This window comes from Nocardia sp. NPDC004260 (assembly GCF_053603155.1).
In genome coordinates, this window is sequence record NZ_JBSGEZ010000060.1 from 1 (window position 1) to 46,919 (window position 46,919).

At 65.4% G+C, this 46,919-nt stretch carries 75 protein-coding genes; 65 read left to right on the top strand and 10 right to left on the bottom strand.

What is annotated here, in order from left to right; all coding sequences use genetic code 11:
* Positions 1-139 precede the first annotated feature (139 nt).
* The 34 genes from ACWEO7_RS28365 (at position 140) to ACWEO7_RS28530 (ending at position 19,301) form a co-directional block, all read left to right on the top strand.
* The gene (locus tag ACWEO7_RS28365) at positions 140-424 is read left to right on the top strand and encodes a hypothetical protein (protein ID WP_452427668.1); all 285 of its coding nucleotides are present in this window, start codon (positions 140-142) and stop codon (positions 422-424) included.
* A 144-nt stretch (positions 425-568) separates the two neighbouring features.
* Positions 569-1,159 carry a DUF6221 family protein gene (locus tag ACWEO7_RS28370; protein WP_452427670.1) on the top strand — a complete coding sequence of 197 codons (591 nt, stop codon included), beginning with the start codon at positions 569-571 and terminating at the stop codon, positions 1,157-1,159.
* Positions 1,156-1,410 (top strand): hypothetical protein, encoded by a 255-nt coding sequence (locus ACWEO7_RS28375; RefSeq protein WP_452427672.1) that lies wholly within the window; start codon positions 1,156-1,158, stop codon positions 1,408-1,410. The genes ACWEO7_RS28370 and ACWEO7_RS28375 overlap by 4 nt, the downstream gene beginning before the upstream one ends.
* Complete coding sequence (locus tag ACWEO7_RS28380; RefSeq protein ID WP_452427673.1) at positions 1,407-1,880, top strand: hypothetical protein; 474 nt, start codon at positions 1,407-1,409, stop codon at positions 1,878-1,880. Before ACWEO7_RS28375 ends, ACWEO7_RS28380 begins: the two co-directional genes overlap by 4 nt.
* Before the next feature lie 395 nt (positions 1,881-2,275).
* A complete protein-coding gene (locus tag ACWEO7_RS28385) occupies positions 2,276-3,013 on the top strand; it encodes a hypothetical protein (protein WP_452427675.1) in 738 nt (245 codons plus the stop codon).
* Positions 3,010-3,378, top strand: coding sequence for a hypothetical protein (locus tag ACWEO7_RS28390; RefSeq protein WP_452427677.1), 369 nt, complete (start codon positions 3,010-3,012; stop codon positions 3,376-3,378). Before ACWEO7_RS28385 ends, ACWEO7_RS28390 begins: the two co-directional genes overlap by 4 nt.
* A 34-nt stretch (positions 3,379-3,412) precedes the next feature.
* Positions 3,413-3,697 carry a hypothetical protein gene (locus ACWEO7_RS28395; RefSeq protein ID WP_452427679.1) on the top strand — a complete coding sequence of 95 codons (285 nt, stop codon included), beginning with the start codon at positions 3,413-3,415 and terminating at the stop codon, positions 3,695-3,697.
* A gap of 400 nt (positions 3,698-4,097) precedes the next feature.
* Complete coding sequence (locus ACWEO7_RS28400) at positions 4,098-4,235, top strand: hypothetical protein (protein WP_452427681.1); 138 nt, start codon at positions 4,098-4,100, stop codon at positions 4,233-4,235.
* Positions 4,232-4,417, top strand: a complete 186-nt coding sequence (locus ACWEO7_RS28405) for a hypothetical protein (protein ID WP_452427683.1) — start codon at positions 4,232-4,234, stop codon at positions 4,415-4,417. The genes ACWEO7_RS28400 and ACWEO7_RS28405 overlap by 4 nt, the downstream gene beginning before the upstream one ends.
* Positions 4,417-4,617 carry a hypothetical protein gene (locus ACWEO7_RS28410; RefSeq protein ID WP_452427685.1) on the top strand — a complete coding sequence of 67 codons (201 nt, stop codon included), beginning with the start codon at positions 4,417-4,419 and terminating at the stop codon, positions 4,615-4,617. Before ACWEO7_RS28405 ends, ACWEO7_RS28410 begins: the two co-directional genes overlap by 1 nt.
* Complete coding sequence (locus ACWEO7_RS28415; protein ID WP_452427687.1) at positions 4,617-4,910, top strand: hypothetical protein; 294 nt, start codon at positions 4,617-4,619, stop codon at positions 4,908-4,910. Before ACWEO7_RS28410 ends, ACWEO7_RS28415 begins: the two co-directional genes overlap by 1 nt.
* A complete protein-coding gene (locus ACWEO7_RS28420) occupies positions 4,903-5,142 on the top strand; it encodes a hypothetical protein (RefSeq protein ID WP_452427689.1) in 240 nt (79 codons plus the stop codon). The genes ACWEO7_RS28415 and ACWEO7_RS28420 overlap by 8 nt, the downstream gene beginning before the upstream one ends.
* Entirely contained in the window at positions 5,142-5,411 is a 270-nt protein-coding gene (locus ACWEO7_RS28425; protein ID WP_452427691.1) for a hypothetical protein, read from the top strand. Before ACWEO7_RS28420 ends, ACWEO7_RS28425 begins: the two co-directional genes overlap by 1 nt.
* Before the next feature lie 73 nt (positions 5,412-5,484).
* Complete coding sequence (locus tag ACWEO7_RS28430; RefSeq protein ID WP_452427693.1) at positions 5,485-6,111, top strand: hypothetical protein; 627 nt, start codon at positions 5,485-5,487, stop codon at positions 6,109-6,111.
* Positions 6,108-6,605 (top strand): DUF6221 family protein, encoded by a 498-nt coding sequence (locus ACWEO7_RS28435; protein ID WP_452427695.1) that lies wholly within the window; start codon positions 6,108-6,110, stop codon positions 6,603-6,605. The genes ACWEO7_RS28430 and ACWEO7_RS28435 overlap by 4 nt, the downstream gene beginning before the upstream one ends.
* Positions 6,602-6,907 (top strand): hypothetical protein, encoded by a 306-nt coding sequence (locus ACWEO7_RS28440; RefSeq protein WP_452427697.1) that lies wholly within the window; start codon positions 6,602-6,604, stop codon positions 6,905-6,907. Before ACWEO7_RS28435 ends, ACWEO7_RS28440 begins: the two co-directional genes overlap by 4 nt.
* Before the next feature lie 181 nt (positions 6,908-7,088).
* On the top strand, positions 7,089-7,703 hold the full coding sequence (locus ACWEO7_RS28445) for a glycosyltransferase family 2 protein (RefSeq protein ID WP_452427698.1): 615 nt from the start codon (positions 7,089-7,091) through the stop codon (positions 7,701-7,703).
* Entirely contained in the window at positions 7,687-8,313 is a 627-nt protein-coding gene (locus tag ACWEO7_RS28450; protein WP_452427700.1) for a galactosyltransferase-related protein, read from the top strand. Before ACWEO7_RS28445 ends, ACWEO7_RS28450 begins: the two co-directional genes overlap by 17 nt.
* Positions 8,310-8,939, top strand: a complete 630-nt coding sequence (locus tag ACWEO7_RS28455) for a hypothetical protein (RefSeq protein WP_452427702.1) — start codon at positions 8,310-8,312, stop codon at positions 8,937-8,939. Before ACWEO7_RS28450 ends, ACWEO7_RS28455 begins: the two co-directional genes overlap by 4 nt.
* Positions 8,939-9,283, top strand: coding sequence for an HNH endonuclease (locus ACWEO7_RS28460; protein ID WP_452427704.1), 345 nt, complete (start codon positions 8,939-8,941; stop codon positions 9,281-9,283). The genes ACWEO7_RS28455 and ACWEO7_RS28460 overlap by 1 nt, the downstream gene beginning before the upstream one ends.
* Positions 9,284-10,269: 986 nt before the next feature.
* Positions 10,270-10,710, top strand: a complete 441-nt coding sequence (locus ACWEO7_RS28465) for a phage terminase small subunit (protein ID WP_452427706.1) — start codon at positions 10,270-10,272, stop codon at positions 10,708-10,710.
* 7 nt (positions 10,711-10,717) lie between these two features.
* Complete coding sequence (locus ACWEO7_RS28470) at positions 10,718-12,355, top strand: large terminase (RefSeq protein ID WP_452427708.1); 1,638 nt, start codon at positions 10,718-10,720, stop codon at positions 12,353-12,355.
* Between the two features lie 11 nt (positions 12,356-12,366).
* Positions 12,367-13,758 (top strand): phage portal protein, encoded by a 1,392-nt coding sequence (locus tag ACWEO7_RS28475; RefSeq protein ID WP_452427710.1) that lies wholly within the window; start codon positions 12,367-12,369, stop codon positions 13,756-13,758.
* Positions 13,759-14,541 (top strand): hypothetical protein, encoded by a 783-nt coding sequence (locus tag ACWEO7_RS28480; RefSeq protein ID WP_452427712.1) that lies wholly within the window; start codon positions 13,759-13,761, stop codon positions 14,539-14,541. It begins immediately after the preceding gene.
* 68 nt (positions 14,542-14,609) lie between these two features.
* Entirely contained in the window at positions 14,610-15,182 is a 573-nt protein-coding gene (locus ACWEO7_RS28485) for a hypothetical protein (protein ID WP_452427714.1), read from the top strand.
* A gap of 11 nt (positions 15,183-15,193) precedes the next feature.
* Positions 15,194-16,015, top strand: a complete 822-nt coding sequence (locus ACWEO7_RS28490) for a P22 phage major capsid protein family protein (protein ID WP_452427716.1) — start codon at positions 15,194-15,196, stop codon at positions 16,013-16,015.
* Between the two features lies 1 nt (position 16,016).
* Positions 16,017-16,595 carry a hypothetical protein gene (locus ACWEO7_RS28495; RefSeq protein WP_452427718.1) on the top strand — a complete coding sequence of 193 codons (579 nt, stop codon included), beginning with the start codon at positions 16,017-16,019 and terminating at the stop codon, positions 16,593-16,595.
* Between the two features lie 112 nt (positions 16,596-16,707).
* Complete coding sequence (locus ACWEO7_RS28500; protein WP_452427720.1) at positions 16,708-16,950, top strand: hypothetical protein; 243 nt, start codon at positions 16,708-16,710, stop codon at positions 16,948-16,950.
* A 9-nt stretch (positions 16,951-16,959) separates the two neighbouring features.
* Positions 16,960-17,130 (top strand): hypothetical protein, encoded by a 171-nt coding sequence (locus ACWEO7_RS28505; protein WP_452427721.1) that lies wholly within the window; start codon positions 16,960-16,962, stop codon positions 17,128-17,130.
* The gene (locus ACWEO7_RS28510) at positions 17,130-17,399 is read left to right on the top strand and encodes a hypothetical protein (protein ID WP_452427724.1); all 270 of its coding nucleotides are present in this window, start codon (positions 17,130-17,132) and stop codon (positions 17,397-17,399) included. Before ACWEO7_RS28505 ends, ACWEO7_RS28510 begins: the two co-directional genes overlap by 1 nt.
* A complete protein-coding gene (locus ACWEO7_RS28515) occupies positions 17,396-17,809 on the top strand; it encodes a hypothetical protein (protein ID WP_452427726.1) in 414 nt (137 codons plus the stop codon). Before ACWEO7_RS28510 ends, ACWEO7_RS28515 begins: the two co-directional genes overlap by 4 nt.
* Before the next feature lie 56 nt (positions 17,810-17,865).
* Positions 17,866-18,438, top strand: a complete 573-nt coding sequence (locus tag ACWEO7_RS28520; protein ID WP_452427728.1) for a phage tail tube protein — start codon at positions 17,866-17,868, stop codon at positions 18,436-18,438.
* 108 nt (positions 18,439-18,546) lie between these two features.
* Positions 18,547-18,915 (top strand): hypothetical protein, encoded by a 369-nt coding sequence (locus ACWEO7_RS28525; protein ID WP_452427730.1) that lies wholly within the window; start codon positions 18,547-18,549, stop codon positions 18,913-18,915.
* Positions 18,858-19,301 carry a hypothetical protein gene (locus ACWEO7_RS28530; RefSeq protein WP_452427732.1) on the top strand — a complete coding sequence of 148 codons (444 nt, stop codon included), beginning with the start codon at positions 18,858-18,860 and terminating at the stop codon, positions 19,299-19,301. The genes ACWEO7_RS28525 and ACWEO7_RS28530 overlap by 58 nt, the downstream gene beginning before the upstream one ends.
* Here the strand turns inward: ACWEO7_RS28530 and ACWEO7_RS28535 are convergent.
* Positions 19,294-19,590, bottom strand: a complete 297-nt coding sequence (locus ACWEO7_RS28535) for a hypothetical protein (protein WP_452427733.1) — start codon at positions 19,588-19,590, stop codon at positions 19,294-19,296. The two genes, ACWEO7_RS28530 and ACWEO7_RS28535, sit on opposite strands and share 8 nt — an antisense overlap.
* An 89-nt stretch (positions 19,591-19,679) precedes the next feature.
* Here ACWEO7_RS28535 and ACWEO7_RS28540 point away from each other — a divergent pair, with 89 nt between their 5' ends.
* The 14 genes from ACWEO7_RS28540 to ACWEO7_RS28605 all read left to right on the top strand — a co-directional run bounded on the left by ACWEO7_RS28540 (position 19,680) and on the right by ACWEO7_RS28605 (position 34,807).
* On the top strand, positions 19,680-24,266 hold the full coding sequence (locus ACWEO7_RS28540; protein ID WP_452427735.1) for a tape measure protein: 4,587 nt from the start codon (positions 19,680-19,682) through the stop codon (positions 24,264-24,266).
* Entirely contained in the window at positions 24,263-24,472 is a 210-nt protein-coding gene (locus ACWEO7_RS28545) for a hypothetical protein (RefSeq protein ID WP_452427737.1), read from the top strand. Before ACWEO7_RS28540 ends, ACWEO7_RS28545 begins: the two co-directional genes overlap by 4 nt.
* Positions 24,469-25,368 (top strand): phage tail protein, encoded by a 900-nt coding sequence (locus tag ACWEO7_RS28550; RefSeq protein ID WP_452427739.1) that lies wholly within the window; start codon positions 24,469-24,471, stop codon positions 25,366-25,368. The genes ACWEO7_RS28545 and ACWEO7_RS28550 overlap by 4 nt, the downstream gene beginning before the upstream one ends.
* Positions 25,365-27,005, top strand: coding sequence for a Gp37-like protein (locus tag ACWEO7_RS28555; RefSeq protein WP_452427741.1), 1,641 nt, complete (start codon positions 25,365-25,367; stop codon positions 27,003-27,005). Before ACWEO7_RS28550 ends, ACWEO7_RS28555 begins: the two co-directional genes overlap by 4 nt.
* Before the next feature lie 8 nt (positions 27,006-27,013).
* A complete protein-coding gene (locus ACWEO7_RS28560; RefSeq protein ID WP_452427743.1) occupies positions 27,014-28,063 on the top strand; it encodes a hypothetical protein in 1,050 nt (349 codons plus the stop codon).
* On the top strand, positions 28,063-29,133 hold the full coding sequence (locus tag ACWEO7_RS28565; protein ID WP_452427745.1) for a hypothetical protein: 1,071 nt from the start codon (positions 28,063-28,065) through the stop codon (positions 29,131-29,133). Before ACWEO7_RS28560 ends, ACWEO7_RS28565 begins: the two co-directional genes overlap by 1 nt.
* Before the next feature lie 8 nt (positions 29,134-29,141).
* Positions 29,142-30,182: a hypothetical protein gene (locus tag ACWEO7_RS28570; RefSeq protein ID WP_452427747.1), complete on the top strand. Its 1,041-nt coding sequence runs from the start codon at positions 29,142-29,144 to the stop codon at positions 30,180-30,182.
* An 85-nt stretch (positions 30,183-30,267) separates the two neighbouring features.
* Complete coding sequence (locus ACWEO7_RS28575; RefSeq protein WP_452427749.1) at positions 30,268-31,713, top strand: glycoside hydrolase domain-containing protein; 1,446 nt, start codon at positions 30,268-30,270, stop codon at positions 31,711-31,713.
* 2 nt (positions 31,714-31,715) lie between these two features.
* Positions 31,716-31,955: a hypothetical protein gene (locus tag ACWEO7_RS28580; protein WP_452427751.1), complete on the top strand. Its 240-nt coding sequence runs from the start codon at positions 31,716-31,718 to the stop codon at positions 31,953-31,955.
* Positions 31,956-32,294 carry a hypothetical protein gene (locus ACWEO7_RS28585; RefSeq protein WP_452427753.1) on the top strand — a complete coding sequence of 113 codons (339 nt, stop codon included), beginning with the start codon at positions 31,956-31,958 and terminating at the stop codon, positions 32,292-32,294. It begins immediately after the preceding gene.
* Positions 32,269-32,490: a DUF7620 family protein gene (locus tag ACWEO7_RS28590; protein WP_452427754.1), complete on the top strand. Its 222-nt coding sequence runs from the start codon at positions 32,269-32,271 to the stop codon at positions 32,488-32,490. The genes ACWEO7_RS28585 and ACWEO7_RS28590 overlap by 26 nt, the downstream gene beginning before the upstream one ends.
* Complete coding sequence (locus ACWEO7_RS28595) at positions 32,487-32,864, top strand: putative phage holin (RefSeq protein WP_452427756.1); 378 nt, start codon at positions 32,487-32,489, stop codon at positions 32,862-32,864. Before ACWEO7_RS28590 ends, ACWEO7_RS28595 begins: the two co-directional genes overlap by 4 nt.
* Positions 32,861-34,351 (top strand): hypothetical protein, encoded by a 1,491-nt coding sequence (locus ACWEO7_RS28600; protein WP_452427758.1) that lies wholly within the window; start codon positions 32,861-32,863, stop codon positions 34,349-34,351. The genes ACWEO7_RS28595 and ACWEO7_RS28600 overlap by 4 nt, the downstream gene beginning before the upstream one ends.
* A 36-nt stretch (positions 34,352-34,387) precedes the next feature.
* Entirely contained in the window at positions 34,388-34,807 is a 420-nt protein-coding gene (locus ACWEO7_RS28605; RefSeq protein WP_452427759.1) for a hypothetical protein, read from the top strand.
* On the opposite strand, the gene ACWEO7_RS28610 is transcribed toward ACWEO7_RS28605, so the two are convergent.
* The gene (locus tag ACWEO7_RS28610) at positions 34,804-35,046 is read right to left on the bottom strand and encodes a hypothetical protein (RefSeq protein WP_452427761.1); all 243 of its coding nucleotides are present in this window, start codon (positions 35,044-35,046) and stop codon (positions 34,804-34,806) included. The genes ACWEO7_RS28605 and ACWEO7_RS28610 overlap by 4 nt on opposite strands.
* Positions 35,047-35,211: 165 nt before the next feature.
* On the opposite strand from ACWEO7_RS28610, the gene ACWEO7_RS28615 reads away from it, so the two are divergent.
* The 3 genes from ACWEO7_RS28615 to ACWEO7_RS28625 are packed head-to-tail and all read left to right on the top strand — an operon-like array spanning position 35,212 to position 37,129.
* Positions 35,212-36,345 carry an alpha/beta hydrolase family protein gene (locus ACWEO7_RS28615; RefSeq protein WP_452427763.1) on the top strand — a complete coding sequence of 378 codons (1,134 nt, stop codon included), beginning with the start codon at positions 35,212-35,214 and terminating at the stop codon, positions 36,343-36,345.
* A gap of 36 nt (positions 36,346-36,381) precedes the next feature.
* A complete protein-coding gene (locus ACWEO7_RS28620; RefSeq protein WP_452427765.1) occupies positions 36,382-36,762 on the top strand; it encodes a hypothetical protein in 381 nt (126 codons plus the stop codon).
* The gene (locus tag ACWEO7_RS28625; RefSeq protein WP_452427767.1) at positions 36,755-37,129 is read left to right on the top strand and encodes a hypothetical protein; all 375 of its coding nucleotides are present in this window, start codon (positions 36,755-36,757) and stop codon (positions 37,127-37,129) included. Before ACWEO7_RS28620 ends, ACWEO7_RS28625 begins: the two co-directional genes overlap by 8 nt.
* A gap of 150 nt (positions 37,130-37,279) precedes the next feature.
* On the opposite strand, the gene ACWEO7_RS28630 is transcribed toward ACWEO7_RS28625, so the two are convergent.
* From ACWEO7_RS28630 to ACWEO7_RS28650, 5 genes are all read right to left on the bottom strand, one after another.
* A complete protein-coding gene (locus ACWEO7_RS28630) occupies positions 37,280-37,408 on the bottom strand; it encodes a hypothetical protein (protein WP_452427769.1) in 129 nt (42 codons plus the stop codon).
* Between the two features lie 156 nt (positions 37,409-37,564).
* Positions 37,565-37,873, bottom strand: a complete 309-nt coding sequence (locus tag ACWEO7_RS28635) for a hypothetical protein (RefSeq protein WP_452427771.1) — start codon at positions 37,871-37,873, stop codon at positions 37,565-37,567.
* Positions 37,870-38,037 carry a hypothetical protein gene (locus tag ACWEO7_RS28640; protein WP_452427772.1) on the bottom strand — a complete coding sequence of 56 codons (168 nt, stop codon included), beginning with the start codon at positions 38,035-38,037 and terminating at the stop codon, positions 37,870-37,872. Before ACWEO7_RS28640 ends, ACWEO7_RS28635 begins: the two co-directional genes overlap by 4 nt.
* Positions 38,027-38,224, bottom strand: a complete 198-nt coding sequence (locus ACWEO7_RS28645) for a hypothetical protein (protein ID WP_452427774.1) — start codon at positions 38,222-38,224, stop codon at positions 38,027-38,029. The genes ACWEO7_RS28640 and ACWEO7_RS28645 overlap by 11 nt, the downstream gene beginning before the upstream one ends.
* Positions 38,225-38,489: 265 nt before the next feature.
* The gene (locus ACWEO7_RS28650) at positions 38,490-39,107 is read right to left on the bottom strand and encodes a helix-turn-helix domain-containing protein (protein ID WP_452427776.1); all 618 of its coding nucleotides are present in this window, start codon (positions 39,105-39,107) and stop codon (positions 38,490-38,492) included.
* Between the two features lie 109 nt (positions 39,108-39,216).
* Between ACWEO7_RS28650 and ACWEO7_RS28655 the strand changes: the two genes are divergently transcribed.
* Positions 39,217-39,363, top strand: coding sequence for a hypothetical protein (locus tag ACWEO7_RS28655; protein ID WP_452427778.1), 147 nt, complete (start codon positions 39,217-39,219; stop codon positions 39,361-39,363).
* A gap of 207 nt (positions 39,364-39,570) precedes the next feature.
* Here the strand turns inward: ACWEO7_RS28655 and ACWEO7_RS28660 are convergent, their stop codons facing one another.
* Both ACWEO7_RS28660 and ACWEO7_RS28665 read right to left on the bottom strand, forming a co-directional pair.
* Positions 39,571-39,864 (bottom strand): hypothetical protein, encoded by a 294-nt coding sequence (locus tag ACWEO7_RS28660; RefSeq protein ID WP_452427780.1) that lies wholly within the window; start codon positions 39,862-39,864, stop codon positions 39,571-39,573.
* The gene (locus tag ACWEO7_RS28665; protein WP_452427781.1) at positions 39,861-40,193 is read right to left on the bottom strand and encodes a hypothetical protein; all 333 of its coding nucleotides are present in this window, start codon (positions 40,191-40,193) and stop codon (positions 39,861-39,863) included. The genes ACWEO7_RS28660 and ACWEO7_RS28665 overlap by 4 nt, the downstream gene beginning before the upstream one ends.
* 291 nt (positions 40,194-40,484) lie before the next feature.
* Between ACWEO7_RS28665 and ACWEO7_RS28670 the strand changes: the two genes are divergently transcribed.
* A complete protein-coding gene (locus tag ACWEO7_RS28670; protein ID WP_452427783.1) occupies positions 40,485-41,660 on the top strand; it encodes a tyrosine-type recombinase/integrase in 1,176 nt (391 codons plus the stop codon).
* 402 nt (positions 41,661-42,062) lie between these two features.
* On the opposite strand, the gene ACWEO7_RS28675 is transcribed toward ACWEO7_RS28670, so the two are convergent.
* Positions 42,063-42,317 carry a helix-turn-helix domain-containing protein gene (locus tag ACWEO7_RS28675; RefSeq protein ID WP_452427785.1) on the bottom strand — a complete coding sequence of 85 codons (255 nt, stop codon included), beginning with the start codon at positions 42,315-42,317 and terminating at the stop codon, positions 42,063-42,065.
* Positions 42,318-42,445: 128 nt separating this feature from the next.
* Here ACWEO7_RS28675 and ACWEO7_RS28680 point away from each other — a divergent pair, with 128 nt between their 5' ends.
* From ACWEO7_RS28680 to ACWEO7_RS28735, 12 genes are all read left to right on the top strand, one after another.
* Positions 42,446-42,661, top strand: coding sequence for a helix-turn-helix domain-containing protein (locus tag ACWEO7_RS28680; RefSeq protein WP_452427787.1), 216 nt, complete (start codon positions 42,446-42,448; stop codon positions 42,659-42,661).
* Positions 42,658-42,912, top strand: coding sequence for a helix-turn-helix domain-containing protein (locus ACWEO7_RS28685; RefSeq protein ID WP_452427789.1), 255 nt, complete (start codon positions 42,658-42,660; stop codon positions 42,910-42,912). Before ACWEO7_RS28680 ends, ACWEO7_RS28685 begins: the two co-directional genes overlap by 4 nt.
* Positions 42,909-43,808 carry a hypothetical protein gene (locus ACWEO7_RS28690; RefSeq protein WP_452427791.1) on the top strand — a complete coding sequence of 300 codons (900 nt, stop codon included), beginning with the start codon at positions 42,909-42,911 and terminating at the stop codon, positions 43,806-43,808. The genes ACWEO7_RS28685 and ACWEO7_RS28690 overlap by 4 nt, the downstream gene beginning before the upstream one ends.
* Complete coding sequence (locus ACWEO7_RS28695; RefSeq protein ID WP_452427793.1) at positions 43,805-44,128, top strand: hypothetical protein; 324 nt, start codon at positions 43,805-43,807, stop codon at positions 44,126-44,128. The genes ACWEO7_RS28690 and ACWEO7_RS28695 overlap by 4 nt, the downstream gene beginning before the upstream one ends.
* Entirely contained in the window at positions 44,125-44,346 is a 222-nt protein-coding gene (locus ACWEO7_RS28700) for a hypothetical protein (protein ID WP_452427795.1), read from the top strand. The genes ACWEO7_RS28695 and ACWEO7_RS28700 overlap by 4 nt, the downstream gene beginning before the upstream one ends.
* An 88-nt stretch (positions 44,347-44,434) precedes the next feature.
* Positions 44,435-45,115, top strand: coding sequence for a hypothetical protein (locus ACWEO7_RS28705; RefSeq protein WP_452427797.1), 681 nt, complete (start codon positions 44,435-44,437; stop codon positions 45,113-45,115).
* A gap of 72 nt (positions 45,116-45,187) precedes the next feature.
* A complete protein-coding gene (locus ACWEO7_RS28710) occupies positions 45,188-45,382 on the top strand; it encodes a hypothetical protein (RefSeq protein WP_452427799.1) in 195 nt (64 codons plus the stop codon).
* Positions 45,379-45,627, top strand: a complete 249-nt coding sequence (locus ACWEO7_RS28715; RefSeq protein WP_452427801.1) for a hypothetical protein — start codon at positions 45,379-45,381, stop codon at positions 45,625-45,627. The genes ACWEO7_RS28710 and ACWEO7_RS28715 overlap by 4 nt, the downstream gene beginning before the upstream one ends.
* Before the next feature lie 178 nt (positions 45,628-45,805).
* Positions 45,806-46,192: a hypothetical protein gene (locus tag ACWEO7_RS28720; RefSeq protein WP_452427803.1), complete on the top strand. Its 387-nt coding sequence runs from the start codon at positions 45,806-45,808 to the stop codon at positions 46,190-46,192.
* On the top strand, positions 46,179-46,400 hold the full coding sequence (locus tag ACWEO7_RS28725) for a hypothetical protein (RefSeq protein WP_452427804.1): 222 nt from the start codon (positions 46,179-46,181) through the stop codon (positions 46,398-46,400). The genes ACWEO7_RS28720 and ACWEO7_RS28725 overlap by 14 nt, the downstream gene beginning before the upstream one ends.
* Positions 46,400-46,552, top strand: a complete 153-nt coding sequence (locus ACWEO7_RS28730; RefSeq protein WP_452427806.1) for a hypothetical protein — start codon at positions 46,400-46,402, stop codon at positions 46,550-46,552. The genes ACWEO7_RS28725 and ACWEO7_RS28730 overlap by 1 nt, the downstream gene beginning before the upstream one ends.
* Positions 46,549-46,919, top strand: a 371-nt coding sequence (locus ACWEO7_RS28735; RefSeq protein WP_452427808.1) for a hypothetical protein, incomplete at its 3' end; no start/stop codon positions are given. The genes ACWEO7_RS28730 and ACWEO7_RS28735, both read left to right, overlap by 4 nt.

The following is a 46,919-nucleotide window of genomic DNA, read 5'->3' on the forward strand; positions in this document are numbered from 1 at the left end:
TGTGGTCCAGGAGTGTGGATTACGGTGGCCGACCTGACCGAGGAGGCGGCGTGAAATGCGCTCTCACCTGGTAAAATTGAGCGTGGCCGGGGGCTTCCAGACACCCCGGCCACAGACCGAATCGCGAGAGGATTCGACCATGACCAATGCTACCGAGACCCGTCCGGCTGCTTGCGCCGGTGACTCCGTGTACTCGAACTTTGACCACGAACTGAATGCCGACGTGGTGCGCCAACTGGCCGCCGCGCCCGGTGAATTGCACGCCCAACACGCTGCGTGGGACTTCTGCGGGTACGTGTGGGCGCTGCCGGATGGCCGCTGGGTAGACCAGGTGTGGCGCTACAACGCCCCCGTGGAGGACATCGTCGGCGACAGCGTCGAAGAGGTCATCGAACGGGTCAACGATATCTATGGTTCCGAGTAGGACGGGAAGGATCGAAGGCATGACCACCTCGACTTCGGGAGGGCGTGGTCGTAAGAACCACGCCTTGCCCTGCCTCGCCCGGCCCTTCCAGGCCGCGCCGGGACCTGCCGCGCCTACTCGCAGCACTATACCGGGAGCCGACTCGTGACCAGTGATGCCCTGGACCGGTTGCGGGCTGGACTCGCCGAGGACGAGCGGATAGCGCGAGCGGCGACACCCGGTCCGTGGCGATACAACCCGAGCAAGCATCATCGCCTCGATGGGATGCCCATCGGCAGCGGCCACGCCTTCGAGGAGGCGGTGTTCGCCGGACCGACTGGAGCTGACGCGGTCTGCGTTGCAGGCACGGGCGATTCGGATGACCCACAGTCGATGCAGGACGCCGAGCACATCGCCCGCCAATGCCCGAAGGCCACACTGGACCGGGTGGAGGCGATACGGGAGGTGATCGAAGCCGTGGAGCGGTTGCGCGCCATCGACAACTGGCGGACCAGCGACATCGCCGACGACATCACCGCGTCTCTGGCCTCCATCTACACCGAGGGCTGCACCCACACCCAGGTCGTCCTGGAGAGCCGCTCGCCAGTGACCGACGAAGCCGACGCGCTGGAGTACCGCTGTGAAGCCTGTGGTTACACCGTGCTGCTCAACAGACTCGCAGGCGATGAGCCAACACGGGCCGAGGTTCGGGAGGCGTTCCGTTTCGAGCCCACCGAGACAGGAGAACCGACGTGAGCGATCGAGATTTCATCAGCCAGATAGCCGAATCCCTGGCGACCGCTGTCGACGCTCGTCACGCCGCTTGGTGCGATACGGAGGGCTGCGGTTGGGCCGTGCACACCGGGAGCCCTCGCGCCTCTCAGGCGGCGTACGAGGAGCATCTGCGCACCGACCCTCGTCATACGGGCGCGGAGTGGATCGACCGGGATGGACGGACGCGACGGGGGCTGGACATCCTCGACCAGGAGCGAGGAGAGAAGCCGTGAGCAGCATCCTGCCTCGCCGCCTGTGGGACGCCGCCAGCATCCTTGCCCGATTCTTCTGGCAGTGCATGAGAACCGGAGCATGGTATTTCGGGCGCACCGGCGTGGTCCTGCTCGTGTCCGTGATCGTCGCAACCACTGCGGCTGGGATATCGGAGGGGCGTCCCGCGCTCGGTCTGGTTCCCGTCGCGGTCGTGTTCGTCGCGTACCCCGTGGTGGGATTGTTCTGCCTGGGATACCCGGAGCGCTACGAGGAGTCGGTGGGCCGCGCTCGGCAGCTCGCCGCCGCCATGTCGACCGATTTCGCTCGGCCAGCTTCAACGCTGGCCCGCGAGTCCGGTGTGAACGTCGGCGCGGCGGTAGCTTTGCTGTGGCGCATGGAGGCGCGCGGCTGGGCGGAGGACTCGGCTGGCGGGTACAGGCTCACCCGTAAGGGAGTGCGCGCCTTCGCGAAACCAAGGGCGAGTCTGTGAAGTGGCCGTAGTCGTGTCCGTGATCGGACGTTTCGCCGACTCGAGTTCGTCACCCTGATCCGCTATCGTCATCCCCGTCAAACAGCAATCAGCACCGCGTCCGCTGGTTTGTCTACCTGAGGCCACTCCTTCTAGCCGGGGTGGCCTTGGTGCTTTCCGGGGGGCTCGAGTTTGTCGGCGGCAACGGCTATCGTGGGAGACGTCCCTGACAAAGACACCCGAGTGCCCTGTTGGAGCACGCTCCGGCACGGCCTCTCGCCGCATATACTGCGGCAGACCCTGAGCCCACCCCTTCACTGGGGTGGGCTTAGTTGCGTTCTGGGCGAGCTACATCACCCCTGACCTGCCGATTCCGTGACTCGAGATCAGCGGACGGAATCGATAGAATGTTCGGTATGAGCAGGGACGATGCGGGTCCTCCCGAGCACCAATGCAGGCAAGGCCGCCGCTGCAAAGCCCGAATCCGCGACGCGGAAGGCGAATTCCACGGCGCCGGCGTCGAACGACCGAACACCCTGTGCCGTCCATGCGAAGACTCGGCGTTCGCCGACATCCGCCAGTTGTCCGACGACTACCTGATGCTGATGGTGGCCCGGACTCAACCGCGCGCCACCGTGTCCGGGCCGAAGGTGTCCGGCTCCAGCGAGCGCCCCATCCCGATCCCGCTCGCCGTGGACACCCTCATGTCGGACATCGACCTCGAGACCACCCGGTGGGCGCTCAGGATCACCCGGGGCGAACCCCTCACGTACCACCCGTACAACCAGCCCATCGAATGCTTGAAGGTGCTGTGCGCCAACCTGGGCACCCTCGTGGACATGCCCACGCAAGTCGTGGGCGCGTACTTCCCGTACCCGGATGGAGGGGATTGGGACGGCCGGGCGGAGTTCGATGGCGTGGACGCGATACTGCGGCTCGCTCGCCTACATCAGCGCTCCATGAACGTCCTGGGCTTGGACGAGCCGAAGGAGAAGTGGATGCGCGAGTTCTGCCACGTCTGCGGCCTCAAGATGCTGTCGATGAAGGCGAACAAGGACGACCCGACTCTGGCAACTATCCATTGCCGGAACTGCCGAAACGTCTGGGACCAAGACGAATTCGATCGACTGAACAACCCCCTGGTGGCGGCATGAGCGCCGAGAGCTGGCGAACGAGCCTGGATTGGGCACGCGACATCGCCCACCTCTACCGCCGCGCTCTCTACCTGGTCGACCCGGAGCGGTGCGAGAGACTGGATGAGCAGGCTCGCGCCAAGGGGCATCATTGGATCGCACCGCAACACCTGACTGCCGAGGCCGCGGAGGAGCTGATCACGTCGGTGGTGGTCCCGGCGCGGATGGCGGAGATCATCGGCACCCCGGTGGGCACCATCTACAGCTGGATTTCCAGGGGTTTGCTGAAACCAGTTACCGGTGAGCCCGGTCCGGCGAAATACGCTGTGAAGGACGCGTTGACGCTGCAAACGCGTCGTCAGGTGCGTCGGCTTGACATTGCCTGACCCTTGCAGCAAGCTTCGAAGTCGTGGCACACATGTGCCCATCACCGGATGGATGTTCCGGGAACTCCCCTTCAATCCTGGAGTGATTCCCGTGCAGAACATCACCATCGGCCGCTACAAGCCCGCTCCCACTCACCCGCCCTTCGACGGCGCGAACGTCGTGGACATCGCCGACCACTTCGCTGGTTGGATCGAAGGCATCCGCGACGACGGCTCCTCCTGGATCATGTACCTCGACGCCGCTGGGTCGCCGTTGTGTTTCTGGGCGCATCGTGAGCCTGATGGAGCGGCCATCGGCGACGCGATAGACCTCGTGTAGCCCCACATTCCCCGCAGCGCGCACGCCCGATCCGACCCGCAGGGCGAGCAGCACCACATTCCCACAGCCTGTGAGCTGCCGCGCGCTGCGGCCCCAACGTTCAAGAAACCTTGAATTCGAGGCCGCCTCATTAAAGGTTGGCGGCCGAAACTTGAATCGCCCCCGGATAGCACTGAAGCCCCCACATGGAGGGCTTCAGGCGGACAACGTCCCGGTATGCGGTCCGTCGTGACGTCTGACGTACCCCGGGACATCGGTCCGGATCGGCCAGCACGGTCAGTGTAGAACCAGTCACCGACAAGGAGCCTGCGATGGTGTATCTGCTGACGGCCGCCGACGCTGAGCCGCCGAGCGAGTACTTCGCGCCCGCACAGCATCCGACCGTTCCCGGCGCCGACTGGTGTGCGAGCGCCTCGAATTCGCCCGCATCGTCGGACACGCTGACATCGCAGTGGACGCGGCACTGGACATCGTCAGCCTCTTGGCGGGCATCCCGGGCACATCCCAGCGGATGCGCGAGATCCTGGATCGGCCGTGAAGTACTGGCTGGCCCGCTATCTCCACCGCTGGGCCGACCACCTCGTCCCGCCTGCCCCTCCTATCGCCCACATGGAGGCGGTGAAGGTGCCCAACAGCTACGCCATCGTGTTCCACGACAAGGTGACGGGGGAGATGTTCGGGTGCTGCGGGAACACCAAGCCACGAGAAGAGGCCAACTGATGCCGGAAATCGTCGGAAGCGTCAAAGCGGCGGTCTTGATCCGCGTGCAGAACAACGAGCCCATCGAGGTGGGCACCTTGGAACTGCCGTTGCGTGCGGAGAAGGTCGCTGAGGGTCAGGTCCAGTGCACTATCGACACGAGCGTGTTCGAGCGCTTCGGCAAGGCGCTGGCCGACGCCGTTGACGAAGAGGCGAACTGATGCCGGACGCGGTAGACATAAAATTCGACCTGCATCGCGTGTGGTGTGAGCGGTTCCGCGCGGCAGTCGGTGACGCTCCCGAAGCCACGAAGGTCGAGTCTGGGGCCCACATCGTGCCCTGGGTCCGGGATGGTCGGCAGTTCGCGGCATCGTTCGGACTGAAGGGCGTGCAGGTCTTTCAGTTCGGGGAGAGCGGCGACATTGAGGCGAGTTCGCGGCTTGGGGGCAACTGGCTGATTCCGTTGGTGAGCTTCTACCGAACAGGCTCTTTCGAAGGGGGTAGCGATGCCTGAACTGCCCAAGCTCGTCACCCTCGACCTGGCGCAGAAGAAGCTATTCATCGACGGCGTCGAGTTCCCCTGGCACATCAGCGCGGAGGGCCCGAGACTCAACGCGCTGATGACCCCGGACGACCTCCGGAGCGTGACCCTGACCTTCTACACGGAGGACGTCGAGGTGATACCGGCGAAGGCGCAGGAAAGTGCCGAGAAACAGCAGGTGGCATTCGCGAAGGACGGCATTTGATGGTCTTCTCGATCGTGCTCAGTCTGTCCGCGTTGGCGGTGGCGACGGTCGCGCTGTGGCATGTCCGGCGCTTCGCGCGCGAGTCCGCCGATCTCGCGAAGCAGGCCAGCGGCTACGCAGATCGCGCCGAGGCGGCCGCAGATCGGATCACAAAGTCGTGGGACCTGCCGCTGTCGAACACGATCCACATCAATACCCTGGACCAAGCCTCCGCAGCGACGGCCGTCGAGCGCGTTTGGCGTCGCCGGGGAATGACGAGCGGACGTTGATCACCGAGATCTGGGGCGCTCTGGTGCTTCGTGTCGGCCAGTTTCTGATCCGCGTGACGGGATTCCGCATCGGATGAGCGAAGAGAAGGTCGTCCGCGAGGCCAAGTTCCGCGGCCATGAAGGACGCGACCAACGCACACCCCCACCCGGCTACGAGAAGATGGGCGGCGACTTCGTCTCGCCCGAGTTCAAGGCGTTCATTCAGGCCGCGATGGAGGGCAAGCTCCCCACCCCGGAGAACGTCCCCGAGCAGGACCCGAAAGTCGTTGCCCTCGCCCAGGAGTTGATGGTCATCCACCTCCCGGAGTGGCACGCCCCCAACGGAAGAAAGCTCGCCGGGCCGACGTCGATGCAGATCGGCGGCGCCATCCGCGTAGCGGAGTACCTGATCAAACGCGGCGTCGATTTTTACCCCGACAACGCCGTGGTCCGCTGGATACCGACACCGGGCGTCCCCGGTGGTGCTGGAGATCTCGGTAAGCACATCTGGCGCAACGACGACGGCACGTGGCCGGAGATCCCGGACGCCGAGGAGTTCTGGGACATCGACGATATCGAGGTCAAGCAGCTCAACGACGGCCGCTGGTGTGCCTTCCATCCCCGCGGTATCGAATGCACCGACCCGTCGAAGACGGAGGCTTTCGCCATGTGTGTGGAGCGTGTCCGCGCGAAGGTCGCAGAACTGAAGGGCGAGAAGTGACGTTCAGGGTATCCATCGGGGGGCTGCCGCCGAATCAGGTGGTCACGGTGGATCATCAGGAAATGACGATCGAAGACTTCATCGCTGCTCGTCTTGCCGATACCGAGAAGGTTGCGCAGGCCGCCTGCGATTCAGCGCGCGCCGACACCGAGGGTGACGCGAGCCGCTGGTTCGTCGACGAGGAGGACGGCAGGGAAAGCGCGGGTGTCACATCAGGCTTCCCTCAGCGCGTCGTCGGCAGACCCGGTGGAGCCAATGGCGTTGTGGTCTATGACGAGGGCTATCCGCATGTGGAGCAGGCGCGCCACATAGCACTCCATGACCCCGCGCACGTCCTTCGCCAATGCGCCGCCATCCGGCGGATGGTCGCAGCACTCGTCGGACATCGGGAGGGTGACCAGCAGTGGGACCGGGGGATCAACGCGGCCGTGGCTTCGGCCGCCGCGATCTGGCGCGACCACCCCGACTACAACCCCGAATGGGAGCGGCCGTGATCCGCATCAACGACCGCCACGACCCCCAGCAGGGCTCTCAGGTCCTCTCCGGCGCTGAACTGGTCGACACCAGCGACCCCCGCTCCCGGGTGTTCAGCGTCGGCCAGAGCGAGTTCATGGCTCGACTGAACGGCACGGTGGCCGACAACCGGTTCCTGGTGGCTATCGGCGACCCCGAGACGGAGGAAGGCGTCGAGCCTGACGTCTGGTACGGGGTGGTGGAGCGGTGGCAGCCCGCGGGCAGCAAGGTGCTGGTGACAGCACGGGCCGCGCGGGCGGTCGAAGAGATGGTGCATACGTAATTTTTCCGTCGCAGGCTCGCAAGGGCGCGCGAAATATTTCGGTTCAATCCCCCCTATGTCAGGAGAAATGTCGTGGCCGGTTTCTTGTTCGGACTGCTCTGGGAAGCTGTCACCTGGAACAACTTCGCCATCCCGCGCGCCATCATCGGCGTTGTCACCGGCTCGGCCGGTAACTGACACTGTGCGCCTGATCGTCGGCACCTACCGCCGCCGCGACTACATCGAGGAGGCACTCGCCTCCATCGACCGTCACGTCCACGGCATCACCGACATCGTGTTCGTCGACGACTCAGGCGACACCGACCACCACACCTGGCTCGCCCAGCACGGGAAAGTCGTAGACGTCGGCCGCCGCGGCTACAACGCCGCCATGAAAGCCGTCTGCGCCGCCGCCGAAGGCGAGCAAATCCTGTTCTGGGAAGAGGACTTCACCGCCATCCGTGACATCCACGTCGACCAGATGGCCGAGATCCTCTACCTCAGGCCATACCTCGCTCAGGTCGCTCTGCTGCGTCAGCCGTGGTTCCCGATCGAGCACACATACGGCGGGCTCATCGAAGCGCTTCAAGCCAAGGGCCACACCTTCACCGAAGTCGATGGGGTGCTAGAGCAAACCGCGACCTTCACCTGCAACCCATCGGTGTGGCGAGCCTCCGTCACCACCGATGGATGGCCGGCGGGGAAGTGGTCGGAGGACCGCAAGCGCGACATCCTCCTCGGCCAGGGATACCGCTTCGGCTATCTGCCGGGGATCGCGGTCCATCACGACGGAGAGCGCCGTGGATTCGACTATTGACGTCTGCATCCCTTGGCGGCCGCAACCCGATCGCCTCGCCGCCTTCCAGCGCGTGGAGGCGTGGTGGCGCGCTACAGGGTTCAACATCGTCACCGGCGACTCCGGGCACGAACCGTTCAACCTCGCCGCGACCCGCAACCTCGTCGTCGGCAAAGCCACCTCGGATGTGGTGGTGGTCGCCGACGCCGACACCATCCCCGACCTCGCGGCGCTACGCGACGCCCTCGCCAACCCCGACGGTGTGGTGTATCCCTTCACCCGCTACCGGTATCTCCCGGCCGGACATGAAGCCGATGCGGACCTGATGGCGATCAAACCCGACAAGGAGTTCACCTCCAGCGTCGGGGGGCTGCTGGTGTGCCGCCGCGAAACCTGGGACCTACTGGGTGGCCAGGACGAGGGCTTCCGCCAATGGGGGTACGAGGACAACGCGTTCCTGCTCGCCGCCCAAACCCTCTCGACGGTGCGGCGCGTTCAGGGCACAGTGTTCGCGTTCGGGCACACCGCAGACCGTGATATGACCGCCCAGAATCCGGGGCGGTCGCGGATCGAGCTGTACAAGTTCGCCAACGGTCGCAGAGATGTCATGCGGGAGTTGGTGCGTCGGTGATCTCCTGGGCTGTCGTCGCTCACACCAAACGCCTTGTCCAGGCAACCGAACTCGCTCGCACCCTCGGCGCCGTCATCGCCTTGGATGACGGCAGCAAGGGCGCCGAAGACAACCACCTCGAGGCGTGGCGGCTGACCGCCACTACGGAGGGAGAGTGGAGCGCGGTCGTCGAAGACGACGCCATCCCCGTCTACGGGATCACCGAGCAAGCCGAACACGCACTCGCCAACGCCCCAGCTCCGGTCGTGTCGTTCTATCTCGGACGGTCCCGGCCGATCCGCTGGCAGCACCGCATCCACTCCGCACTGCACCACTCCGACGTCGAGGGCGCGCATTGGATCACCACGAGCCACGTCCTGCACGCCGTCGCAGTGGCGATGCGCAGCGAACTGCGTGACGACTGGATCGAATGGGCGCACACCTCACAACTCCCGGCCGACGAACGCCTGTCAGCCTGGTGCAAGACCCGTGGCCACAGGGTCGCCTACACGGTTCCGTCTCTGGTGGATCACGGCGACGGGCCGACGCTCATCGCACACCGAGACGGGCAGCCACGCACCGCACCCCGCATCGCCTGGCGCACCGGAACGCGGGACGTGTGGAGCAACCGAGCCGTGAGCATGTGATGCCCCGAGCCCCACGCAAATGCCCCAAGCCCGGCTGCGAGAACCGCATCACCAACAGCACCTACTGTGAGGACCACACCCAACACGGGTGGGTCAACGGTGGCAGAACCCGCACCACCACCCCCGAACACCGCGAGTTCCGGCGCGATGTGCTCCAGCGAGACGACTACACCTGCCAGCTATGCGGACACCGTGACCCCACGGGGAAGACAGTGCAAGCCGACGAGATCATTCCCGTATCCCGAGGCGGGACACCGACACTCGCCAACGGCCAATGCCTGTGCATCCCCTGCCACAAAGGCAAGACCCAGACCGAATCGGCAGCGGGTAGGCGTGGAGGGTAGCCCCCTCCCCACCCACCCCCCTCGTCCTACCACCCACCCCCCTCTCCCAAACGACCACCCCCGCCCGCGGGAAGCGTGGCCGAGGGGAGTGTCCGCACCCATGAGACCAGCACAGGATTCCCACGGCAACCCAACCTGAATCCGATGCACATCAACGGCTGAAGCGTGGCCGCCGCCACGCCGACCGCAACCACCACACCAGGGCGGGGCCACCTCGAGCCAGTCCGTTCCGCACTCGAACAGCAGCTCTGCCCGATCTCGACAGAAGAGCCGAGGCCGAAGGGCATCCGGGCACCGGCCCACCGCCATCCCCGACACCACGACCGACCGGACAAGTGGGGGTCGACAGTGGACGGGCCGATACTTCGACCCGAGCAGTCAGCACCGGCCGTTGATGACTCGAACATCAGCTACCTCGTCAGGTCGCAGGCCAAGTGGCCACGGTCGAAGCGGGCGAAGTGGGAGCGGTGAGCATCAACCCTTGCTGATCAGCCGAGCATCACGTCCACCACGAACCCACCGGCCAAGCCACCCCGTCCACATCGCCACCAATCCAGCACCGTGGCCGAACTGCGGCACGAGCCCGGCCCCCGACTGGTCTATGCCCACCATCGACCCCCACCCACCGCGGACGTTGACCGAACCACACCGACATGACCAGGCCCCAGGTGCGACGGCACCGAGGCAGCGGCCTCGCAGTGCCGATGGGCCACAGGATGGCAATCCATCTCACGGCCACAGATCGTGTCTCGAGTGAACGAACTCGTGCTCAAGCTCGCCTCACAGTCAGGTGCCCAGGCAGCCTATATGTACATGTACACGTGCACACACATATACATGGGTGGGGGGGACCCCTCCCTCCGACCCCGGCCGAGCCACGTATAGGCACTGCTGATTCCGCCGCCTACGCTTCCCCGAACCACTGGGGCGCCGAATGTCAACACCCGAAACGGGTGTGTTCCCTCATCCCGAAACGGGGTCCTGAAATGCCGCAACCGAAGAAGCATCCCAGTGTCCGAGCCCGAGCGAACAGGGCCTCCACCGCTGCCGTCCTCACCGATGGACGCACGGTGATCCGCCCGGATCTGCCCGAGCGTGAGGAGGGGTGGCATCCGCAGACGGTCCAGTGGTGGAACGATCTGTGGGCGGCGCCGATGGCCGCGGAGTATCACCCGTCCGACAAGCACGCCCTGTTCCTGCTCGCGGTGTTGATGGACCAGTTCTGGGTGAAGCCGAGCCAGTCGCTTGCCGCGGAGATCCGCCAGCAGCGGCAGGCGTTCGGGTTGACGCCCTACGATCGGCGTCGCCTGGAGTGGACGATCGAGTCGGCGGAGCAGGCGAAGGACCGCGGGGAGGCGCGGCGGCACAGCCAGTCGTCGGTGCAGCCGGCGAAGGGCGACGACCCGCGCCTGGCTCTAGTGCAGTAGCGCCGCGGTGGCGGTCCTGATCGTTCCGCCGCTGGACCTGTCGTTCCCGACTCTGGGTCCGGCGCTGGCGGATTTCATCGAGGAGCGTTGCTGCTTCGGCCCGGGGTCGCTGGCAGGTCAGGCGGCGAAGCTCGACCCGGAGAAGCGGGCGGCGCTGTACCGGCTGTATGAGGTGTATCCGCAAGGCCACCCACTGGCTGGGAGGCGCAGGTTTCAGCGCGGCGGTATCGAGTGGCGCAAGGGCACAGCGAAGACGGAATTCGCGGGCTGGATCTCCTTCTGCGAGCTCCATCCCGAGGCGCCGGTCCGCTGTGACGGGTTCGACGCGAACGGCAACCCTGTGGGGCGGCCGGTGGCATTCCCGTACATCCCGATGATGGCGGTCACCGAGGAGCAGGTGTCCGAACTCGCCTACGGTGTCCTGAAGTACGTGGTCGAGCACTCCCCGGACGCTGACCTGTTCGATTCTGGGCTCGAGCGGATCCTCCGCAAGGGCCCTGATGGGTCCGCGGACGGACAGGCGGTCCCGGTGTCGAACGCCCCCGGTTCCCGGGATGGCGCGCTGACGACGTTCCAGCATTTCGACGAGCCGCACCGGCTGTTTCTGCCCGCCCAGAAGGCGGCGCACGAGACGATGCTGCAGAACCTGTCGAAGCGGACACTGGAAGACCCGTGGTGCCTGTACACCTCGACCGCGGGGCAGCCGGGGCAGGACAGCATCCAGGAGGATGTCCGCAAGGGTGCGGAGAAGATCGCCCGCGGCGAAGACGACGACCCGGAGCTGTTCTTCTTCGCCCGCTGGGCCGGACCTGAACACGCGGACCTGTCAACGGTGGAGAAGCGGGTCGAGGCGATCTCCGAAGCCACTGGCCCGGCCGGCGAGTACGGGCCTGGACAGTTCCTGCGGATCGCGAAGGACTACGACCGGGAAGGCTGCGACCGCGCCTACTGGGAGCGGGTGTATCTCAACCGGTGGCGCAAGTCGGGTTCGCAGTGCTTCGACCCCAAGCGGGTAGCGGACCTGAAGCGGGACGCGCGAATCCCCGATGGCGCGTTCGTGGCCGGAGGGTTCGACGGCGCCCGGTTCCGGGACTGCACAGCCCTGGTGTTGACCGACATTCAGACGGGGTTGCAGCAGTGCGTTGCGTCGTGGACCCGTCCGGAGAATGTCGAGGACTGGGAAGTCGACGAAGCGGAGGTCACTGCGGCCTGGGAAGACGTCATGTCCCGGTATGAGGTGTACAAGATCTACGCCGACCCTCCGCATTGGACCGAAAGCGTCGGTGGGTACGCGGCCCGGTGGCCGAATCAGGTCGAGGAGTGGTGGACCGCTCGGCCGAAAGTGATGGCGTACACCATCCGCGAGTACATCGAGGCCATGGATTCGGGCCTGGTGACGTTCGGCGGTACGCCGGAGCAGCTGGAAGAACTGGCCGATCACCTCACCAACGCCGGCCGCAAGGACCTGAAGATCTTCGACGACGAAGGCAAACCGCTGTTCGTCATGTGCAAACCCGACGGCCGCCAAGACATGAAGATCGACCGCGCCATGGCCGGATGCCTGTCCTGGAAAGCGTGCCTGGACGCTCGCAAGAGCGGCGCCAAACCTCGACCGAAGCTCCGCGCTCCGCGGCGACTGTACTGACGGGAGGTCATGTGGCGACTACGCCGGAGGAATGGCTCCCGATCCTGACGCGGCGCCTCGACCAAGACTTGCCGCGCGTGCGGCATCTGCGCCGCTACGTCGACGGTGACGCGCCGATGCCTGAGATGGGCGCGAACACGCGTGCTTCATGGCAGAAATTCCAGAAGGAATCCCGAACCAACTGGGCGTACCTGATCAGGGAGTCGGTGGCCGACCGGATCGTGCCCAACGGCATCCAAGTCAACGGGAAGATCGACAGCCCCGAAGCCAAGCACGCGCAGAGGATCTGGCGGGACAACCGCATGGATCTGGTGTTCAAGGACGCGGTCCGCAAGATGCTGGACTTCACGCGCAGCTACCTCACCGCATGGGAGGACGAGGACACCGGTCGCGCGGTGCTCACCGCGGATTCGCCGGAGAACATGTACGCCGCGACGGACCCGTTGCAGCCGTGGCGGGCCCGGGCGGCGGTGAAGTGGTGGCGCGATGAGGATGTGGAGAAGGACTTCGCGATCGTCTGGGTCAAGGGCGGCTGGCAGTTGTTCTCCCGGCCCACCTTCGTCGCGCATCAGGGGAAGAACAAGACGCTGTACCGGGCCAGCTCCGACACGTGGGCGCCGGAGCGGGAGTACGTCCAGACGGGAGCCCCGCCGCCGGTGGTGGTGCTGGAAAACCCCGACGGTGTCGGGGAGTTCGAGACGCATCTGGATCTGATCAACCGCATCAACCGCGGCATCCTGCAGCGGTTGACGACGACAGCGATGCAGGCGTGGCGGCAGCGTGCCTTGAAGGCCAAGGAGGGCACCGAAGGCCTGCCGGAGAAGGACGAGAAGGGCAATGACATCGACTGGGCGAAGGTTTTCGAACCGGCGCCCGGCGCGTTGTGGGACCTCCCGCCCGGTATCGACATCTGGGAGTCGCAGCAGACCGACATCCGGCCGATGCTCGATGGCAGCATGGCCGATATCCGGCAGTTGGCGGCGGTGAGCCGCACACCGGTGTCGGTGCTGATCCCCGACAGCGCGAACCAGGCCGCGGCGGGCTCGGAGTTCGCGAAAGAGGGCCTGATCTTCAAGACGCGGGACCGGCTTGTGGTGGCGAAGGTGGCCGCCGCCGCGATCCTCTTGAAGGGCCTGGAGATCGAGAAGGTTTCCGTCGATGACACCTTGGAGGTGTTGTTCGAGCCCCCACACATGGTGTCGATGGCCGAGAAGTACGACGCGGCGACGAAAGCGAAGTCCGCGGGAGAGTCGTGGAAGTCGATCGCCCGCAACATCCTCGGCTACAGCCCGCAACAGATCGCACAGGACGCCCTCGACCGCGCTGAGGAACAACTTGCCACCGCGGCCCTGCTGCAGCCACCCCCTCCGCAAGCCGGGCAGCCCGTCCGAGGGAGCGTGTAGTTGACCAGCCCCGAGCAGGTGCTGGCCGGGTATCAGACGGCTGTGGCTGCGGTGCGGGCCCGAGTGCTGCAGCTGTGCATACAGGCATGGGACACGCTCGGTTCCTACCGAGACGCCGAGATCAGCCGACTCGTGTCGTTCATCGTCCCCCAAGTGCAGGCGGGACAACTGCAAGTAGCGAACCTGACCGCCGCCTACCTGACGTCGATCATGACCGCGCAAGGCGAACAGGCGGAACCGGTCACGGTGGACCGCGACGAAATCCTCTCAGCCCGTGGTGTCCCTGCCGGCGAGGTGTATCGGCGCCCCGCGGTGCAGCTGTATTCGACACTGTCGGAAGGACAGAACATCGCCGCGGCCGTGGCGGTTGGGCGGCAGCGGTTGCAGTCACTGATCGCTACGGACATGCAGATGGCGAAGGTCCGTCAATCGCGAGCGTCGCTGGCGAACTCGGATGCGCAGTACTACCAACGGGTCCTCAAGGGCGCGGGCAACTGCGCGAAGTGCGTGATCACCTCGACCCGCCGCTACCGCAAAGAGGTGCTGCTCCCGATTCATCCGGGCTGTGACTGTGGCGTGAAACCTCTCCCGAAGGGCGAGCATCCACCGGTGCTGGATCCACAACTCCTCGAGGCCACCCACGAGCAGGTCGGGCAGTTCGCGGGGATCGAGAACCGGTCGGCCATCGACTACCAGAACCTCATCGCCACCCACGAGCACGGCGAGATCGGCCCCGTCCTCACGTGGAGGCACCAGTCCTTCACCGGGCCCGACGACATTTAAAGCTTCCCCCACCCCAGTGGGGGCCGCGCGCAACGCGCACCACTCACACGAAACGTAGGAGTACCCCATTGTCCGAGACAACGATCGACGCCGACCAGCCTGTCGCCGACGCCCCGGTCACCCCGGCCGCCGACGCTCCGAAGGATGAGGTCGAGACGGCCACCGAAACGGGACCGGATCTCGCGGCAGAGATTGCGAAATGGAAGGCGCTGTCGAAGAAGAACGAGCAGCGCGCGAAGGAGAACGCGGAGAAGGCCAAACAGTTCGACGAACTCCAAGAGGCCAACAAGACCGAGCTGCAGAAGCTCCTCGACCGTGCCGAGAAGGCCGAAAAGGCCGCTCAGCAAGCGATGACCGAGAAGATGCGCAGCGACGTATCCAGGGAAACCGGCGTCCCCGCCGAACTCATCCACGGCAACACCGAGGAGGAGATGCGGGCCACCGCCGAGGTCGCATTGGCATTCAAGGGCAACAGCAAGCCGTCGCCCGCCGCTCCCGCGCAAATCGTCACCTCCAACGGCAACGCGCCGAGCGTCAAGCAGATCACGTCTCGCGACGAACTCAAATCCATGACCCCGCAGCAGATCATCGCGGCCAAGAACGAAGGCCGCCTCGACAGCTTGCTGGGCAAATCCACCTAGGAGTCTGAAAGATGGCTATCACCAATTTCATTCCGGAGCTGTGGTCTGCCCAGCTCCTGGACCGCTGGATCCAGATGGCGGTGTTCCCGCAGCTGGTCAACCGCGAGTACGAAGGCATCGCGTCGCGAGGCAACACCGTGCACATCACCGGTGTCGTCGCGCCCGCGGTGAAGGACTACAAGGCCAACAACCGAACCACCTCGGCGGACGCGATCTCCGACACCCAGGTCGACCTGCTCATCGACCAGGAGAAGAACTTCGACTTCTACGTCGACGACATCGACCGCGTCCAGGCCGCCGGATCGCTGGAGGCATACACCACCGCCGCCGGCGACTCGCTGGTGGAGGACTCGGACAAGTTCATCGCCCAGATGCTGGTCGACCACGGCACCGACCTGGCCGGTTCGGCGCCGACCACCGGCAACGCGGCGTTCGACCTCATCCGCGACGCCCGCAAGGTGCTGAACAAGAACAACGCCCCCTCCGCGGGCCGCGTGATGGCTGTCAACGCGGAGATGGAAGCGCTGCTGCTCGGCGCGGACTCGAAGCTCACCAGCTACGACACCTCCGGCGACAACCAGGGTCTGCGGCAGGCCACAGTCGGTTCGCTGCTGGGCTTCCGCATCGTCACCACCAACAACCTCCCGGCCTCCGACGACCCGCAGTTCGTGGCGTGGGTGCCGCGCGCGGCGGCCTACGTCTCGCAGATCGACGAGATCGAAGGCATGCGGGCGGAGAACAAGTTCGCCGACCGCGTCCGCGGCCTGCACGTCTATGGCGGCAAGGTCATCAAGCCCGAGGGCGTGGTGGTGTTCGGAGCGAACGCGTCCTGACATGGACCCCCTGGCCACTGAAGTGGATGTCGCCGCCCAACTGGGCCGTGATCTGACGACCGCGGAGCAGACGCGGGTGGCCGGCATCCTCATCAAGGCGTCGGAACTGTTCCGCAGAGAAGCCGGGCGCACGTTCACTCCTGGTGAGACCACGGTGCGGTTGAAGGTCGAGGGTGGCCGGGTCCGGCTAGCGGAGGAGCCCGCAACGGGCGTCACCGCAGTGTTGGACGATGCCGGGAACAGCCTCGACTACGAACTGGCCGGGCAGTGGCTGATCGTGTCCCGCAACGGGTACCTTCTGTCCTCGCACGAGTTCGTGACCGTCACCTACACCCATTCCGGTCCGGTGCCGGATCTGGTGCGGCTGACGATCGCCGAGATCGCGGTGAAGGTGCTGAACATCAGCCGGCAGGCATCCGCGGGGATCGTTACTCAGCAGCGGTCCGCAGGCGGGTACCAGGAAACCAACACCTACGCCCAGTGGGCGCTGGGTGGTGGCACGACGCTCTCTCCCGAGGATCTGAAGGTGGCGCGCTCCTATCGGCACAGGGGGGCGAAGGTCATTGTCTGCCAGCCTTGATTGGCCGACCCCGTTCACGGTCGGGCATCACGTCTACAGCGACGGCGCCCGGGATGCCAACAACAGGGTCGTTCCCGTGTACACCCCGCCCCTGGACCAACCAGGAGCACCTGTGGATGTGTACGGGTGGGAGACCCCGAAGTCCCTGGAACCGCACGAACGCGGCCACGACGCGCGCATGACCGAAACGGTCAAGTTGTTCGCGCCGCCCTCGTTCACGCCAGGACCTGGGGATGTGATCGACATCCCCGACCTCGCTCAGTTCGAGGTTGTCGGCGTCCCGGAAACGGCGGCGGGAAACCCGTTCGGCTGGAATCCGGGGTCGACGATCAACCTGCGCAAGATCACCGGTTAGGAGCCTGTGGTGTATCTGCTGGAAGTTCGCAGCGGGGACCGTGTCGATGAGTTCCGCGACCCGTCGAGGTTCTGCAACGACGAACACAACAACCTGTGCGTGTTCGACGGCGAAGAACGCCTGGCTGGGCTCTATGCGGCGGAGTCGTGGCAGGCCGCGGTGATGCGGGAGGTGGAGTAATGCCTCTGGCGAGAGTGCGGCACAAGATCGAGGGCTATTACGCGCTGCGTTCCGAGCCCGGGGTACGCGCAGACCTGGAGGCACGCGGCCGGCGCGCCCTCGCTCAGGCGGGCGGTACGGCGGCGGGCTATGCGATGGACGCCCGGCAGGGACGCAAACGCCCCCAGGGGCGTTGGCGCGTGTCCATCCGCACAGACACCCATCAGGCGATGCTCGACAACGCACGCAACAATACGTTGCTGCGCGCCCTCGGGGCGGCGAGCGGATGATCGTCCCGGTCAACGCTGTCGGGGTCACCATCGCGCTACTGGATGCGAAACTGCCCACCATTCACCCGGGAACTCCGTTCGTGTCCTCAACCTTCCCGGGGGAGGACTACGACGAGGTCGTTCGGGTGGATCGCATCCACGGGGCGATCAACAAGATGGTCACCGACGACGCGTTCATGATGATCGAATGCTGGGCGCGGCAACGCCCCGGCGTAAATGGTGACGTCGAAGCCGAAACCCTCGCCAACCATGTTCGAGCGGTCCTCCTCGACTCCCGGTCGGAAACCCATGGCGGAGCGTTCGTCCGGTACTGGAAAGACGCCGGCGCTTCCACTCACCCGGATCCAGACCGTCCGTCGATGGTGCGCTGGCAAGTCATCGGCACTCTCGGACTCGCCGTCAAGCGGTAGCAACCCTTCTCACCCTTTCAGGCCCGGATCACTACGCCTTCGAAAGGGGCACAATCATGGCCGATTCGGCTAACGTCTACGTCGCCGCGCCTCGCCCTGGAGGCGTAGGCGTCTTCTCCCGCGCTGCACTGGGCACCACCCTGCCCACCGACGCCTCGACCGCGCTGGAGACCGTCGCCGCGGGTCTCTACAAGGATCACGGGTTCCTCGGCGAAGAGGGCTTGGTCATCACCGAGACCCGAGACACCACCGACCACAAGGCGTTCGGCGGCGACACTGTCGCCACCACGCAGGACAACTACGACTGGTCGGTCAAGGTGGTGCTGCTCGAGGACGGCAACCTCGAAGTACTCAAGACCACCTTCGGCGACGACAACGTCTCCAACGTCGGTGGTGTCATCACCGTCAAGCACAACAAGGCCCGCCTGCCGCGGTCGGTGTTCGTCCTCGACACCATCGGCGACAACGGGCGGCTCAAGCGTCAGGTCATCCCCGTCGGTCAGGTCACCACCGTCGGCGACATCACCCTGGTGCACACCGACCTGGTGAAGTACGAGCTGACGGTGAAGGCGTACCCGAACGGCGACGGCGACAACGTTCTCGAGTACATCGAGGAGTCGGGCTCCTAAGCCCCACATTCCGCCCCGGCGGGGTCATTTCGTACCCCTTGATCCGGGCCTGCCCCGCCGGGGCGGGCCTACCGGCCCGGATCCCCACATCATCGAAAGGTCCGGATCATGGCACCCATTCGCATCGCGGGAGCGCACAACCCCGTCAACCAGGTCGAGTTCGAAGTCGAACTGCCTGAGGAGGAGATCCTGTCGTTCACCGTGCCGAAGGCGCAGTACATCGCCAAGCCGCTCATGGAGAAGTACGAGAAGTGGTACTCCGAGTGGGAGAAGCAGGCGACGTCCCCGGATCCGGCGGAGCGGGAGAAGCTTCGGGACTACGACCCCACGTTGAAGATGTTCGAACTGGTTCTGCCGCGCGACATCTACAAGAAGGTCGCCTCCTTGTCCCGCGGTGAGCTGATGGACCTCGACCGTGAATGGACGACCAGGTCGGGGATCAAGGTGGGGGAATCGTCAGCCTCCAACGCTTCCTAGACGGGGAGTTCGCGGGGGCTATCCGCAGCGACCTACTCGACCGGCTGGGACTGCACGCCGAGGACATCGGCGAGGTGATCGGCTGGCACGAGTTCAAGATTTGGGCGGAGCATCTCCCGCCCGTCGCAGACAGCGCTCTGTTCAGGGCCCGCCATCCGCATGACTGGTGGTATGACATGCCGCTGAGGGTGGCGTCCTGGCAACTGCTGGCACTCCAAGGCGCCAACTGGCAGCGCGCTGGAGGCAAGGGCACCAAACCGAAGGTGTTCGAGCCCACCTATCCGAAGACGCAGCGCGCCGCACCGAAGAACGTCATCCCGATCGACCAGATCAAACGCAGGCTCGAGGACGCCCGAGCGGCGGCGCAACGCCGGAAGTCTAGTTAGGCGACTTCTCGTATTCCCGCAGGTAGCGCTCCCAGGTCGGGCCCGAACAGGTGTAGGGCTTGTAAGTGATGCGCCCGGCCTTCGCGTCCAATTGCTCGCGCATGGCCTGCAACCGGTCGCTCTGTGAGGAATTCGGATCGGACAGTGTCCGCACATTCCAGGTCGTCTCCAGGAATCCCGGCGTCAGGTCCTTGATCGTTTCGCACGCCCGGTCTTCGACGCTGGGCCCGCTGGAATGGCCACAACCGACCGTGAACAGCACTGCCAGCACAAGGGCGTGTTTCCACATGGGCTCTCCCGTATGAGTAGACGCCCCCCTTATCGGCGTCCGATGGGCATCGAGATTACCGCCGCAAGGTCACGAATGGAGGTGGTTCTGTGGCCGTAGAACTGGCCGTCGGCTATGTCAGCCTCGTCGCTGACGCCTCCCAGATCCCGGGGCAGATCAACCGGGCCCTGCGCGGGGCAGGTCAGGACGCCGACCGTGTCGGCCAGGGCATCGGCCGGCGGATGGCGTCGGGCATCGGCAACACACTCAGGCTCGGGGTCGCCACTGCGGGCGCCGCAGCGGGAGCGACCATCGCCGCGGCGTTGTCCAAGGGGTTCGGGCGCCTCACCGCCATTGATGACGCGCAGGGCAAGCTGCGTGGCCTCGGCCATGATGCGGCCACGATCCAGAAGATCATGGACAGCGCCCTTGCTTCGGTGAAGGGCACCGCCTTCGGACTGGGCGATGCGGCGACGATCGCGGCGTCTGCCGTCGCGGCTGGTATCAAGCCGGGCGCGCAGTTGACGAACTACCTGAAGCTTATCGCCGACAGCGCCACCATCGCCGGTTCGTCGCTGGGCGAGATGGGTTCGATCATCAACCAGACCACGACCGGCGGCACTGTTTTCACCGACACCCTCAATCAGCTCGCCGACCGCGGTATCCCGATCTTCACCTGGCTTCAGGATGAGACCAAGAAGACCGGCAAAGATTTCCGGAAGATGGTCGAGAACGGCGACCTCGACGCTCAAACCTTCCAGAAGGTGCTCGCCAAGCATGTGGCCGGCGCCGCGCTGGAGTCCGGAAAAACTGTGCACGGCTCCCTGGCCAACATCGGGGCCGCGTTGTCACGCCTCGGCGCGGCGGCACTGGCTCCTGGATTCTCGCGTCTGCCAGGATTTTTCGCGCAGTTCACCACAGGTATCGACCAGGCGGCGAAGAGGGTTCAGCCGTTCGCGGAGAAGCTCGACGCGATCCTGTTCAAGCAGGTGGGCCCGAAGCTCTCGCAGATGTGGAAGGACCTGGGCAGGTCCGATGCCGCCCAGTTCGCGACCGGCGCGCTCGGTGATGCCGCGAACGTGGTCAGCGACCTCGGCCACAGCGCCATGGAGGCCGGTCCTGCCCTTCTTGGCATCGGAAAGGCACTCGCTGCGGCGGGCGGCGCGATCGGTGCGGGTGCATGGTCGGCCGCTATCGAGACCCTGCAGGCCGGCGCGCAGATCGCCGGTGGCGTCCTTGTTCCCGCATTGCAGACCTTGAGCGGCGTTGTTTCCGGCAACCAGACTGCGGTGACGGCGCTGATCGCTGGCTGGTTGGCGTGGAAGCTCATTCCGCCGCGCCTGCAGGCCGTCGGCACGCAGATGACGGCGTTGCAGGCGCGGACCGTGGGCGCGGCTGCGGGAGTCCGGCAGGTTGTCACCGCGACGGGAGCCACCGCGCAGGTCGCAGGCGTCGGCACCATGGCCATGGGACGCTTCGGCTCCGTGATCCAGCAGTTGGGGACGCACGCGCCGCTCATCGCGAGAATGCAGCAGAGTTTCCTCGACGCCGCGTCCGGGGCGACACGATTCGGTCGGTCCGCTGGTGTCGCGGCGGCCGCGGCCGTAGGTGTGCGATCCGCGGCGAGCGGCTTGTCCGCAGCCCTCGGGGGACCGTGGGGGATTGCTATCGCCGCCGCCACTGTGGCGGTGATCGGGATCGCCAACGAGGTTCGCAAAGCCGGCCAGCAGCAAGACATCATGCGCGAGTCCACGACCAACCTCGGAATCGCTCAGCGGCAGATGGCCCGCCAGTTCCAGGAGGCCAACGGCGCAGTCAGCAAGGACGTTCTGGCGTCGATGTCCGGCCAGATCGAAAAGGTGATCTCCGACGCCGAAAGGATGGCCGACACCATGCCGGGCGCGTTCTCGGTGTTCACCGGCGGCTGGCAGGACATCAAAGGATGGTTCTCCCTGCAGGCGCAGGCCGGTACGGACGCGGTCCGCGCCCAGGAGCGCGCCGCCAAACAGGGTGAGGCCGTCCGGGATTCCTTCCGGGAAGTCGGGATGTCGGCGGAGGAGATGGCCGCCCGCATCAGCGGTTCGGATGGCGACTTCAACGTGTTCGTCGGGCGCCTGCTGAGCACGAAGAACGGTGGCGAAGCGGCGGTGGCCGCGGTGCGGCAGATCCGGGACGCGTTCCTGCAGGCGAAGCAAGCCGCTCTCGATACCACTCCGGGGTTCTTCACTCTGTCGGATGCGGTGAAAACACTGGCCGATCGGTCGTCGACCGCGTCGGACCGGCTGTCGGCGATGAAGCAGGCCCTCGACGTGCTGGCTGGGCGTCAGGTGTCCGCGCAGGACGCGCTTGCGAAGTACAACGAGCAGGTCCGCGAGACGCTGAAGGTTTCCCAGGAGTGGGACAAGTCGCTCGGCTCCGGTAAGCAGCTGGTCGGCCAGAACGGGCAGGTCGACACCCTCACCGAGAACGGCAAGAAGCTCTACGACACCCTCCTCGGTATCCGGGACGCCACCCTCGGTGTGGCCCAGTCCGGTGGGAACCTGGATCAGGCGTTCGCGCAGAACGAGCAGCAGTTCCAGCAGCTCGCCGACGCGGTGGGGTTGTCGAAGGACCAGGTCGTCGAGATGGCAGCCCAGTTGGGATACCTGCCGACCGATATCAGGATCTTCGCTCAACTCGAAGGCGCTGGTGATGTCACCCAGCAGTTGACGGCGATCGCCGCCCTGCTGACGCGCAACCGCGAGGGCGTGACCATCCCAGCCAAGGCTCTCACCGATGAGGCCAAGGCTCAGCTCGAGAAGCTGGGCGTCACGATCGAGCAGGTCGCGGGCAAGCCGGACGAGATCCGCATCATCGCCAAAACTGATGAGGCGCTGGCGAAACTGCAGGAACTCGCCGCGCTGAGGTTGCCCGACAAGACCCAGAACGTCAACGTCAAGTACAACGACTCCGGCTACTCCCTGCCGCAGGGCACCCGGGAGCGGTTGCACGAGAACATCAACGACATCCCGATCGCGCCACGCGCTGACGGCGGCATCGACAACCTCCCCTCCTCGGCGCGGATCCAGTCCGGTCGCGGTCGTGGCCTGTTTCAGTGGGCCGAAGGCGAGACTGGCGGTGAAGCGTTCATCCCGCTGGCGCCATCCAAGCGCGGGCGGTCCGCGGCGATCCTGCAGCAGGTCGCCGAGATGTTCGGGTTCAACCTGATCAAGATGGCCGAAGGCGGCATCACCGGCACGATCCCCCGCGGTGTGGCCCGCGCGATCACGGCAGCGAAGACCGTCAGCGGCAACAAATACCAGTGGGGCGGCACGGGCCCAACGAACTTCGACTGCTCGGGCTTCGTCGGATGGATCCAGCAGATCCTGCAGGGCTTCGCCGGCTCCACCAAACGCCTCTACACCACCATGTCCCTGCTGGACGGAGCCACGGCCGGACTGAAGCCTGGCCTCGGGCCCTCCGGCACCTACTTCCAGGTGGGCGTCAACTCGCAGCATATGGCGGCGAGCCTCAACGGGCAGCCGTTGGAGTCCGGTGGCTCGCACGGAGACTCCCGCATCGGCTCGCCCGCGGTGGGCGCCACCGACCCACAGTTCACGGCGCACTTCTACCTCCCGAACGAGCTGATCGACGGAATCAACGCCCCCGGAGTGAAAACACCTCGAGGGAAGGCGAAGAAGGTCAAGGAGTGGACCGACGCCGATGAACTGAAGCTTGAAAGCGCGAAGCTGGATATCCAGGAGGCGAAGGACGCGCGCGACAAGGTCTACCAGGACAAGAAGTCCACCGAGACAGACAAGAAGCGCGCGGATCTTCGGGTCCGTGAAGCCGAGCAGGCTGTGGTCGACCTGCAGAAGGAGAAGGACGACCGCGGCAAGGATGCTCTCGGTGACGGCAATTATGTGCCGGAGGCGCCCCCACTGGAGAAGCGGCTCAACGATGATCAGGTCGAGTGGGAGCAGGCCATCCTCGACCGGGACGAGGCGAAGGACAAGCGCGACGAGATCTACGCCGACCCCGAATCGACCGATCGAGATCTGCGCCGCGCGGACCTCACCTTGCAGGCGGCGGAGAACCGGATAGACGAGATCCGCAAGAAGCAGTACAAGAAGTCCCCAGAGGGCAAGGCGGTTGACCTGCTGCGCAAATCCGGGTTCGGGTTGCTGTCGATCTTCTTCGACGCGGTCTCGGAGAATCTGCCTTTCGGGTTCGGTGAGCTGTTCAAGGTTCGGGTCAACACCCCCAGCGATGAGGACCTGGATGCCCTGACCGCCCCGTTCACCGGGGTGGGGCCGTTCAACCAGCAGGAGATCGATCGGCAGCTGCCGATCACGCTCGACCCCAACGCAAGGGATGCGATCAAGCCCTACATCAACCAGGCCCCGATCAACATGCGGGACTGGCTCAAGGAGCTTCCGCTGCGGGTTTATGACCAGGGCGGCTGGTTGAAGCCCGGCGAGATGGCGGTGAACCTGTCACGTCGGCCGGAGCCGATCCTCAACTCCCCGGCGCAGATGCAGCAGTTCCTCGACGGTGCCAACCTCACCGCGGTGCCGCAGCCGCAGCCTGTTCCGGCTGGACGCGGGGATACCTACAACTTCAACGGCATGGACCCGCAGTCTTCAGCGCGGGCGATGGAGCGCGTGTGGCGACGCCGGACGCTGGCCAGCCAACGCGGAGGGGGGTTCGGTCGGTGACCGTCGAAGAGTTCGCTTCCGCAACCGGATTGACCGACAGGGTGCTGGTCGAGGGATTCGAGGCGTTCGGCGAGGAACTCTCCGCCCCACGGAAGACACTAGCCGCGCGCTCGGCCGACCTGGCGCAGGCCTTACGTCAGGTCGGCGCGGATGAGGACGCCGTCTATGCCGCGGTGTGCCTGCTCGCGAAGGTACGGCGTCGGTGAACGCGCTGCTGGACGCCCGCACGAAGATCGTGTGGGTCGACGTCAACGGCCGCGCATGGCATCTCGCCGGCCGCGGCATGGGCGCGGAGGGCGTGATCCTGGGCGCCGACCCCAAGGGCTGGACGTTCCCACCGCACGAGCTGCTGTTCGACGAGGGAGCCCGCCAAGATGGCGCCACCTTCCGGCGGGCGGTCGTCAGCAAGCGGGAGATGGACTTCAACGTCTCGATCGGAAACCAGGTCGGCCTGCAGATCCGGGACATGCGGCACCTACAGACGGTGCTGGACATGTGGTGGCAGGGGTGGTCGAGGAAGAAGCCCGGCCACTGGTGCGTGTGGACCAAAGGCAAAGGCTGGCACAAAACCCCGCTCATCCTCGGCGACGCCCCAGAACCCCTGAGCGGCCTAGATATGGCCACGAACCTGCACGAGTCCTACACCGTCAGCGCAGTCGGGTTCGACCCCTTCTGGGCCAAGCTCGAGCGGGAAGTGTCCTGGATCAACACCACTGGTTCGAACCAGGGCGTGTTGAAGATGCGTAACGACGCGAGCGAAGACGGGTGGGCCCGCTACACCTGCAAAGGCCCCGGACGCTACAGCATCCAGGACTTCGACCCGTCAGCCGACCCTGACGGTGAGGTGCGGATGCTGCGCCTTCCCCTGCTGGCGTCGGGGGAGACCTTGCAGATCGACCTGCATCCCCGCCACCGCACAGCCCGGGTCTACAACGCCTCCGGCATCTACCTGCGGAACGTGTGGGGGCAGATGGCCGGTCGCCGCATCCTCAACCCAATCCCACCTCGAGGCACCACAGAGATCGCCGTGACCGTCGAGAGCGGTGACCTCACCTCCCAGGTTGTCGGGACATTGACCCCGAAGAATGCGAGGCCGATGTGACAGCTCCTCCGTGGGACGGGCATACCGAAGTCAGGCGGATGGATGCCCTGCGCAAGCAGGAGCAAGACACCTGGCGCGACCCGCAAGCCCGGGTTTGTTACTACGACAAGTGGATGACGGAGGTCGGCGAGGAAGGCCGCTACATCTCCCTCCAGTTCACCCACGTCAAGAACGCAGCGGGCGGGTTGAAGATGACCGTCGCCCCCGACACCGTCCACTACGACCACCTGTTCCGCAATCCGGACGGGGAAGACGCCACGATCCCCATCACCGCGGAAACGGCAGGCCAGCGTTGGGATGGCTTCGTGACCAGGGTCGCCGAGGTGGTCGACGACCGCGGCATGAAAACCATCGAAGTCGAAGCCATTCATTGCTGGAATCACATCGCCACCACGGTCTGTTACGCCTCACCGTTCGCCCCACTGCTGGCTCAGTGGCCGCGGCACTGGTACATGATCATGGGCGTCCGCTCCATGTTCCACCTGACGATGCTCGCGAACATCTTGCGTCGCCAGGCATTCATGAGCGCGGACCAGTGGAACGGCGCCCCGGATTGGGCGGAAGTCGGCAGCATCGCCTGGCCTATCGTCATCGGCGGGATCAACGTCCTCACCGACACATCACCTTTCGGTGGGATCAGCCTGCGGTTCGAGCACGCCGACCAAGCTTTCATGCCGTTGTTCCAAGACAACGGCGTCGCCGCGACCGCCCAGTTCTACCTACCCGAGGTGGACGAGCAGCCCGACCCGGAATGGTTCTACCTCGACCGTCCGACAGTGTTCATCACCACCCAGGACAGATCCAACGTCGTCGGCGCCACCGGCACCCTGCTCGACGGCATCTCGAGGTTCTTCGAGGACTTCTTCGACGACGGCACGACCTCGATCCGGTACCCGGACTACTCCGACTCCGGCGACTACGAACAGGCCTACGCCACAACCCCACTCGGCAACCGGCAGTACTTCCCATGGATCTGGTACATGGAAGGCGAGTACTCCGGGCTCGGCGCTTCCGACATCAGCGTCCACAAACCCCTCGCCATGCACGTGATCGTCGGCGGCCGCAGCCCAGGGTGGGTCAACGCGTCGATCTCCTTCGCGATCAAGAACGCGTTGGCGTGGCTGGGGCTGCTGATCGGCCTTCCCGGCCTGGACGCCCTGTACATGGGTCAGTTGGACGACGTGTTCCTCGCTTTCGCCGAGTACACCGACCTGAATCGGGTGCAGCGCGCCGGACCCTACGCGTTCCAAGAGCATTTCGTCACCGGTAGTGACAAAGCCTTCACCCTCGACGGGCTGATGGCCGGCCGCCACGGGCTGTTCGCTACCCGCGGATACACGTCGCACAAGGTGACGGTGCACGACAACGCCCCGTACATCCTGGGCCCGAACGCGGACTTCTGGGTCAATGACCAGATCGGCTTCAAGGTCGGCGACCAGATCTTCGTCGACTACGTCACGCAGGTCACCTACACCGATGACCGCAGCACCCCCGGACGTTGGGAGATCACAGTGGGAGATGGCGCAGACGAGGAGGACTCGGTCGTCAAGGCATGGAACCGCATGGGCCAGGTCGCCGGGGCGATCAAGCAGATCTTCATGGACGTCGGGGCTGACCTCGACCTCGTCCTGTTCTGAGGAGGGCCATGGCTGATATATCTTTCCCCGCCCGGGTCACCATCACCGAAGAAGACGACCTCGACGGCCTGCCAGTGCTCACCGCCGCCGTGGAGTTGACACCGACTGCCGCAGCGCAGGAACTGCCCGCTGGACCGGAAGGCGATCAAGGCCCCCAAGGCGAGCCGCAACCCCCGTTCATCAAGATGGGCACCCTCGCGAACGCCGCCGCCCGCCCCGGCGGGCTGACAGCGGCCGACCGCGGCAAGTGGTGGCATCGCCTCGACGACGGCAGCATGGACTTCTGGCCGGGATCGCTTCCCTGGATCAACGTCCTGAACGCTGTTGGCGCACAGGGCTCTGTCGCCCCGGCGAACACGCTTACCCCGCTGGACGTGATCTCCGACGAGACGGTCACCATCCCGGCCGTCGATATCAAGCCGGTGAACTCCAGCGAGCAGACGATCCAACTTACCGTCCCCGCGGGCGTGCGCGGCGCCACGGGTGCACCTGGAAGTTCCGGGACCATCACCACCTCACCGGACTACGACTCCACGCAGGGCCCGGTGAAGCGGTCGATGTTCGCGTTCGGGCGGACTACTCGCCGATTCGCTCCGACCCCGCCGCCGTGCGGTTACGGGCCGTGGTTCTGGGACGCGACCGCCTTCGCCGCGGACGCATCGGGTGCGGTGTCCGCATACAAGGTGCTGACCGCGACCATGCCGGTGCTGCCGTTCGCGTGGCGGCCGCAGGTGTTCGGCGCGATCCAGCTGTACAACGACAACTCCGGCCAATGCCACGCGTTCGTTTTCCCGCGCCTGTACTCCGAAACCGGAGTGGCGTTGGGGATCGGCGCCAACCCGTGGCAGACCTTCTGGGACATGGTGGAAATTTGTGAGCATTACGGCAATCCGAACTCAGTGGGCATGAGCCCCAGCTCGGATTACGCGGTGGTCCCCGCGAACTCGCCCTCGCAGATCGTGGTGATGGTCGAACGCCAAGGGTCCACGTCGGGGACGATCGGATATCGGCAGGCAGGAGCATCTTTGACCGTCTACGCCATGCCGGTGAGCCTCTGATGACGACGGTAGGGGACTACTTCGAGGCCACCCAATTCCAGGGCATCAACGAAGGGTTCGGTCCGGGCATTGTTACCTCACTGGAGGGCACGCCCGCGGACGGCTCTTTCGAGAACCTGTCTGGCGCGCAAGGCCCCGACGGACCTCAGGGAGAGCCGGGTACGCCGTTCCGGTGGGAAGGCGACGTCGCCGACCACGCCGCGCTCAACGCCCTGATGCCGCTGCTGAACGAGCACATGTTCGGCATGACCTACCGGGTGGAGTCCGACAACTCCATCATGTTCTGGACGGGCACGAAGTTCGTGCAGTTCGTGGACGCGTTCGGCGGGATCGGACCCACCGGTCAGGTGAACACCTTGACCATCGGCACCGTCACCACCGGCGCCGCGGGCACACCGTTGGCCGTGAGCATCACCGGCACGCCGCCGAACCAGGTACTCAACCTGACTGTCCCCAGGGGCGGTACGGGGCAGAAGGGGTTGCAGGGACCGCCCGGACCCATCCGGTCCTCGACGGACTACGACAACACCGTCACCCACACCAACGGCATGATCCCGCTGTGGAACACCTCCACCTCGAAGTGGACGCCGACGGAATGGCCGGGCTACCGCGGACCGTGGAGCGTGCTCGAGGCGCAGTCCTGGGACAACCCATCCTCCGGGTTCGTCGCTGACCTGACCAACGTCTCCACGAACCCGAACACCATCGCGACCATCAACATCCCCGCCCTGCCGATCCGGTGGCGGCCGTACATCACCGGCGGCGCCACGATCTACTCCGTGCCCACGGACTGGTCCACCCGCGTGGATCTCGAGGTGCGTATCGGCTCCGCGGCCGGTGACATCGTCGCCCGCGGCGTCTCCAGCGCCGTCTACATCGAGTGGTTCGCGCGGCTGCGGCCCTACTTTGCGTCCACGCTCACGCCCGGCTCGACGACGGGAACGATCGCGCCCAGCACCGCCACGACGCTGTATGTGGTCATCCGCCGCAACCTCGGCACCGGCAACTACTCCTACCGGCGGGCCGGCGCGAACATCACCGTCTGGGCCCACCCAGTAGAGGCACCTTAAGGAGCCGCATGGGCATCGTCTACGACCGAGACGTCCAGGTCACCATGGCGGGCATCGTGGAGAGCGAAGAGCTCCCGTGCACCGTCAACAGCTTCGAGATCTACGACGACACCGGCCGCCTCGAGATCCGCTCCGGCCCGAAGGGCGACCCCGGCCCCCAGGGTGATCCGTCGTATGCGTTCGAGTTCCAGGGCCGTGTCGCTCTACAGGCGGATCTCGACGCGATGACGCTCACCTACGCCGACAAGGGCAAGGCGTGGTGGGTGGCCGAGACCAACGAGTTCCGGCTGTGGACCGGCCGGATGTGGGTCGCCAACGAGAATGCGATGCAAGCGACCGGACATCAGGGCCCACCGAACGTCCTCACCGGCGTCGCGGTGGCTGGTGCGACAGGATCCTCGGCGTCGGCCAGCCTGACCGGCACCTCCCCGAATCAGGTCCTCACCATCACTGTTCCCCGCGGCGCTACCGGCCCCACTGGTGATGCGGGTGTGGCGGGGCGGATTCAGGACGCGAGCGATGTCGACACCACCACGGTTTCGCTGTCGGACCACATGGTGTTGCAGTGGAACTCGACGCTGTCGAAGTTCGTGCCCGCAGCCTCTCCCACCTGGCGGGGGCCATGGACGATCGGCGGCAACCGGTTCGCCGCGGCGAGCAACTCTGCGGAAGCTCCTCGCACGATCGCCTCCATGACTGTTCCCGCGCAGCCGTTCGCGTGGCGGCCGTACGTCATCGGGCGTGTGCCCATGCAGATCCACACCCAGACGGTGGGGGATTCCCGGCTCGACATCGAGGTCCGCTCCGGTGCCGAGGACGGCCCTCTCGTCGCCACCGGTAAGGGCTTCTCGTCCGCGAACTACATCTGGACCAGGTTGGTGCCGAAGTTCGAGTCCACGCTGTCCCCTGGCAGCAACGTGGCAGTGGTGGCAGCGGGCCAGACCCAGACCTTCTACGTGCGGGTGATCAGGGTGTTCGGCACCGCGAACTACTCGACGGTCTCAGACATCGCGTTCCTCACCGTGTACGCCATGCCGCTATTCCAGTAACCGAAGGAGCAGCCGTGAACCACGACACCATGACTCTGATCATCCTCGTCGTCGCTGTCGCCTCTCTCGCGCTGCAATTGGCGCGGTGGCCGCGGTGAAGCTGCTCGACTTCTCCGCAGCACTCATCGACCCCTGGGCCATCAAGGACGCGGGCTACGGCGGCGTGATCCTGTACATGTCCGACCGGCGCCCGGGTGCGGAGTGGATGCTCGCCAAGCCCGCCACGCGGGAGTACTGCGACCGAGTGCGCGCCGCGGGGCTGGAGATCGTGTCCTGCTACCAGTTCGGGAAGGGTGAGACCTCCGACTGGTACGGAGGCTACGACGGCGGAGCACGGCACGCCGAGATCGCGCTGCGCTACCACCGTGCGGCTGGTGGACCCGAGGGCCGCCCGATCTACGCCCCGGTGGACGCCAATCCCACATTGAAGCAGTGGAACACGCTGATCGCCCCGTTCCTGCGTGGCTGGGCATCGGTGGTCGGCCTGGAGCGGACCGGCATGTACGGCAACTCCCGCTGCATCGAGTGGGCGCTGGAAGACGACGTCGCTACATGGCTGTGGCAACACAACTGGTCAGGCGATTCCTCGCTGAACTTCGATCATGCCGCGGCGCACATCCATCAGATCGAGATCGACAAGCGCCAGGTAGGCGGCGTCGGTGTCGACGTCAACACAACGCTCAAGCCGGACTTCGGCCAGTGGTCGAAGGCGGCGACACCAACTCTGGAGGCCCCGATAGTGACTGCCCCGCAGTACACCGAACTCGACCGCATGGGCGAGTCCGCGTCGTCCCGCCACGGTGCGCAGATCGAGAACTTCCTGCTCCACACACAGGAAGGCAACGGAACGGCCGAGAGCCTGGCCAACTATCTCAACAACCCGGCGAACGGTGTGAGCTATCACTACACGGTTCGCGACGGGATTGTGGTGGACGTCGTCGACACCGACCTCGCGAGTTGGTCGGTGCTGGACGCGAATCCGAAGACGATCAACCTCTGCTTCGCCGGGTCGCGGGCGGCATGGTCACGTGAAGATTGGATGGCCATCCGGGAGGACATCCGCATCGCGGCATGGCTCGCGGTGCAGGACGCCAAGAAGTACGGATTCGATCCGTACGTGATCGCCCCGCCGTACGAGCGCCGCTCCGGAATCTCCGACCACCGCTACGTCACCGAGTGTCTCGGTATCGGCACGCACACCGACGTCGGCCCCAACTTTCCGTGGGATGTGTTCTCGGCCGACGTCGCAGAGTTCACCAACACCAGCCTGAAGGAGGCAGTCATGGCCCTGGCCGATGAAGAACTCGGTAAGCGGTTCTCCTCGCGGTCGAAGTACCGCGCCAACGACGACTCAGTCGACACCCTGGCCGGGTTCGTCCTCAACATCGACGCCCGCATCCACGAGGACCACGTCGAGCGCGAGGCCCTCCGTGGCGCCGGCTGGGCGGTCGATCTCGTGAAGCGCGAAGCCGCGAAGGGCGACGAAAGCGCGAAGGCAGTTCTCAACCAGATCCCGGATTGTGAGGAATGACCATGACCAAGCTGATCTCCGCCCTGCGTACCGAACCGATCCGCGCTCTCCTGTGGCCTGTTCTGGTGGGCATCGCAGGCTATCTCGTTGTCCGCGGCGTCGTGGACCAGTTCTCGGCGGACATGATCCTCGTCATCGTCGCGGCCATCCTCGGCATCCCCGCCGCGGAGGTCGCACGCGCGAAGGTGACCCCGGACGCGAAGCGGCTGGACGCCGGAATGCCGAGTGGGCCGCGCGGCTAAATGAACATACTCAGCGCTGGCTGGGAACCGGTCACCATCCTGATCAGCACCGCAGCCAGCGCAATAACCATGCTGGTTGGATTCCTGGTCTGGATGATGCGGCGCATTGTCCGCGGCGAACTCATTCCCGCCAGCACCGTCGAGCGAATCGTGCACGACCTGCGTGCGCTACTCGACGCCACAGAGCGCAATGCTGCCGCAAGAGAACAAGGCGAAGCGGAATTGCGGCAGCAGAACACGCAACTACTGCATCAGGCGCGCCTCTGGGACGCCTTCCTGCGCACCGCAGAAGCCAACCATTCGGGGAGCGGCCATGTGGCTCAGACGCCGCAGGACTGACACCGTCAGGATCGACCGCGAGCAGGTGCGCCGAGCTGAGGAGGCAGCATCAAAAGCCGAAGAAGACCTTCGCAAGGTGCAACGCCAGCGTCCAGAGGTGGACCGCCTAGCGGCATCCATTCAGCGCCACCTCAACAGAAATCACTTCGGGGAAAGGTTTCAACTCGAGATACGAAGGAGAGCTTCTTCCCCATGAGCAGGCGCACCAACCGCGTGATTCTCGCCGTCGCGTTCCTCATCAATGTTGCGTTGATGGTTTTCCTGCCGATTCAAGACGCCGTGAACGTGCTGATCGTGACCGTGGCCGCAAAAAGCACTGTCCTGACATTGGTTTATGGATTCACTTCCGGATGGCGGTTTCAGCCTCTCGGAAAGGCGGTTATCCTGCTGGTTTCTGGAATCGCCGCAGTGACGCTACAGGCGTCGGTATCGATATTCACCAACGCCTCCTACCCATTCCGCGATCAGATCCGCGAAGCCCTCTGGACCTATGTGGCGCTCTCCATGTTGTGGCTGCTGCTCACCATCTACCGCGTCCAGCGGGACGGCCGAAAGGACGGTGACGCGTGACCAATCCGCTGCCCCCGCTGGTCTACGGCAAGGTGGTCGGCCGGCTGCTGGCGACCACGATCGACTCCGCTGATATCGGCGCGATCCCGGACTTCCCGCCGCTCACCGGTCGCATCACCTTCCAGGCTGCGGTGCCGAAGTTCCTGGTTGACGGGGACCCACCCGCCACTGTGGTGCCGCTGATCCACCCGTACTACACGGCCGTGCTCGACGAGCAGGGCTACCTGTCGTGGCGGGGTGAGCGCGGCGTCATGCTCCCCGCTCCCGTTGCGGGCACCATGAATCCCTCGGATTGGACGTGGCGCGTCAGCTTCGATCTGGAGTACGACGGCGTGCCGGTGAAGATCGCGCCGTACAACATCGAGGTCCCCGAATACATCCCCGGCCCGGACGAAGAAGACCCGGACACGGGTTCGGTGGGGCTGGTGGATCTGGCGCTGGCCTCGCCGGTGCCGTCGTCCACTGGCGACGCCGTGACGCGTGGCCTGTCGGTGGTGTCGGTCGGGCTCGACGGCAACGCGCTCGTATTCGGTTTGGACGATGGATCGTTCCTCCCCGGTGTCGAGGTCCCCGCGATCCAGGACGCCCTGGACGCGGCGGACGCAGCGGCCGACAGTGAGACTGCGGCGGCGGCGTCGGCCACTGCGGCGCAGAACGCGGTCAACTCTTTCGATCTCGACATCGGCACTGTCACGACTGGCGCGGCGGGGTCGTCGGCGTCGGCCAGCGTCGGCGGTGGGCCACCGGCGTGGACGCTGAACCTCACCATCCCCCGCGGAGATACAGGCGCCACAGGTACGGCACCCGATGCCACGAGCAGCGTGAAGGGCATCGTCAGGCTTCCCGGCAGCACTCCTGGCGAACTCGGCGGCACCGCGAATAACCCGACGGTCACCGGCTGGTCGGGCAAATCCGATGTCGGGCACACCCACGTCGCCACCGACATCTCTAACTCGACCGCCACGGGCCGGTCGGTGTTGACCGCCGTCGATGCGGCAGCCGCCCGTACAGCGATCGGCGCGGGCACATCGTCGTTGACGCTCGGCACGACGGGATCGACTGCCGCCGCAGGTAATGACGCTCGCCTGTCGGATACTCGCACCCCATCAGCGAATACGGTGCCGTGCGACTTCATGTTCGTCGCGGTCAGCCCCAGCGCCACCCGCGCCACAGGCGCAGGTGACTGGACCGTCGGCATGTACGTGGGTCGGGCATTCACCTTGACGAAGTGCGTGTACCAGTTCGAGACAGCCGACGCGTCGGGTAGCACCTCGGCGGAGATCCGGCGCAACGGTTCCACCGTCACCAGCTCGGGCGTCACCGTGACGGCCGCCAACCAGGCGGACGGCACCAGCACCGACGCGGCGCGCACGTCGACTCCGAATCAGTCGTTCGCCGTGGGCGACCGGCTCGGAGTGCAGATCACCGCAGTCGGTACCACGCCGGGCAAAGGACTCAAGGTCTACCTGTTCGGCACATGGAACTAGGCCTCTGCCTCTGGGCATGGTCAGAGGGGACGTGACATGTTCGTCCTTCGAGCACTCGCATCGTTCCTGCCGTCGGGGATGACCAAGAACGGCACCTTCGCGATCCAGGGCAGCTACACCAAGATCACCAGCTGGACCGCCGACACCACCAACTATCCCGGCAGCACTGTCGTCACTGACGGCTTGGTGGTGCAGGCCGCGTCTTCGTCGGCGACGATCACCGCGAACATCCCATGGACGGGCAGCCTGTCCATGACAGTGACCGTCCGCATCAAGAACGGCGCCACGGTGATCGCGACCGGAACCGGCGTCACCGGTACCTCAGGGACCTCGACCGCCGTAGCGACCGGACAGACAGTCGCCGCCGGCGACAACATCACCGTCGAGGCCATCTCGACCCAAGCCAACTTCGGGTCGGTCACCTCGGGCACCGGCACCTACGTGCGCGTGACCTAACTGCCGAAGCTGCCCGTCGATGGCCGGTTCGACTTCTCGTAATACACGTAGTACCGCTCGCCGTGGATGTGGTTGCAGCGCGCCGAATACCCCATGTCCCTGTACTGGCGGGCGACTTGTTCGCATTGGTCGCGGCCGATGATCACGCCCGTCTCGTAGGCGCTGGCGGTTCCTGACGCGAGCAGGACCCCGACCGCGGCGATCCCAACGGCAAATGCTGTGCGCGCAAGCCTCTTCATGGATTCGTCATCCCTCGATGTCGTGCGCGGCCCGGCGCCAAACCCCTGTGGCTGCGTCCCCCGACGTGGTCCGCGCGCGGATCATCTTGCACCCCACCACGGCCGCGCGTCAGAGAAACACGGAAAACCGTCCTCACAATGTGCAAATTGAAGAGAGGTGCCCTCGTGGCCGCAACCCTCCTGCCCGCGATGACCGGCCCCCACGGCGTCGGCAACCGCCGGCTGTTCCTCACCGATACGTCGCGGACGGACCCGATCACGGGCTCGGGCCAACGGAAGGTCAGCGTCACCGCCTGGTATCCCACACCCTCCACTGGTGCGGTGGCGCGGTACCTGTCGAACGTGGACAGCTACGACGAGACGATGGCGCTGAACCTCGTCAATGGACTGGAGAACGCGGGGTGCAGCAAGTCGTTTTGGACTGGTGCCGTCACCTGCGGCGGATTCTTCGGCAACGTGAACCCGAACACCACCATGTACGGCAACATCCGGGCGCGCGATACCCGCGCGGTGAAGGATGCCGTGGTGTCCACGGATCTCGGCGCCCTGCCGGTGGTGGTGTTCTCGCCCGGGTTCGGCATCCCCGGCAACCACGCCTCAATCCTTGCGCAGGAGCTAGCGTCTCACGGCTACCTCGTGCTGACCCTGTCGCACACATACGAGTCGATCGTGACGGAGCTGTCCACGGGTGTGGTCACCCAGAACGGCGGTGCCGTCAGCAATCAGTGGCAGAAGGTGCTCACGGCCCGCATGGGTGACGTGAACTTCGTCATCAACCAGCTCGGCTCCCTCCCCAACGGGATCGGCAACCAGGCCGACCTGTCGAAGGTCGCGTGCGTCGGCCACTCCTACGGCGGCTGCACGGCGTTGGAGCAGGCGTACCACGATTCGCGGGTGAAGGCGGTCGCGGTCCTGGACGGCACCGCAGGCTACGACGGCACCGAGAACCACGCCCAGAACAACGGCGTGCAGGTGCCGGTGATGCTGCTGTCCGGGGATATCGACCTCGGCGACAACTACCTCGTCGGCGGTGAGCATCCGTCGTGGGCGACCTACCGCACCACCAACCACGGCCCGCTGCACATGCTCGAGGTGGCCGGGACGAAGCACTACGCGTTCACCGACGTGGGCTTGCTGACCGTGCAGACCGCCAGCTTGAACGGATCCATCAACCCGTCTCGGGCGATGGCGATCCACACCACGTTCACGCGCGTGTTCCTCGACCAGTACATCAAGGGAATCCCTACAACCCTGCTGGACGGGACCGACCCGAACTGGCCGGAGGTCACCACATTCTGAGTACACCATCGGCGCAGTGTGGGAAGATTCTCGGCCGTGGGGAACTACGTGCCGCAGCCGAAATCGGCACTCGATGAGCAGGCCTTCGCCTTCAAGCTCGGTGATTACGAGAAATGGCGTGTCGAGCTTGTCGTCCGATATGCCACCTACCGAGGACAGATCCGCGACTTCTCCATGTCGGTGTGGGCAACTGCCGGGGATGACAGGTTCGAGGTCGAGTCGATCGACTGCTGCCACGGCCAACTCCACAGACACCGCCTGCGACGTTCTGACCACCTGAACAGGCAAGCTGACAGAGCGGTCATCTGTGAGCTCAATGCAGGCGATGAGGAGCTCGTGGACCGGGAATATGACCTACAGTATGACTGGATACAGGCCAACTGGGAGTCGCTCGCGAGGAGGTGGGCCAATGAGTGAGAATCGCGAAGCGCGCACGACCGCGGCGAAGGTGTTCCAACGCCTGACCAGGCGCGGCGTACTCAAGGCCGACAAGACCGTGGTCTGTCTGGAGACCGACGCGTTGGGGGAGGTGTTGGAGATCATGGCCGACAACTTCCCCGATGGTGGCCACATGGCGATCTACTACCCCGACGAGCACACGTTCCGGTTCATGACGTGGCGAGCGAATGCCCCGGATGCACCCGAGGGGTTGAAGGCGCACACCAACACAACGGTGGGTATGGCGGTGGCGTCCGCTATCGCCGCCAACGATCGCAGCTGGATGGACCAGGCTCGGCAGACGATCTCCACGATGGACATCGAACGCGAGCTGGCGCGGACGTAGCTCCCTCTGAATGTGAAGCGCCCCGGCCTGGTGGTCGGGGCGCTTTCGTCATGTCCGGACACGAAACCGCCCCCGAACCAGAACGTTGGGTTCGGGGGCGGTCCTCCACCGTGCCTGCGGTGTTTACACGGCGAAGATCAGGGGTGACGCTCAGTCCACGGCGCGGACGATCCGTGGGTCCTCGGTGATGATCCGCTTCCGGGGGGCTTCCTTCCCGCGGGGGTCGACATTCCAGTTGTCGCTGGCGGGGCCATCCGGGCCGGGGATCTTCTCCTCCACGCGCTCTCCTTCGAATTCGGGTGTATCTCCTTGCATCCCCCGACGTTTGCCGGGGAAGTCCTCATCACTTGCGCGCCATGAACCAACCCACAGCCGCGCCCAGCGCCAGCGAGAAGCCACCGCCGCCGAAGATGACCGCCAATGCCTCGATGCGGCTCACGTTGTCTTCCACCTATGTCCGCGCGGCCACGTCTTCTCTGGGGTGACGGAGACCAGCGCGCACACCTCGGTGATGTGGCAGCGGGTGGATGCCAGGTGCGACAGCTGCGGCACCAGGACAGCGACGGCGTCGTGGCTTCGCACGGCGTTGATCAGCCGCAGCGCCGGGTCGGCCGCGCCGCGCCGCAGCCGCAGTGTCTTCACCAGCGTGTAGCCGTGGAGTCGGGCGTAGCGGTCGATCGCCTTCTCGTCGTCATCGAGGCGGGAGCCGGACAGGTCGCTGCGCAGGTAGGCGATCGCTTTCACCGCTGGCTCCCCTGCCGCTGGTAGTCCAAGGCGATCTGTTTGCGCTTGCACGGCGGGTCGCACGCTTCGTGGATCTTCAGAATCCCCTGAATCCACTCGTCGTCGATCAGCCAGTCGACGGAGGTGTCGTTGCATTCGGAGGGGACAGGTCGCTTACTCGGCATAGTCGAGTCCGTCCTCCGAGCCGAGGCTGCTGTAGGCGTGCGCGGCGAGGTACTGAAGGCAGGTGGGGCCGTGGCCGCTGTGGACGTTGGAGACGAAGCGGGCTTCGGCGATCGAGCGGAAGGTCCCGTCGCGGTGGCAGTGGCGGTGGGCGTGACGCCACAGTTCGACGTCGGCGAGCGTGGTCACCGGACGGCCTTGTCGTGACGGGGTCGCGGCTCGGGCCGGACCAAGGCTTCGGCGTAGCAGACGATCATCGCGGCAAGCAGTAGGCCGACGGCGATGGAGATGAGGACGGGCATCCGGAGTACCCCCAGGCGTGTTGTGTTGTGGAGTTGAGGCGCCCGGCGTCGGGAGAGTCGGGGGGCCACCCGACGCCGGGGCGAATGCCGCATGTGGCGACGTCATGACAATGACACATCCGGCATGGTCTTGTCATGGGTTTCGCGGAATTTCACTCCTGCGAGTTGCCGAACTCCAGCTCAGCCAGGTCGGGGAACGTCTTCAACGTCCCCTGCGTGTCCCTGATCGCGGCCAACGCCGCGCGGGCCAGCGCCTCGGTGGATGCCATCGCGCCCCATCCGCGCTCGCTGATCCCGTCGTGGGATAGACCCGACCACGTGCCGAGAGCGACGGAGCCGTGGGTGTTGAACACCAACTGAATGGTTCCGCAGGAGCTGATGCCCTCGTCGGTGGCCGCGTACCAGCCGCACACGCTCCGGTTGCGGATGAGTCGCGCTTCACCCACCCAGCTGTAGGAGCCGGTGTCGGTGTGGTCGGGGTCGGATTCGCCGAGGATGCGGACGAATTCGCCGTCCTGGCGGATCGTGAGACGTTCCATCTCGACACGCTCGATGTCATCCATCCATGTCTGCCACGCCGAGTACCATGTACCTGACAGGTCGAGTGCTGGCACCCCGTGACCGGCCAGGGTCAGAAGTGAGATGCCCAGCGCTGCGGCCAACCGGTCGGCCACATCCAACGGTGGCTGTGTCGGATTGGCGGCGTCCTCGTAGCGGGCGAGCTGTCGTTGAGAGATTCCTGCCGCGTCGGCAAGTTCGGGCTGGCTCATCCCCAGCACCGAACGCCGTGTCTTGATTACCTCGTGTGTGTGCATGGCACGATGATGCCGAATATGTCATCGTCCCGCCAAGGAATGCGGGAAGTCGTACGATGACCGCATGGTCCGACAGATACCGCCCGTCCCGTACCGGTTGACGATCGGCGCCCGCGAGGACCGCGAAGACCCGGAAACGCCGAGGCGGGAGCCGCTGCGGCTCACCGGACCCGCCCCGCTGAAGGTGGACGTCGAGCCGCGCCAGCGCTGAGCGAACACAAGAAAGACGCCCCGGACATCTCGTCCGGGGCGGCTCCTTTGCGTTACGCCGGTCACAGCGTGTTGGAGTAGGACACGCCACCGCCGCGCTCGGACAGCCACTTCTCCAGCGGCTCCATGAAGTCGGCCAGCAACTCCAGTTCGTGAGGCATGTGCCTCCTGCACTCCTCCGGTACGTCGAACCGGATTACCACGGATCTCATGCTGAGATCACCTCGGGGTCGTCGTACGGGGAGGACCACCCCTCGCCGAGGTGGGCGGTTACCAGCCTGTCCACTTCCTCGGGGTCCATGCAGCCGCCGGTAGGATCGTCGCCCTCCGCGATCACTTCGGCGTGGCTATGCCAGCCCAAGTAGTCATCAGGGTCGGTGGGCGCACCGACGCGGAGCACCCATGAGTTGTGGCGGGCGCGGAAGTAGAAGGGACGCCCGTCGGCAGCCCGTCCCTCCAGCTGGGTCGGGCACATGCCGTAGTAGCGGTCTGGGTTCTTCACCGGATCACACCGAGCATGTCCGGGCACGTCACATCCACCATCACCCCGAGGGCGAACCCACGCTGGTAGCCCTCGAAGTAGCCCCGGCCGCCGAGGTAGTCGAGGGCGGCGGACTTGCCGTCGGCGCGCAGGACGTCGCACGCGCCGTGGGCGGAGGCGATGATGTCGGGCTGGAACTCCCTGTTGACGCCGCCGAGGAGGAGGTGGACCTCCATCTGCTGGCCGTCGGTCCAGCCGGGCCAGGGGGCGGCGTGAGCGGTGGCCGACCAGCCGAGGCCGGTGGCAGTGAAGGCGAGTGCCGAGAGGGCGGCAGCGATGCGGATTCGCATGGATGGCTCCGATGAGGTTCGTTGATATGTGTTGATGCCATCAACACCTGAACGGGAAACGCCAGGTCGCAAGGGTTTGCGAGAAGTTCCCCAGGATTCGTTAACCCGCAGGTCAGGGGCGGAAACGCAGGGAATTTCAAGGGGTTCGAGTCCCCTTAGCTCCACCACGAACGTGCAGGTCACGGCTATGATGCTATCTCACTTGAGTAGCCATCAACAGTACGTATCAACACCTGCACGGTTCATCGGGGGAATCGAGAGGTGCTGAACGACTCCGAACGGAGCGCCAGCATGTCCAGTATCCGCGTCAACACTCGCAAGGATGGCACCGTCGCCGTCCAGGTCCTCTTCCGGGAGTATGACCCAGACGAGCAGCGCAAGGTTCAGGCAAGCGTCACATTCGATGACCATGCCGCCGCGCTCTCGTGGCAGAAGATCCTCGACAAGGTCGGGCCGGAGCAGGCGCGCAAGATCCTCGCGGCCGAGAAAACCGCCAAGCAGGTCAAGGTCGTGACCCTGAACGACGACTTCGCCGAAACCTACATCAAGTCGCTCACGGGCATCCAGAACGCCACCAGGAACCGATACCGGGCGTACATGCGCAACGACATCGGCCCGTACATGGGAGACCTGCCGTTGTCGGCCCTGTGTGCGGCAGACGCGGACCAGAACAGCGTCGTCCAGGACTGGGTCAACGACATGGAAGCCGACGGCGACAGCGGCAAGACGATCGCCAACAAGCACGGCTTCCTGTCCGCGTGCCTCCGGGTGGCGGTGAAGCGCCGGCTGCTGCCGTTCAATCCGTGCGATGACACCAACCTTCCGCCGCGGATGTACGAGCCGACGTTTCTCGAGCCCGAGGAGTTCGACGTCCTGTACGACGCTGTGCCGAAACGGTGGAAACCGATGGTGTTCTTCCTCGTGACCACGGGGGTTCGGTACTCGGAGTGCACGGCGCTGCACGTGCGCGACCTGAAGGAACATGTCCACGGCGGGGATTCGAGCTGGACCTGCCGTGTCGCGCGAGCATGGAAGTACACCGGCACGAACGAGCAGCTGCTCGGCAACACCAAGACCCGGAAGGGCACCCGGACGATCAACGTGCCGCGCGAGACGATCGACGTCCTCGGGTTGGATGGCCGGGCGAGTGGTGAGCTGCTGTTCCCCACGCAGTCCGGCGGTCGAATCTCCAGCCAGCTGTTCCACAACAAGTGCTGGCGCCCGACGCTGGAGAAGGTGGCCGAACAGATCGGGAAACGGCCGCGCCCGCACGACCTTCGGCACACCTGCGCGTCGTGGATGATCAACAACGGTGCCGAGTTGACGGACGTGCAGGGGCATCTCGGGCACGAGAAGATCACCACCACCGTGGACGTCTACGGGCACCTCGACCGCAGGTCGGGCAAGCGGGCTTCGACGGCGGTTTCGAAGGCGTTGGTGCGCACGACGGTTCGGGGCTCCGACTAGAGACCGTTTGGTATCCATCCCCTTTGCAAGATCTTTGGTTGCAGATTGGACAATAACTGGCCGTTATCTCCAGAAGAATGATGCATCACGGTTCGGTGAACACTAAGATCGGTCTTCTCATCGGCGGGAATCTCGAAACCGCTCGTATGCAGCGTTCTACGGGCGGAGTAGGGCGGAAGGGTGTGGACCGTGTGTGATGCACAGTGCAAGACCGAGCTATCCCAGGCAACAAGGCGCAACATTCGAAGCCCTCAAGAGCTATCGCGAACGCTGCGGTCTCTCAGCGACTCGGCTCTTGAGGGCAAGATCGGCAAGGGGGCGTCCCAACGCGTGCGTCGCGGTCACGAGACCCTATGCGACTTGTACGTCGGGGCGGTGCGATTAGGGGTTGATCCGGTGTCGTTATTCGAATCCTTCGACGTCTCGGAACGCTAGGGTCACGAACTCTTTGGCGGGCATCTCTAGTGCCTTCAGGATCAGGGCGAGCTGATTGAGGTCGGGGGACCTCTCGCCGTTCTCGAAGCGCTGGATCGTACTGAGGCCCAATCCGGTGATCTCTTTGAGCTTCTCGCGGGACATGCCGCGCTTGGCGCGCAGTCCCCGAAGCTCGTTCCCTACGGCCGTGTTGACGGCCTGGGCGAGGGTCTCGTTATCCATGCGGAACATTTTCCGTTCCGATCTGAGCTAGCGCAAGCTTTCGCGCGAGATGCAACCTTGCGAACTCTGAATAGATTCAGTTCACTTCGGGGTTGCCACAGTTCATAGTCGAGCGTAATCTGTTCATTATGGAACAGCTCGACAAGGCGGCTACGCAGAACGTCCTGCGTGCCATGAGCGTAGCTGGTGTCAACCTCGACGAGCTAGCCGCCAGGACCGGAATCCGCAAACACACTCTTCTCCGGCGCATGAGCACCGGCCCCTGGAAGCTCCAGGAGCTGGGACTTATCGCTAAGGCTGTCGGAGTTCGTCCCGAGGACCTGGTGTCGGGGGTGGCCGCGTGACCGCCCCCCGCCTCTACTCGCCAGCCGAAGCCGCCGAAGCCCTCGGTGTCACCGAAGACTGGCTGGTCAAGCAGCTCCGCGCCCGCAAGCTTCCCGGCCGCAAGGCGGGCCGGTTCTGGAAGCTCGCCGAACAGGACATCGAAGCCGCCATCGACCTGATGGCCGTGCCGGTGGTCGCGGCCAAGCCGGACCCCTCCGGGTTGAGCCGCCGCAGCCGCCGCTACCTGGAGTCTCGCGGGGGTGCGCGGTGAGCACCGACCTGACCCTGGCCTCCGCTCGCGCCGAGCGTGACGCCCTGGCCGACCGGACCGACGTCCTCGACAAGGTCGGCGTGCTGCGCACCCTGCCCGATGACACGCACGTCACGACGGAGATGGTCGCGACCTTCTTCCAGGTCGACGTCGAGGTCATCAAGAAGCTCGCCCAGCGCAACCGTGACGAGTTGGAGTCGAACGGATTCCGCATCGTGCGTGGTCCGGAACTGAGGGACATCCTGTCCACCAGTTCCCTGGACCCCCGATCGGCAGCCTTGGCCCTGTTCACTCGCCGCACTGTCCTGAACGTCGGGATGCTGTTGCGGGACTCGGTTCCCGCACGCCGACTTCGCAGCTACCTCCTCGACTCCGAGCAGGCCGTCCGGTCGATGAACGTCGAGCCGTTGTCTGGCCTGGAGTACGCCCTCGCTCTCGTCGATGCCGAGCGCCGCGTCCTGGAGGCCAACGCCCGCGCGGAGGCTGGCGAGAAGTTCAAGCGCGCCATCGAAGCCGGAGAGGGTTTGGGCTTGCGGGAGTTCCACAAGAAGTACTTCTCGGCGATCACAGAGACCGTGTTCATGGAGCACCTGTACGCGAAGGGCTACCTGATCGACCAGCGCGGCAAGGGAACGCTTCGCGAGTCCGGGCCTCGGGCGGGCACGTACCGGGATGGGTCGCAGCACCGCCACCCGTCGTACAAGGGCAAGAGGTTCTTCTACCTGCATGGCGTGCAGGACCGTGCTGGTTCGCGCCGTGAGAACACGCGGGTCCGGCCGGGCGAGTGGGAGTTGGCGCTGCGTGACCAACTCGCCGCCGAAGGGCTGACCGCGAACGAAATCACCACTGGCCTCTTCGTGATCGAGGGCGGCCGAACGGTGGGGGAGTTGGCATGACTACCGGCGGATTCCTGTACCGCGTCCAGATCGTGGAGTACCCGAAGGGCGCGCTTGCCCCGTCGAGGTACAACCCGGAATACCTCTACCCCGATCCCGACTGGGCGCCCGAAGGTTGGGACCCGGACCCCGAGTGGATCGAGAGGTTCGGCCGTGACACCGGTGCCGCTTTCTTCTGGCCGAAGACGGACAAGGAGTTCAAGTCCCGTTCGTCGGCTCGGAAGCTGAAGCAGCTCATCGAGTCCTATGGCGCGAAGGCCATCATCCAGCGTTCGGCGGAGATCGTGTGGCCGGAGGACGGACAGGAGCACGTCCGATGAGCCACGGCCAGAAGCCCCGCGTCCGCACGTTCTTCCCGCGCATGAAGGTGCGTCGCCCGCATCGCCCCCGCCAGCCGCTGACCGTCTTCTGGGACGAGAAGTTCCAGCCGGTCTGGTTCACGCGCGACAAGGGCATGGCCCGGCAGGCATGGGGCGCGTACTTCGGCTACAACGACGGCGTCATCACGCTGACCGGGCTCAAGGGCGGTGTGTCGTGATCGCTCTCCTGACTCCCATTTTCGTCGGCGCCCTCTTGGCGTTCCCCCTTTCCCTTCTCCAGCAGTATGCGGCCCGGGGGAGGCGGAAGTGAGCACCGAGCGTAAGCCCTTCGGCGCGCACGCTGGTCGCGCCTGGTCCGGCACTGCGATCGAGGACGCCTGCCTGTGCCCGCAGGAGCCGTGTGGGTTGGTCGATCCCGGCCTGGCCGACCCGGACTGCCCGCATCACCCGTTGGTGCGCTCGAAGTCGTTCCGTCAGGGCCACTCCGCCAAGGACTGTCCGGGCACGCGGATCGGTCAGTTGATCGAGCAGTCTTCGCTCGGCGGTGCCGATGCTCGCGCGCTGCGGGAGAGCGTGCCGGTGGAGGTCGCGCAGGAGGTTCTGCGGCGAGCGAATGCGAAGTCTTCCGACTCCCTCGGCGCGGTAACACCCCTGCCTGCTGCCGAGGGCGGGCGTCCCGGCGGTGATGGCAGCGGACCCCTTGCCGCGCCCCGCCGGGACGTGCCCGACGAGGAGGCGGTTGCGGTGCGCCGCCGGTACGACGCGCTGTTCCAGATCGCTGATCACCCGTGCTCTAACGGCGACGCGGCGTTCTCGTGCCCTGATCTGCCTATCGGCTGGGCGGAGTGGTGCAGCTACTGCATCGCCTTCGACGCCCTGAATCCGTCCTCATCCCCGGCTGGCTCCGGCCCCGGTGGTGAGGCTGCACCCTCGGCGGCCGAACGGTCGTCACGTGACGCCGCCGAGGGTGCTTCCAACTTCCCCTGACAAGGGAAATGGCCGCCGGAGCCCCACTCCGACGACCACCAACTCCACAGAACAAGAAAGAAGTCTACCGCAATGGTCAAGCATTCCGCAGAGTGCCAGGCACTCCTGGCCGAACTGACCCAACTCGCCATGTGGATCGACGAGCACACCGATGTCGAGGTGCGCGAGTTCTTGATCACCGTGTTCGACGAGGACCCGCAGGATTCGTTGCCGTTCATAATCGGTCGCCGCGTGTGGCCGACGGTTTCCCCGGCGGTGAAGTCGTGACCCCTTACGAGTATTCGCTGCGTCTGGACGAGATCCTCCGGTATGTCGGTCGTCTCCTGATCTCGCCGACGGGGTCGGTGGAGTGGGAGGTGGGTAGGACCTTCGCGCTGATCTCCGATCAGGAGCGGCTGCGGTATCTCCAGTCCTTGCTGGCGAATTCGCCGGAGGGTTCCCGGTTGTGGGAGATCGGCTGGGATCTGCGGGCAATCGTTCTGGGTTGGCCGGAAGCGCAGGCCGTCGCATGAACCTGCACCTTTCTCACCCTCACATCGCTGAGCGGTTCGCTGCCGCTTTCTCGTCCGCGCTGCATCGCGGTCTGTCCGCTGACGACCTCACCACCTCCGCTGCCGTGGCCCGGTGGGCGGAGTGGAAGACACCGGATCAGTGGGAAGCAGACCAACACCACAACAAGGGGGAGACCCGATGACCTCCGCTGACTCCCGCGCCCGCCGCCGCGCTATCGCTGCCCACCTCAACCAGATCCCCACCTCCTGCCCGGCCGATGTGTACGAGTGGGCGGAGACCGGACACCAGGTGATCGAGGACGAGTACGGCGATCTGACGTCGAGCCCTGACCCGGACGTGGCTAGCGGTGTGCATTGCGCCTTCGCCGCTGCGGTGCACAAGCACGGATGCTGCTGGTGCGGGAAGTTCCGCACCGGTCTGGAACTGGCCGAGACCGTAGAGCTTCCGGTGCATGAGCTGGCGTTGGCGGCCGAGCCGTCCCGCTGGCTGGATGCCATCGAACCCACCTCCCTGCTCGACACCGTGGCCGAGGCCATGGATCTCGGGGGTGATGACCGTGCCTGAGAAGTGGTTCCAGCGCGTCCAGGCCACTCAGGACCGCACAGGGTTCCGCACCCGTGCCACCGTCCACAAGCCCGGCTGTCTGTGCGCGACCTGTCACGCCGAGATGTTCGAGCGAGCTGCGGAGGAGCCCGAGGAGTTCGACGACACCGCAGCGTGGGACCGCGGACATGACCAGTGGGTCGACGAGCAGACGGGGGTGTCGTACTGATGGCCGTCAAATTCGCGAACAAGCAGGTCGCGACGGAGGAGGAGCTGAACGCCATCGCCCGCGCCTTCCTGTTCTCGTCCTGGCAGGAGATGGAGCGCACCTGCCGCTACCGCGATGCGAGGCGCGCCAGCGAAGGGAAGAAGAAGCCGTGACCGACACCAACCAGTTGATCGTCAACTCCCGCGGCGGCGTCGGGGAGTTGAAGCCGAACAAACCGCAGGAGCAGGCGCTGGCGCGGCGCACCGCCGCCCACTACGCCGAGAACGCCGACGAGCTGCGGACGTTCCTGGACATGCTCGGCTTGACACCGGACAAGCCAGCACCGAAGAACACGCACTGCACGGAGTGCGACGCCCCGATGTCCCGGAAAAGTATCGCGGGGCACAAGATGATGGGCCGCGACGGCCTGTGCCGGCCCTGCACGCGGCGTGCGGAGGAGGCGACCAAGCCCCGACGTAACTACGTGCGCACCGCACCGTCGAGGAAGCGGGGACAGAATCCTGGCGAGTGCGAACGCTG

Coding starts and splice junctions, on each gene's coding strand:
- ACWEO7_RS28365 (WP_452427668.1), top strand. CDS start 140: ATGACCAATGCTACCGAGACCCGTCCGGCTGCTTGCGCCGGTGACTCC.
- ACWEO7_RS28385 (WP_452427675.1), top strand. CDS start 2,276: ATGAGCAGGGACGATGCGGGTCCTCCCGAGCACCAATGCAGGCAAGGC.
- ACWEO7_RS28390 (WP_452427677.1), top strand. CDS start 3,010: ATGAGCGCCGAGAGCTGGCGAACGAGCCTGGATTGGGCACGCGACATC.
- ACWEO7_RS28410 (WP_452427685.1), top strand. CDS start 4,417: ATGCCGGAAATCGTCGGAAGCGTCAAAGCGGCGGTCTTGATCCGCGTG.
- ACWEO7_RS28415 (WP_452427687.1), top strand. CDS start 4,617: ATGCCGGACGCGGTAGACATAAAATTCGACCTGCATCGCGTGTGGTGT.
- ACWEO7_RS28420 (WP_452427689.1), top strand. CDS start 4,903: ATGCCTGAACTGCCCAAGCTCGTCACCCTCGACCTGGCGCAGAAGAAG.
- ACWEO7_RS28425 (WP_452427691.1), top strand. CDS start 5,142: ATGGTCTTCTCGATCGTGCTCAGTCTGTCCGCGTTGGCGGTGGCGACG.
- ACWEO7_RS28430 (WP_452427693.1), top strand. CDS start 5,485: ATGAGCGAAGAGAAGGTCGTCCGCGAGGCCAAGTTCCGCGGCCATGAA.
- ACWEO7_RS28460 (WP_452427704.1), top strand. CDS start 8,939: ATGCCCCGAGCCCCACGCAAATGCCCCAAGCCCGGCTGCGAGAACCGC.
- ACWEO7_RS28465 (WP_452427706.1), top strand. CDS start 10,270: ATGCCGCAACCGAAGAAGCATCCCAGTGTCCGAGCCCGAGCGAACAGG.
- ACWEO7_RS28490 (WP_452427716.1), top strand. CDS start 15,194: ATGGCTATCACCAATTTCATTCCGGAGCTGTGGTCTGCCCAGCTCCTG.
- ACWEO7_RS28495 (WP_452427718.1), top strand. CDS start 16,017: ATGGACCCCCTGGCCACTGAAGTGGATGTCGCCGCCCAACTGGGCCGT.
- ACWEO7_RS28510 (WP_452427724.1), top strand. CDS start 17,130: ATGCCTCTGGCGAGAGTGCGGCACAAGATCGAGGGCTATTACGCGCTG.
- ACWEO7_RS28515 (WP_452427726.1), top strand. CDS start 17,396: ATGATCGTCCCGGTCAACGCTGTCGGGGTCACCATCGCGCTACTGGAT.
- ACWEO7_RS28520 (WP_452427728.1), top strand. CDS start 17,866: ATGGCCGATTCGGCTAACGTCTACGTCGCCGCGCCTCGCCCTGGAGGC.
- ACWEO7_RS28525 (WP_452427730.1), top strand. CDS start 18,547: ATGGCACCCATTCGCATCGCGGGAGCGCACAACCCCGTCAACCAGGTC.
- ACWEO7_RS28530 (WP_452427732.1), top strand. CDS start 18,858: ATGGACGACCAGGTCGGGGATCAAGGTGGGGGAATCGTCAGCCTCCAA.
- ACWEO7_RS28535 (WP_452427733.1), bottom strand. CDS start 19,590: ATGTGGAAACACGCCCTTGTGCTGGCAGTGCTGTTCACGGTCGGTTGT.
- ACWEO7_RS28560 (WP_452427743.1), top strand. CDS start 27,014: ATGGCTGATATATCTTTCCCCGCCCGGGTCACCATCACCGAAGAAGAC.
- ACWEO7_RS28565 (WP_452427745.1), top strand. CDS start 28,063: ATGACGACGGTAGGGGACTACTTCGAGGCCACCCAATTCCAGGGCATC.
- ACWEO7_RS28570 (WP_452427747.1), top strand. CDS start 29,142: ATGGGCATCGTCTACGACCGAGACGTCCAGGTCACCATGGCGGGCATC.
- ACWEO7_RS28580 (WP_452427751.1), top strand. CDS start 31,716: ATGACCAAGCTGATCTCCGCCCTGCGTACCGAACCGATCCGCGCTCTC.
- ACWEO7_RS28585 (WP_452427753.1), top strand. CDS start 31,956: ATGAACATACTCAGCGCTGGCTGGGAACCGGTCACCATCCTGATCAGC.
- ACWEO7_RS28590 (WP_452427754.1), top strand. CDS start 32,269: ATGTGGCTCAGACGCCGCAGGACTGACACCGTCAGGATCGACCGCGAG.
- ACWEO7_RS28595 (WP_452427756.1), top strand. CDS start 32,487: ATGAGCAGGCGCACCAACCGCGTGATTCTCGCCGTCGCGTTCCTCATC.
- ACWEO7_RS28605 (WP_452427759.1), top strand. CDS start 34,388: ATGTTCGTCCTTCGAGCACTCGCATCGTTCCTGCCGTCGGGGATGACC.
- ACWEO7_RS28610 (WP_452427761.1), bottom strand. CDS start 35,046: ATGAAGAGGCTTGCGCGCACAGCATTTGCCGTTGGGATCGCCGCGGTC.
- ACWEO7_RS28625 (WP_452427767.1), top strand. CDS start 36,755: ATGAGTGAGAATCGCGAAGCGCGCACGACCGCGGCGAAGGTGTTCCAA.
- ACWEO7_RS28640 (WP_452427772.1), bottom strand. CDS start 38,037: ATGCCGAGTAAGCGACCTGTCCCCTCCGAATGCAACGACACCTCCGTC.
- ACWEO7_RS28650 (WP_452427776.1), bottom strand. CDS start 39,107: ATGAGCCAGCCCGAACTTGCCGACGCGGCAGGAATCTCTCAACGACAG.
- ACWEO7_RS28655 (WP_452427778.1), top strand. CDS start 39,217: ATGGTCCGACAGATACCGCCCGTCCCGTACCGGTTGACGATCGGCGCC.
- ACWEO7_RS28665 (WP_452427781.1), bottom strand. CDS start 40,193: ATGCGAATCCGCATCGCTGCCGCCCTCTCGGCACTCGCCTTCACTGCC.
- ACWEO7_RS28670 (WP_452427783.1), top strand. CDS start 40,485: ATGTCCAGTATCCGCGTCAACACTCGCAAGGATGGCACCGTCGCCGTC.
- ACWEO7_RS28675 (WP_452427785.1), bottom strand. CDS start 42,317: ATGGATAACGAGACCCTCGCCCAGGCCGTCAACACGGCCGTAGGGAAC.
- ACWEO7_RS28680 (WP_452427787.1), top strand. CDS start 42,446: ATGGAACAGCTCGACAAGGCGGCTACGCAGAACGTCCTGCGTGCCATG.
- ACWEO7_RS28695 (WP_452427793.1), top strand. CDS start 43,805: ATGACTACCGGCGGATTCCTGTACCGCGTCCAGATCGTGGAGTACCCG.
- ACWEO7_RS28700 (WP_452427795.1), top strand. CDS start 44,125: ATGAGCCACGGCCAGAAGCCCCGCGTCCGCACGTTCTTCCCGCGCATG.
- ACWEO7_RS28710 (WP_452427799.1), top strand. CDS start 45,188: ATGGTCAAGCATTCCGCAGAGTGCCAGGCACTCCTGGCCGAACTGACC.
- ACWEO7_RS28720 (WP_452427803.1), top strand. CDS start 45,806: ATGACCTCCGCTGACTCCCGCGCCCGCCGCCGCGCTATCGCTGCCCAC.
- ACWEO7_RS28725 (WP_452427804.1), top strand. CDS start 46,179: ATGACCGTGCCTGAGAAGTGGTTCCAGCGCGTCCAGGCCACTCAGGAC.
- ACWEO7_RS28730 (WP_452427806.1), top strand. CDS start 46,400: ATGGCCGTCAAATTCGCGAACAAGCAGGTCGCGACGGAGGAGGAGCTG.